The sequence below is a fragment of the Stenotrophomonas sp. 10L48 genome (assembly GCF_056395105.1).
Genome location: NZ_JBFTIX010000019.1, coordinates 1 through 46,355 on the forward strand (window position 1 = coordinate 1; position 46,355 = coordinate 46,355).

40 protein-coding genes and 1 riboswitch are annotated in these 46,355 nt (G+C 66.3%); of the genes, 28 read left to right on the forward strand and 12 right to left on the reverse strand.

Annotation, left to right across the window (positions count from 1 at the left end):
* Window positions 1–204: 204 nt before the first annotated feature.
* The 14 genes from AC1DCU_RS20450 (at window position 205) to AC1DCU_RS20515 (ending at window position 19,048) form a co-directional block, all read left to right on the forward strand.
* Window positions 205–1,059, forward strand: coding sequence for a glycosyltransferase family 2 protein (locus tag AC1DCU_RS20450; protein WP_313444879.1), 855 nt, complete (start codon window positions 205–207; stop codon window positions 1,057–1,059).
* The gene (locus AC1DCU_RS20455; RefSeq protein ID WP_099782791.1) at window positions 1,056–1,895 is read left to right on the forward strand and encodes a glycosyltransferase family 2 protein; all 840 of its coding nucleotides are present in this window, start codon (window positions 1,056–1,058) and stop codon (window positions 1,893–1,895) included. Before AC1DCU_RS20450 ends, AC1DCU_RS20455 begins: the two co-directional genes overlap by 4 nt.
* A gap of 109 nt (window positions 1,896–2,004) precedes the next feature.
* Window positions 2,005–3,201 carry a nicotinate phosphoribosyltransferase gene (gene pncB, locus AC1DCU_RS20460; RefSeq protein ID WP_032978918.1) on the forward strand — a complete coding sequence of 399 codons (1,197 nt, stop codon included), beginning with the start codon at window positions 2,005–2,007 and terminating at the stop codon, window positions 3,199–3,201.
* 135 nt (window positions 3,202–3,336) lie between these two features.
* The gene (wecB, locus tag AC1DCU_RS20465; RefSeq protein WP_032978922.1) at window positions 3,337–4,521 is read left to right on the forward strand and encodes a non-hydrolyzing UDP-N-acetylglucosamine 2-epimerase; all 1,185 of its coding nucleotides are present in this window, start codon (window positions 3,337–3,339) and stop codon (window positions 4,519–4,521) included.
* Entirely contained in the window at window positions 4,518–6,719 is a 2,202-nt protein-coding gene (locus AC1DCU_RS20470) for a hypothetical protein (RefSeq protein ID WP_282280462.1), read from the forward strand. Before wecB ends, AC1DCU_RS20470 begins: the two co-directional genes overlap by 4 nt.
* A gap of 6 nt (window positions 6,720–6,725) precedes the next feature.
* The gene (locus tag AC1DCU_RS20475; protein WP_032978927.1) at window positions 6,726–8,873 is read left to right on the forward strand and encodes a glycosyl transferase family protein; all 2,148 of its coding nucleotides are present in this window, start codon (window positions 6,726–6,728) and stop codon (window positions 8,871–8,873) included.
* Window positions 8,870–11,689, forward strand: coding sequence for an NfrA family protein (locus AC1DCU_RS20480; protein ID WP_442251749.1), 2,820 nt, complete (start codon window positions 8,870–8,872; stop codon window positions 11,687–11,689). Before AC1DCU_RS20475 ends, AC1DCU_RS20480 begins: the two co-directional genes overlap by 4 nt.
* A 21-nt stretch (window positions 11,690–11,710) precedes the next feature.
* Window positions 11,711–12,751 carry an alginate O-acetyltransferase AlgX-related protein gene (locus AC1DCU_RS20485; RefSeq protein WP_442251750.1) on the forward strand — a complete coding sequence of 347 codons (1,041 nt, stop codon included), beginning with the start codon at window positions 11,711–11,713 and terminating at the stop codon, window positions 12,749–12,751.
* Window positions 12,752–12,755: 4 nt separating this feature from the next.
* Window positions 12,756–13,880: an alginate O-acetyltransferase AlgX-related protein gene (locus AC1DCU_RS20490; RefSeq protein ID WP_442251751.1), complete on the forward strand. Its 1,125-nt coding sequence runs from the start codon at window positions 12,756–12,758 to the stop codon at window positions 13,878–13,880.
* 13 nt (window positions 13,881–13,893) lie between these two features.
* Window positions 13,894–15,474, forward strand: a complete 1,581-nt coding sequence (locus tag AC1DCU_RS20495) for an MBOAT family O-acyltransferase (protein WP_312963609.1) — start codon at window positions 13,894–13,896, stop codon at window positions 15,472–15,474.
* A gap of 16 nt (window positions 15,475–15,490) precedes the next feature.
* Entirely contained in the window at window positions 15,491–15,724 is a 234-nt protein-coding gene (locus AC1DCU_RS20500; protein ID WP_032978935.1) for an acyl carrier protein, read from the forward strand.
* 27 nt (window positions 15,725–15,751) lie between these two features.
* On the forward strand, window positions 15,752–17,230 hold the full coding sequence (locus AC1DCU_RS20505; protein ID WP_478013627.1) for an AMP-binding protein: 1,479 nt from the start codon (window positions 15,752–15,754) through the stop codon (window positions 17,228–17,230).
* Window positions 17,227–17,910, forward strand: coding sequence for an alginate O-acetyltransferase AlgF (locus AC1DCU_RS20510; protein WP_442251753.1), 684 nt, complete (start codon window positions 17,227–17,229; stop codon window positions 17,908–17,910). The genes AC1DCU_RS20505 and AC1DCU_RS20510 overlap by 4 nt, the downstream gene beginning before the upstream one ends.
* 4 nt (window positions 17,911–17,914) lie before the next feature.
* Window positions 17,915–19,048 carry an acyl-CoA dehydrogenase family protein gene (locus AC1DCU_RS20515; protein ID WP_032978977.1) on the forward strand — a complete coding sequence of 378 codons (1,134 nt, stop codon included), beginning with the start codon at window positions 17,915–17,917 and terminating at the stop codon, window positions 19,046–19,048.
* 25 nt (window positions 19,049–19,073) lie between these two features.
* On the opposite strand, the gene AC1DCU_RS20520 is transcribed toward AC1DCU_RS20515, so the two are convergent.
* The 3 genes from AC1DCU_RS20520 to ettA form a co-directional block, all read right to left on the reverse strand.
* Complete coding sequence (locus AC1DCU_RS20520; protein ID WP_200867516.1) at window positions 19,074–20,072, reverse strand: DUF4434 domain-containing protein; 999 nt, start codon at window positions 20,070–20,072, stop codon at window positions 19,074–19,076.
* A 72-nt stretch (window positions 20,073–20,144) separates the two neighbouring features.
* Complete coding sequence (locus tag AC1DCU_RS20525; RefSeq protein WP_442251754.1) at window positions 20,145–21,461, reverse strand: NCS2 family permease; 1,317 nt, start codon at window positions 21,459–21,461, stop codon at window positions 20,145–20,147.
* Window positions 21,462–21,621: 160 nt separating this feature from the next.
* Entirely contained in the window at window positions 21,622–23,286 is a 1,665-nt protein-coding gene (gene ettA / locus AC1DCU_RS20530; protein ID WP_025876664.1) for an energy-dependent translational throttle protein EttA, read from the reverse strand.
* A gap of 252 nt (window positions 23,287–23,538) precedes the next feature.
* Here ettA and AC1DCU_RS20535 point away from each other — a divergent pair, with 252 nt between their 5' ends.
* A complete protein-coding gene (locus AC1DCU_RS20535) occupies window positions 23,539–24,015 on the forward strand; it encodes an RcnB family protein (RefSeq protein WP_025876662.1) in 477 nt (158 codons plus the stop codon).
* A gap of 112 nt (window positions 24,016–24,127) precedes the next feature.
* Here AC1DCU_RS20535 and AC1DCU_RS20540 read toward each other — a convergent pair whose 3' ends face one another.
* On the reverse strand, window positions 24,128–27,328 hold the full coding sequence (locus tag AC1DCU_RS20540; protein ID WP_478013626.1) for an autotransporter domain-containing protein: 3,201 nt from the start codon (window positions 27,326–27,328) through the stop codon (window positions 24,128–24,130).
* A gap of 278 nt (window positions 27,329–27,606) precedes the next feature.
* Here AC1DCU_RS20540 and glyA point away from each other — a divergent pair, with 278 nt between their 5' ends.
* From glyA to ribD, 6 genes are all read left to right on the forward strand, one after another.
* The gene (glyA, locus tag AC1DCU_RS20545) at window positions 27,607–28,860 is read left to right on the forward strand and encodes a serine hydroxymethyltransferase (RefSeq protein WP_025876660.1); all 1,254 of its coding nucleotides are present in this window, start codon (window positions 27,607–27,609) and stop codon (window positions 28,858–28,860) included.
* A gap of 67 nt (window positions 28,861–28,927) precedes the next feature.
* Window positions 28,928–29,356, forward strand: a complete 429-nt coding sequence (locus AC1DCU_RS20550) for a hypothetical protein (RefSeq protein ID WP_442251756.1) — start codon at window positions 28,928–28,930, stop codon at window positions 29,354–29,356.
* A gap of 30 nt (window positions 29,357–29,386) precedes the next feature.
* Entirely contained in the window at window positions 29,387–29,824 is a 438-nt protein-coding gene (locus AC1DCU_RS20555) for a hypothetical protein (protein ID WP_442251757.1), read from the forward strand.
* Between the two features lie 86 nt (window positions 29,825–29,910).
* A complete protein-coding gene (locus AC1DCU_RS20560; RefSeq protein WP_099841897.1) occupies window positions 29,911–30,342 on the forward strand; it encodes a hypothetical protein in 432 nt (143 codons plus the stop codon).
* Window positions 30,343–30,436: 94 nt separating this feature from the next.
* Window positions 30,437–30,958 carry a transcriptional regulator NrdR gene (nrdR, locus tag AC1DCU_RS20565; RefSeq protein ID WP_089238721.1) on the forward strand — a complete coding sequence of 174 codons (522 nt, stop codon included), beginning with the start codon at window positions 30,437–30,439 and terminating at the stop codon, window positions 30,956–30,958.
* A gap of 241 nt (window positions 30,959–31,199) precedes the next feature.
* The gene (ribD, locus tag AC1DCU_RS20570; protein ID WP_313282606.1) at window positions 31,200–32,285 is read left to right on the forward strand and encodes a bifunctional diaminohydroxyphosphoribosylaminopyrimidine deaminase/5-amino-6-(5-phosphoribosylamino)uracil reductase RibD; all 1,086 of its coding nucleotides are present in this window, start codon (window positions 31,200–31,202) and stop codon (window positions 32,283–32,285) included.
* A gap of 304 nt (window positions 32,286–32,589) precedes the next feature.
* On the opposite strand, the gene AC1DCU_RS20575 is transcribed toward ribD, so the two are convergent.
* Together AC1DCU_RS20575 and AC1DCU_RS20580 are read right to left on the reverse strand one after the other, a co-directional pair.
* The gene (locus AC1DCU_RS20575) at window positions 32,590–33,129 is read right to left on the reverse strand and encodes an energy transducer TonB (RefSeq protein ID WP_478013625.1); all 540 of its coding nucleotides are present in this window, start codon (window positions 33,127–33,129) and stop codon (window positions 32,590–32,592) included.
* A complete protein-coding gene (locus AC1DCU_RS20580) occupies window positions 33,126–33,992 on the reverse strand; it encodes a hypothetical protein (RefSeq protein ID WP_442251759.1) in 867 nt (288 codons plus the stop codon). The genes AC1DCU_RS20575 and AC1DCU_RS20580 overlap by 4 nt, the downstream gene beginning before the upstream one ends.
* On the opposite strand from AC1DCU_RS20580, the gene AC1DCU_RS20585 reads away from it, so the two are divergent.
* Window positions 33,991–35,280: a hypothetical protein gene (locus AC1DCU_RS20585; protein WP_442251760.1), complete on the forward strand. Its 1,290-nt coding sequence runs from the start codon at window positions 33,991–33,993 to the stop codon at window positions 35,278–35,280. The two genes, AC1DCU_RS20580 and AC1DCU_RS20585, sit on opposite strands and share 2 nt — an antisense overlap.
* A gap of 197 nt (window positions 35,281–35,477) precedes the next feature.
* On the opposite strand, the gene AC1DCU_RS20590 is transcribed toward AC1DCU_RS20585, so the two are convergent.
* From AC1DCU_RS20590 to AC1DCU_RS20600, 3 genes are all read right to left on the reverse strand, one after another.
* A complete protein-coding gene (locus tag AC1DCU_RS20590; protein WP_442251761.1) occupies window positions 35,478–36,104 on the reverse strand; it encodes a hypothetical protein in 627 nt (208 codons plus the stop codon).
* Window positions 36,105–36,111: 7 nt separating this feature from the next.
* Window positions 36,112–36,993, reverse strand: coding sequence for a hypothetical protein (locus tag AC1DCU_RS20595; RefSeq protein ID WP_442251762.1), 882 nt, complete (start codon window positions 36,991–36,993; stop codon window positions 36,112–36,114).
* A gap of 149 nt (window positions 36,994–37,142) precedes the next feature.
* Window positions 37,143–37,766: an outer membrane beta-barrel protein gene (locus tag AC1DCU_RS20600; RefSeq protein WP_025876645.1), complete on the reverse strand. Its 624-nt coding sequence runs from the start codon at window positions 37,764–37,766 to the stop codon at window positions 37,143–37,145.
* Window positions 37,767–38,009: 243 nt separating this feature from the next.
* Window positions 38,010–38,156, forward strand: a riboswitch (FMN riboswitch).
* A gap of 77 nt (window positions 38,157–38,233) precedes the next feature.
* On the opposite strand from AC1DCU_RS20600, the gene AC1DCU_RS20605 reads away from it, so the two are divergent.
* From AC1DCU_RS20605 to thiL, 5 genes are all read left to right on the forward strand, one after another.
* On the forward strand, window positions 38,234–38,836 hold the full coding sequence (locus tag AC1DCU_RS20605; protein WP_442251763.1) for a riboflavin synthase: 603 nt from the start codon (window positions 38,234–38,236) through the stop codon (window positions 38,834–38,836).
* Window positions 38,833–39,933, forward strand: a complete 1,101-nt coding sequence (gene ribB, locus AC1DCU_RS20610; RefSeq protein WP_032978962.1) for a 3,4-dihydroxy-2-butanone-4-phosphate synthase — start codon at window positions 38,833–38,835, stop codon at window positions 39,931–39,933. Before AC1DCU_RS20605 ends, ribB begins: the two co-directional genes overlap by 4 nt.
* Before the next feature lie 158 nt (window positions 39,934–40,091).
* A complete protein-coding gene (ribH, locus tag AC1DCU_RS20615; protein WP_025876639.1) occupies window positions 40,092–40,559 on the forward strand; it encodes a 6,7-dimethyl-8-ribityllumazine synthase in 468 nt (155 codons plus the stop codon).
* Window positions 40,556–41,035 (forward strand): transcription antitermination factor NusB, encoded by a 480-nt coding sequence (nusB, locus tag AC1DCU_RS20620; protein WP_025876637.1) that lies wholly within the window; start codon window positions 40,556–40,558, stop codon window positions 41,033–41,035. The genes ribH and nusB overlap by 4 nt, the downstream gene beginning before the upstream one ends.
* 120 nt (window positions 41,036–41,155) lie before the next feature.
* Complete coding sequence (thiL, locus tag AC1DCU_RS20625) at window positions 41,156–42,118, forward strand: thiamine-phosphate kinase (RefSeq protein WP_051562411.1); 963 nt, start codon at window positions 41,156–41,158, stop codon at window positions 42,116–42,118.
* A 621-nt stretch (window positions 42,119–42,739) separates the two neighbouring features.
* On the opposite strand, the gene AC1DCU_RS20630 is transcribed toward thiL, so the two are convergent.
* Window positions 42,740–43,150, reverse strand: coding sequence for a hypothetical protein (locus tag AC1DCU_RS20630; protein WP_442251764.1), 411 nt, complete (start codon window positions 43,148–43,150; stop codon window positions 42,740–42,742).
* Between the two features lie 459 nt (window positions 43,151–43,609).
* A complete protein-coding gene (locus AC1DCU_RS20635) occupies window positions 43,610–45,658 on the reverse strand; it encodes an autotransporter family protein (RefSeq protein WP_442251765.1) in 2,049 nt (682 codons plus the stop codon).
* A 96-nt stretch (window positions 45,659–45,754) separates the two neighbouring features.
* On the opposite strand from AC1DCU_RS20635, the gene AC1DCU_RS20640 reads away from it, so the two are divergent.
* Window positions 45,755–45,997 (forward strand): hypothetical protein, encoded by a 243-nt coding sequence (locus tag AC1DCU_RS20640; protein WP_442251766.1) that lies wholly within the window; start codon window positions 45,755–45,757, stop codon window positions 45,995–45,997.
* A 131-nt stretch (window positions 45,998–46,128) separates the two neighbouring features.
* Here AC1DCU_RS20640 and AC1DCU_RS20645 read toward each other — a convergent pair.
* On the reverse strand, window positions 46,129–46,355 hold a 227-nt coding region (locus AC1DCU_RS20645; protein WP_478014277.1), incomplete at its 5' end, for an autotransporter outer membrane beta-barrel domain-containing protein.

The window sequence follows — 46,355 nt, forward strand, 5'->3', positions numbered from 1 at the left end:
GCGCGGGGGTGTCCGCGGCATGGATGCCGCGGCCAAGCCTCCAGGGATGGATTCACGGCGTCCCCCGCCACCGGACCCACCCCGCCATTCCCAGGAAGCCAGCTTTTGCTGTTGCCGTTGCTGCGGCCTCTGCGGGTGCCGGGTGCAACCCGGCCGACACCCACCCGATGCTACGCTGTGGCCACCGACAACCACGGAGGCGGGATGGGGGCGATCGTGTTGTTGCCGCTGGGCGTGGACGACGCGGTACTTGACCGCTGCCTGGCCGCGCTTGATGCCGGTACCGCAGCGGGGACATCGATCTGGCTGGCCGATGACGCACAGGCTGGGCCACGTGCACAGGCGGTGGTCGAACACTGGCTGGCACATACGCCGTTGCAGGCCGAATACACCCGCCGCGCGCGGCCGCTGGGCGAGGTTGCCCACCTGGACGAAATGCTGCGTGCCTGCGATGGCCTGGACGTGGCGGTGCTGGCCCCGGACAGCGTACCTGCGCCGGGATGGCTGCAGCAGCTGCAGGCCACGTTTGCACGCGACGCGGCCATTGCCACGGCCACGCCGTGGTGCAACGTGGGCGAAACCGCGGCGTGGCCGCGCTTGGGCGAGCTCAACCCCGAACCGGGCGACCCGGCGCTGTTGGCACATGTCTGCGCCGCACTGCCGAACCTGCATCCTGAACTCCCTTCGGCGGTCACCCACGCCGTGCTGGTTCGCGCCAATGCTCGGCGGCGCGCCGGTGGCCTGGATACAGAAAGCTACCTGGGCTGGAACGCGGCGCTGGTCGATCTGAGCCTGCGCATGGCTGGTCTCGGTTGGCGCAACGTGTTGTGCGAAAACGCCTTCGTCAGCCGTGCCAGTGAAGCGCCCAGCCGCGACGGCGATCTGGAAGCACTGGCCGCGCGCTGGCCGGGCTGGGTACCGCGGCTGGCTGACTTCCTGATGCACGACCCGCTGCACACGCTGCGCCAGGACCTGCAGCACGGCCTGCAGCAGGCGATAATGCCGCGCGGGCAGGGCGACCTGTTCGTCCCGCCATCACCGTTGGAGCCGCCTGTTTGAATTCCGCCATTGCCGCCATCGTCGTCACCTACCAGAGCGGCAGTACCATCGATGCCTGCCTGTCGCGGCTGCGCCAGGCGCAGGACGTAGCCGAGATCCGGGTGGTCGACAATGGATCGCTGGATGACACCCTGGAAGTCGTGCAGCGCCACGCCAGCCATGATCCGCGTGTACGTTTCATCGCCAACCCGGACAACCCCGGTTTTGCCGCAGCCAACAACCAGGGCGTTGCCGATTCACGCAGCCCGTGGCTGGCCTTCATCAACCCCGACCTGATGGTCGAAGTCGATACGCTCGCCGCACTGCGAGACCGCGCCGGTGCGGTGGGCGACAGTCTGCTGGGGGTGGAGCAGGTGGACGAGCAGGGCCAGGCCGATGAAGCGGTACGGCGCCGTGATCCGGACTTCCTTGCCATGCTGCGCTCGCCCGGTCGTGGCGCGCGGTTGGCCATTGCCCGCGACCCGGCGCAGCCGTTGCAGCAGGTGCCGGCGTTGTCCGGTGCGCTGCTGCTGATGCCCCGCGCCCTGTTTGATCGCATCGGCGGCTGGGATGCCGGCTACCGGCTGCACGCCGAAGACCTCGACCTGTGCCGCCGCGTGCGTGAGGCCGGTGGCGTGGTTGCCATCGCCAACGACCTGAAGGTGACCCACGTGCGCGGGGTGTCCAGCCGCTCGCGCCCGTTCTTCGTTGAATGGCACAAGCACCGCGGGCTATGGCGCTATTTCAGCAAGTTCGAAGCGCCGCAGCGGTCGTTGCCGGTGCGGGTGGCGGTGTGGGGGGCGATCTGGGCCCATGCACTGGTGCAGGTGCCGAGGTTGCTGCGCAGGTCGCTGTAGCGCGCTGCCACAGGATCATCCACGCATGGCGTGGATCGACTGCAGAGCGCGTGAGGGCGCCACCTCCAGCACGGACCCCGGTTCACCCGAACGGGCGCATAATTCCCCCATGCCTATCATCCAGTCCCTGCTCGACACCGACCTGTACAAGTTCACCATGATGCAGGCGGTGCTGCACCAGCACCCCGGCGCGCAGGTTCAATACCGTTTCAAATGCCGCACCCCCGGTATCGAGCTGGCCCGCTACATCGACCAGATCGATGAGGAGATCGACCACCTGTGCAGCCTGCGCTTCAGCAATGAAGAGCTGGATTACATGCGTGGCCTGCGCTTTGTGAAGCCCGATTTCGCCGACTTCCTCGGCCTGTTCCACCTGGACCGCAAATACATCCAGCTGCGCGCGTCGAAGACGGTGCCCGGCGAGATCGAACTGGACATCACCGGTCCATGGCTGCACACGATCCTGTTCGAAGTGCCGCTGCTGGCGATCATCAACGAAGTGTGGTTCCGCAACACCACCACGGCGGATTTCGCCGAAGGCGAACGCCGCCTGCAGGCCAAGGCCGCGCTGCTGCGCGATACCCCTGGTTTCGAGCAGTGCCGCATCGCCGACTATGGCAGCCGCCGCCGCTACTCGCGCGATTGGCATGCCCGCCTGCTGCCGCTGCTGCGCGATGCGCTGGGCCCACAGCTGGTCGGCACCAGCAACGTGCACTTCGCGCGCCTGTACGGCATGACGCCGCACGGCACCATGGCCCACGAGTACCTGCAGGCGTTCCAGGCACTGGGCCCGCGCCTGCGCGATTCGCAGGTGGCGGCGCTGGAGTCGTGGGCGCGCGAGTACCGCGGCGACCTTGGCATCGCCCTGTCCGACGTGGTCGGGCTGGATGCGTTCCTGCGCGACTTCGACATGTATTTCTGCAAGCTGTTCGACGGCGTGCGCCATGATTCCGGCGACCCGTTCGACTGGGGCGACCGCATGCTGGCCCACTTCCAGCTGCGCCGCGTCGACCCGCGCAGCAAGGTACTGGTGTTCAGCGATGGGCTCGACATCACCAAGGTGATGCGCCTGTACGACTACTTCCGTGGCCGCTGCCAGGTGGCGTTCGGCGTGGGCACCCACCTGACCAACGATCTGGGGCCGACCCCGCTGAACATCGTCATCAAGATGGTCCGCTGCAACGGCCAGCCGGTGGCCAAGCTCAGTGACTCGCCGGGCAAGAGCATGTGCGATGACCCGGGCTACCTGTCCTACCTGCGGCAAGTGTTCGAACTGCCTCCTGAAACGGGCCCTAGCGTCACATAGTGACGCTCTGCGTCAGTTGCTTCATCCGGCTTGCTGCGCGTCTTTGTGATGCGTATCACATTTACGTGGCCGAACTTCACGAGATCGCTTACGATCCGCGTACAGGATGTTTGCAGGTCTTGAGGGAGTTCTGCGGTGAAGGTTCTTTCTGTTTTCGGTACCCGTCCTGAAGCAATCAAGATGGGGCCGCTGGTAAAGGCGCTGGGTGAGGCGCCGGATATCGAATCCATCGTCTGCACCACAGGCCAGCATCGGGCGATGCTGGACCAGGTGATGTCGCTGTTCGAGATCACCGCCGATCACGATCTTGATGTGATGGTTCCCAACCAGACCCTCAACGGCCTGTGCGCCAAGCTGTTCGAGCGCCTGGATGCGTTGTATGCGCAGGTGCGACCCGATCGCGTGCTGGTCCACGGTGATACCACCACGGCGATGACCGCTGCAGTCGCTGCCTTCCATCACCGCATTCCGGTGGGACACGTCGAAGCGGGCCTGCGTACCGGCGACATCACCCGGCCGTGGCCGGAAGAGATGAATCGCCGCGTCATCGATGTCGTCTCTGATTTCCTGTTTGCCCCCACACCAAGTTCCCGCGCCAACCTGGAACGCGAACACCTCGGCGGCCGGATCCTGGTGACCGGAAACACCGTCATCGACGCCCTGCAGCAGACCGTACAGCAGCTCGATCGCGACCCGGCACTGCGCGCCCGCGCCGATGCGCCCTTCCAGATGCTTGATCCCGAGCGTCGCCTGCTGCTGGTCACCGGCCATCGCCGCGAGAGCTTCGGCCAGGGCTTCCTGGACATCTGCCGCGCACTGGCCGAGCTGGCCCAGCGCGAAGACCTGCAGGTGCTCTATCCGGTGCACCTCAACCCCAACGTGCAGGGCCCGGTGAATGCCGAGCTGGGCCATCTGGGCAACGTGCACCTCGTGCCGCCGCAGGATTACCTGAGCTTCGTGCGCCTGATGCAACGCGCCGACGTGATCCTTACCGACTCCGGCGGTGTGCAGGAAGAAGCGCCAGCGCTGGGCAAGCCGGTGCTGGTGATGCGCGATGTAACCGAGCGCCCGGAGGCGGTCGATGCCGGGGTGGTGAAGCTGGTCGGCACGGCGCCGACGCGGATCGTCGATGCCGTCAACGCCGCGTTGCAACAACCATCACATGCAACCCGTTTCGACCCCGACGCCAGTCCTTACGGTGATGGCCGAGCCAGTGCGCGCATCGTGGCGGCCCTGCGCGGACATCCACTGCCCGAATTTGCTACCGGCCACCGCAGTGCCGGCCCCGTTCCCACCCCTCTACAAGAAGTGACGCCATGACCCAGACCGGCCGACGTAGCTTCCTCGTTGTTTCCTCCGTGCTGGCCCTGGCGAGCTCCGCTGCCGCTGGCGCTGCCGACAGCGCTGCCGGCCAGTTCACCGAATGGACCGGGGACAGCACGGTAAGCCGGCAGATGACGCTGCGCCAGCTTGGCTTCCGCCAGCCGCTGGTGCTCAGCGGGCAGGAGAGCCAGCGCGAGGTCTACCTGCCCGTACCTGTGGGCGTGCCGACCCGCGATGCGCAGCTGCAGCTCGATGGCCGCTATGTGCGTGGCCATACCGGGCGCACGTCCGGGCTATGGTCGGTCGATGGCGATCCGATGGCGGCACGTTCGATCACCGATGCGCAGGGCGACGCCAGCCAGCTGCTGGCCATTGACGGCGAGCCCCGCGAGAACGGCTTCGTCCGCGTCGGCGTGGGCTGGTGGTCGATCGTTTCCGACTACCGCTGCGCGGACCAGAGCGCGCCAGCCAACGTGCTGCGGCTGTCGCCGGATTCGCGCTTCAGCTATCGCTTCGATGGACGTGCGGTGGACACCGTGGCCAAGGCCTGGGGCGCACTGCCGCCGCGCGTGCGCCTGCTGGTGGAGGGCAAGGCGCTGCAGGCATCGACCTACGATGCGGCGTGGCGCATCGGTGCAGCATTGCAGACCGGAGGCAAGCAGGTTGACGTGGTCGCGCTGCCCAAGGTCGGTGACAGCGTGGACCTGACCGGCATCAACATTCCCGCCAGCCTGCAGGGCGTGCCTGCCTATGCGGCGCTGGCGGCCGGTGAGCGCGCGCACGCGATCAAGGATCTGGCCGAAGTCGGCGCGCTGTTGTCGCTGCGTGACAGCGGCCCGCTCGCCGCCGATGTGATGATCGGCAGCGATGCGCTGCGCAATGGCGTACGCGCTGCACTGGATGCGCTGGCCGCGCAGGTCGGGGCCAGCGGCGCCGATGCCGCCAGTGCATTCAGCACCTGGCGGGCGGCCGACATGGCGGCATTGGAAAAGCCGGTGACCAATGCCTCGGTGAGCGTGACCACTGTTGCCGGACGGCCGACCCTGGTGGTCGACCCCGCGGCCGGGGGCAAGGTGGCAGGCTTGCTGTCCGAGCAGTGGCGCAACTATGCACTGGGGCGTTCACTGCAGGTCACGCAGGCGGTCGCACCCGCGATGGAAGGGGATCGCGTACTGCTGAGCCGGCTGGGCAACATCGCCGGTACGCAGGACATCGTCACTCGTGGCGATCGCAGCGCCACCTTTGAACTGGGTGCATTGTCGGCCGATGGCCGGTTGCCGGAAGAAGTGGTGCTGGATGTATCGGCTGCGCCCAATGCGGCCGGGCAGGGCGCGGTTGCGACGATCTACTTCAACGACTACCTGCTGGGGGCCAAGGTGCTGTCGGCCGATGGCAAACCGCAGCGGCTGGTTGCCAAGGTACCCACCTACGCGCTGTCGGCCCGCAATGAAGTGCGGGTCAGCTTCCTGCGCCAGCCGGCGCGGCCTTACTGCCATGATCCCGCCACCGCGTTCCCGGTGTCGATCCTGCCCAGCAGCCACCTGAAGCTGGCCAAGCGCACGCTTGGCGCAGACTTCATCGGCGCGGCCAGCCAGCTGGCGCATGCCAATGAAGTGTTCGTGCCGGCTACCTGGCTGCAGGATGCACCGGCCTCGCTGGCCAAGGTCATCGCCATTGCCAGCGCGGTGGGGGCATCGCCGGAAGCGGCCAGCCTCAAGGTAGTGGATGCGGGCGCGGCGATCAGTCCGACCAGGCCTTACCTGGCCTTCGCCCTGGCGCCGTCCGGTGTCTCCTTGGCGGGCCTGAAGAATGGCCAGCTGGTGATTGCCGGCAAGCCGCAGCCGCTGCTCGATCTGAGCGGCCTGCAGCGGGCGGCCGCCGTGCAGGTCGCCTCGGCAGGCGGGCAGATCGGTGTGCTGTACAGCGACCTGGGCACCGAGGGACCGGTGCTGGCTGCGCCGTTCCGGTTGCTGCGGGGTGACCTGGCGGTGATCGATGGCAGCGACGTCGTGCGCGATTTCGACAGCCAGGACCCCTATGGTTCGCGGATCGCCCAGGAAGGCAATCCGCAGTCGAAGTGGGAACAGCACATGGTGTGGCTGCTGCTGCTGGTCGGCGTGGTGGTGTTCGCACTGGCCGCTGCCCGCATTACCCAGGTCCGCCGTCGCCGCAAGTCTGCCAACGTCGGGCATTGACCGGACGTGGACGGTCTGTTCTGGAACATCCAGCTGGCCAACTACTACGCTGCCCTGGAGACAGTGGCAGCGGCGGTGGCCGTGCTGATCCTGATTTCCAGCCTCGATGACCTGTTCATCGACGTCTGGTACTGGGTCCGCGAAAGCTGGCGCACGCTGACGGTCAAGAAGCGCCGTGAGTACAAGCCGCTGACCCAGCAGGACCTGCTGCAGCGGCCGGAACAGCCGCTGGCGATCATGGTGCCGGCGTGGATGGAATACGACGTCATCGCGCAGATGGTGGAGAACATGATCGATGTGCTCGACTATCGCGAGTACATCGTATTCGTCGGGACCTATCCCAACGACCAGCAGACCATCGACGAAGTCGAGCGCATGCGCCGGCGCTACAAGCGTCTGCGCCGCGTGGAAGTGCCGCATGACGGCCCCACCAGCAAGGCCGATTGCCTGAACTGGTTGATCCTGTCGATCTTCGACTACGAAAAGCGCCACGACATGGAGTTCGCCGGCGTCATCCTGCACGACAGTGAAGACGTGCTGCACCCGATGGAACTGCGTTTCTTCAACTACCTGCTGCCACGCAAGGACATGATCCAGTTGCCGGTGACCTCGCTGGACCGCGAGTGGTACGAACTGGTGGCGGGCGTGTACATGGATGAGTTCGCCGAATGGCATGCCAAGGACCTGGTGGTCCGCGAGAGCGTGTCCGGCATGGTGCCGTCGGCGGGCGTGGGCACCTGTTTCTCGCGACGTGCGCTGCTGGCGCTGAGCGAGGCCACCGGCAACCAGCCGTTCAATACAGACAGCCTGACCGAAGACTATGACGTCGGCGCACGGTTGGCGACGATGGGAATGCACTCGATCTTCGCCCGCTTCCCGGTGCAGTTCCTGGTGCGGCGACCGTCCTGGTTCGGCTGGGGGCCGGTGCGTGAGCGCACCCAGCAGATGGCGCTGTGCGTACGCGAGTATTTTCCCGACAACTTCCGTGCGTCCTACCGGCAGAAGGCGCGCTGGGTACTGGGTATCGGCCTGCAGAGCTGGGAAACGCTGGGCTGGCGCGGCTCGCTGGCGACCAAGTACCTGCTGGCGCGCGATCGCAAGGGCATCATCACCTCCTTTGTCAGCATCATCGCCTACCTGATCTTCCTGCAGCTGCTGCTGTTCTGGCTGCTGAAGATGACCGGTGTGTGGAACCTGCAGTACCCCAGCGTGTTCCAGGCGGGCAGCTGGCAGATGAACGTGGCGCTGCTGACCACCGCTGCCCTGGCCACCCGCGTGGTGCAGCGCTTCTACTTCGTCAACCGGCTGTATGGCTGGGAACACGCGTTGATGTCGATCCCACGCATGGTGGTCGGCAACATGGTCAATTTCATGGCCACCGCGCGCGCATGGCGGATGTTCCTGGCCTATCTGTTTTTCGGCAAGCGCATGGTCTGGGACAAGACCATGCATGATTTCCCCGATGCCGCAGCACTGGTGCAGACCCGCAAGCGCCTGGGTGAACTGCTGACCACTTGGCAGGCCGTCGAGCCCGAGCGCCTGGAACAGGCGCTGCAGCAACAGCAAGGCGGGCGCCAGCAGCCTCTGGGCCGGATCCTGTTGTCGCAGGGCTGGCTGGATGATGAAACGCTGGCCGAGGCGATTGCCTTCCAGGGCGACCTGCAGCGTGCGGTGATCGACGTCGATTATCTGGGCCGGGGCGGGTTCCCGGTCAGCGTCGACGCCTGCGTGCAGTGGCGCATGCTGCCGTTGCCGCCCCTGCAGGAAGGTACCCTGCGGCTGGCCGTGGCCAATCCACTGTCGGAGGCCGCACTGGACCTGTTGAAGCAGGAAACCGGCAACGCCCAGGTCGAGCAGAGCATTGCCCGCGAAAGCGAGATCAACGCTGGCCTGCGCATGATCAGTGGCGCCGAGCTTTGGCGCATCGATACCGTGCCGTTGCTGGGCGACCTGCTGGTGGAAATGCGCCTGATCGACCATGCGCATTTCGAGATCGCACTGGATGAGTATAAGCCCCAGCGTGATGGACGCATCGGCGACTACCTGGTCAAGCGGGGCATCGCCACCGAAGACGCCATCGCCCAGGCGATGGAAGAACAACGCCGCCGCGCGGCGATGCTGCAGTCGCCGCCTCCCGGAGTTGCAACGGTATGAAGACCTCGCTGCTGTCCACCGTCATCGCCGTTGCCCTGGCGGCCGCTGCCCCGGCATACGCGCAGGCCGACGTGCCATTGCCGCTGTCCGGGCCCGCCTACCGCATGGCCGAGCAGGCGTTCGCCGCCTACGAGCGTGGCGATTACAGCACGGCCCTGAGACAGGCCGGCGAAGCATCGCGGCTGCGGCCGGATGTGGTGCGCCTGCGGTTGCTGCAGATCTATTCGCTGCAGAAGCTCGGTCGCAGTGATGAGGCACGCCAGCAGGCGCGGCGTGCGCTGGATGCGGGGCTGAAGGATCCGGCATTACCGGGGCTGGCCACCGCGCCGGCGGCCGCTGCTGCCAGCGGCGGTGGTACCCGCGCCGTGCCGGCGGCACGACAGACGCCGGCTGAGCGCGCTTACCAGCAGGCATTCGCCATCGCGACCGAAGCCTATACCGCCTACAACAACGACCAGATGGTGGTGGCCGCCAGCAAGGCCGAACAGGCCTTCCGTCAGCAGCCGCAGCAGGGCGCATGGGCGATGCTGTGGGTCGCCTCGCTGGAAGCGCAGCAGCAGTTGGAGCAGGCCGACGCTGCGGCGGCTACAGCACTGCAGCTGGGCGCACCGAATGTGGCAGATCTACGCGCCAAGCGCGTGGCATTGGGCCGTCAGCGTGCAGTGAAACCGGCACAGGAAGGCTACCAGGCGCTGATATCGCAGGATTTCCGGGCCGCCGTCGGGTTCGCCCGCGAAGCGGTGGCACGTGCGCCCGACGTCGCCTCGCACCGCCTGCTGCTGATGACCACGCAGTTGCTCGATGGGCAGCTGGCAGAAGCCGAGCGCACCGCCGACCAGGCCCTGGACAACGATGCCGACGATACCGTCGCCCTGGTGATGCGGGCCTATCTGCGCCAGCGCCAGGGCAACACTGCCCAGGCCAACGCCGATTTCGACGCGGCCCTGCAGCAGGACTGGCTCGATGACCAGCAGCGCCGAAACGTGCGCCTGCTGGCGGTGGACGCCGCGGTGGCTGCCGGTGATCGCAACCGTGCCACCGCGCTGCTGGCGCCGCTGCAGGCCGATCCCCTGGACGACGTAGACGCGTCCTCACGGCAGGGCATCCGCGAGGCGGTGACCCAGCGCGAAAAGGCGATCCGTGGCGCACGCGCCGGCCAGACCCTGACGCTGCAGTCCTATCCGGCGCCGTTCCAGCAGTGCCGCGATACGCCTTACGGTACCCAGTGCGAACTGATGCCCGCCGATCTGCAGGGCGAAGTCGGCCCGGCACAGCGCGCCTATGCGGCCTATGGCCGGCAGGATTACCAGCAGGCCATCAGCGAAGCGCGCCAGGCCGTGCAGGAAACTCCGGACAGTGCGACCTTGCAAGGGCTGCTGACCACGGCCCTGGCCGCCGGCAACCGCAGCCAGCAGGGCGAGGCGCGCCAGCGCCTGGACAGCGCGCTGGCCACCCACCCCGATGATGCGGGCCTGCTGATGCAGCGTGGCTACCTCCATCAGGCGGCGCGCGAACCGGCGCTGGCGCTGGCTGACTTCCGAGCCGCCGAGGCCACCGGCAAGGCGCCCAAGACGGTGATGATGGACCAGGCCTATGCCAGTGCCGCCAGCGGCGATCACCGCCAGGCCGTGACCCTGCTGCGCGGCGCGATCGACGCTGCCGACGCCGGCCAGCTGCCACTGGACAAGGCGCAGCGCTACAACACGCGCAGTGCCATCGCCGGCTACTCGCGCGACTGGGGCGTGACCGCCTCGGCCGGCTACCGTGGGTCGCGCCAGGCGGCCACCAACCTGGGCGGGGCATCGATCAGCACGCCCGGCGCTTCGGTGTTCAGCACCCTGGAAGCCTTCTGGCGGCCGCAGGCCACCAACAACCAGCACGGCACGCTGGAAGCCTACGCGCGCATCGCCAATACCTTGTACGACGAAGGCGGTACGTTCGAATCGTTGCTGTTCACCGACCCCTGCACCGGGCAGGCGACGCCGGACAACCGTGAACGTGCCGAGCGCCTCAGCCGTTCGCGTTCGATCGCCGGCTGGCCGTCCACCGTCGGTTCGTTCGGCGTGCGCTATGCCTTCGGCCAGACCGGCCTCAGCGTCGGCCTGGAACGCCGCCAGTTCCTCGGCAGCGCGACCCGGCGCGGCGGCATCTATGCCGACTCCGCCGCCATGCGCTGCCAGATCCAGATCGAATCCGAACGCCCGCTGCAGGCCAACCTGCTGGCCCGTTACCGGCTCAACGACAGCGCCGGTGGCTGGATGACCTACGCCACCTACGGGTTCTACAACGGCACCGGCGTGCGCACCGACGTCAGCCAGTGGTGGACGGTCAGTGGCTATGCCCAGGCCGGCCTGAGCTGGGATGACAACCGCGCCCACTTCACCGTCGATGCGCTCGATGCCAACGGCGCCCCGTCCCAGCGCGTAAGCGAATCCAACGGCCGCCTGCGTCGCCAGCAGGCCTTTGCCGCAGCCGAACTTCGCGCCGGGCGCAACTATCGCTTCGGTGCCGACCAGACCCGTTGGCTGGTCACCCCGTACCTGGTGCTGGGTGCGGACTGGCAGGATCAGCGCTCGCGGGTGCGCGGCATCGACTATCCCGGCATCGGGCCGCAGTCGTTCAACCTGTCCGACACCCAGCGCAGCTGGTCGCTCGGGGCCGGTCCTGGCGTCGGCGTCCGTTACTGGTTCCGCGAAGATCACTACAACGCGGCGCGCTCCTACCTGGACCTGTCGGTGTCCTACCGCTTCGCCATCGGCGGCGGCGATACCCAGCGGGCCAAGGGACTGTTCGCCACTGCCACCCTTTACTACTGATGCTGCATGAAGGATCTGCCGATGAAATCAGTTTTCTCTGCAACGCTCCGCGTACCGTCCGCACGTAGACCGCGCTTGCTGCTGCTGGCCGCCGTGTGCGCGCTGGCCGCTGCCGGTCCCCTGCAGGCGCAGGCACCTGCCGCGCCCGTTGCCGCGGCCAATCAAGACTCGTCCATCGTGCTGACCGGCAAGGATGGCTGGCTGTTCCCGGCCTGGGGCAGCCTGACCGAGGTCGATAGTGCCGCCGTCGCCCGCAACACGGCGCTGATCGCCGAGGCGCAGCGCACGCTGGCCGCCGCCGGGGTCAAGCTGCAGGTGCTGGTGCTGCCGGACAAGGCCCTGTTCTATGAAGACAAGCTGCCCGACGGCAAGCGGCTGGGCGATGCGGTGCGTGGCCGCTATGCGTTGGAACTGGAGGGGTTGGTCAATGCGCACGTGCCGGCTGTCGATGCGTTGCAGGCGATGCGGCAGGTCAAGCAGGGCGGCCAGGAGGTGTTCTATCGCAGCGATCAGCACTGGACCCAGCCGGCCGCCGACGCAGTGGCCGCTGCCGTCGCCGCGAAGGTGAAAGAGCAGGTGCCGACCCTGGCCGGGCAGGCCGGCAGCGGCATGCCGCTGGGCAGCGAGATCAAGGAACGCCGCTTCGGCGATCTGGCCGAGCTGTTCCTTACCGATGAACAGCGCAGGGCGATCGGCCGCGATACCTTCACCGTGCGCCGCCAGGCCGAACAGCAGTCGCTGCTGGATGATGCACCGGCGCCGGTGCACGTGACCGGCCACAGCATGGTGCAGCCGTATTTCGGTTTCCCGCAGAAGCTGTCCAACCTGATCGACCGCCCGGTATCGGTGAACTGGAAGCCCGGCAACGTCGGCCACTGGGTGATGCTGCTGGAGTACCTGGAATCACCCGCGTTCAAGCAGAACAAGCCGCAGGTGCTGGTCTGGCAGATGTTCGAACCGTCCTACCCGCAGGGCCCGGATGCACGTGGCCAGTGGGACAACGCCTCGATCATGACCCCCGAACAATGGAAGGTACGCCTGCACAAGGCGCTGGGGCAGTGATCCGATGAATGCCCGTCCCGGGGCGCCCGCGCCCCTGCCACCTGCTGCCCCACCGCGTGCCCATCGGCTGACCGCCGTGGTGGTATCGGCATTGCTGCTGATCGGCGTCTGCGCCGGTGCCTGGATGCTGGCCAACGCCAAGCTGCCGGCCGAGAAACTGCTGCCCTCGCGCTGGGCAGATGGCGAAGCCGGGCAGGCGATCAACCAGGCCCTGCGGCTGCCGATCCAGGCCCAGGGCGACCTGCTGGGGGCCGCCGTGCGCTATCGCCTGCTGGGCGATCTTGGCGAGCAGGTGGCGCTGGGGTGCCCGGACTGGCTGTTCTACCGCGATGGCCTGCGTCCGCAGCCGGGTGCCGGTGCCAAGGTATTCAACGATCGCGTGCGCCTGATGCAGCACTGGTCGCAGCAGTTGCAGGCCACCGGTGCGAAGCTGCTGGTAGTGGTGGTGCCGGACAAGTCGCGCATCGAGCAGGCGCACACCTGTGGCCTGCGCTATTCCGAACCGATGCGTGCGCGCTACGGGCAGTGGCAGCAGGCGCTGGCGGCGGCGAAGGTACCCAGTGTCGATCTGCTGCCGGTGTTGTCCGGGCAGGACGCGCCGGTGTTCTTCCGCACCGACGTGCACATGAACCGCATCGGCGCGCAGCGTGCCGCCGACGCGGTGAGCGCGGTGGCACTGCCGTTGCTGGGCGGGCAGGGCAGCCAGGCATTCGAGGTCGGAGCGCCGGGCACGCCCAAGCCACGCATGGGCGACCTGATCGTGCTGGCAGGCCTGGAACACGCGCCGCCATCATGGCGGCCGCCGTTGGACCTGGAGCCGGAGCAGGTCATCACGCCGCTGCGCAGCGGTGGACTGCTGGACGACACCCCGCCGGTGGAGGTGCTGCTGCTGGGCAGCTCCAACGGCCGCCGCAGCCTGTTCGCAGAACGCCTGGGCCATGGCCTGGGGCGCGAAGTGTGGAACCAGAGCATGGACGGCGGCCAGTTTTCCGGCGCACTGCTGGCGGCGCTGCCGCAGCAGTCGACGTGGCCACCCACCGTGAAACTGGTGATCTGGGAATTTTCCGAAATGGCCCTGTCCCTGCCGCTGACCGAAGGCGAGCAGAAGGCATTGGCCGGTATCGACTGAGCGCCGACCGACCATGCTGTTCAACTCTTTCCTGTTCCTGCTGATTTTCCTGCCGATCGCGCTGGGCGTGCACTACCTGCTGGGCGCGCTGAGGCCACGGCTGGCCGCGCTGTGGCTGTGCGTGGCCTCCATCGTGTTCTACGGCTGGTGGAATCCGCAGTTCGTGATCCTGCTGGCCGGCTCGATCATCTTCAACTACCTGGTCAGCCTGGTGATCCTGTCGCTGGCCAAGCGTCCCCGGTTGCAGCTGCTGGCCACCGCGCTGGGCGTGGCCGCCGACATCCTGCTGCTGGTGCATTACAAGTACTTCGCGGCAATGGTGAACTTCGTCCACGACATCGGCTTCAACGTCGGCCCGATGGACACGCTGATCCTGCCGCTGGGCATTTCCTTCTTCACCTTCACCCAGATCGGCTACCTGCTGGACTGCCGTGCCGGCGTGGTCAACGACCGCAGCCCGCTCAGCTATGTCCTGTTCGTGACCTTCTTCCCGCACCTGATTGCCGGCCCGATCCTCCACCACAAGGAGATGATGCCGCAGTTCAGCAAGCGCGAGACCTATCGTTTCCAGGCCGAGAACCTGTCCATCGGCGGCATGCTGTTCGTCATCGGCCTGGCCAAGAAGGTCCTGCTCGCCGACAGCATCGCGCCGTATGCCGATGCCGGTTTCGCCTCCACCGGTGATGTGCAGTTCTGGGGCGCATGGGCCACTGCGCTCAGCTATGCGCTGCAGCTGTACTTCGATTTTTCCGGTTATTCGGACATGGCGCTGGGCCTGGCCCGCATGTTCGGCATCCGCTTCCCGCTGAACTTCAATTCGCCGTACAAGGCCACCAGCATCATCGACTTCTGGGCGCGCTGGCACATGACGCTCACCCGTTACATCACCGCCTACCTGTACTACCCGGTAGCGATGGCCGTGACCCGTTGGCGTACCCGTCATGGCCGTGCCACCGGCCCCACTGCGGTGGCATCGGCCGGCGGCTTCTTCTCGATGATCGTGCTCCCCACGGTGTGGGCGATGGGCCTGGCCGGCATCTGGCATGGCGCCGGCATGCAGTTCCTGATCTTCGGCCTGCTGCATGCCACCTATCTGGTCATCAACCATGCGTGGCGGGTCTTTGTCGGCGGTCGCAAGCCGGCCGCGATGCGAAAACTCAATCCGTTCCAGCACGCCGGTTACCTGCTGCTGACCTTCGGCGCGGTGCTGGTGGCGCAAGCGTTCTTCCGCGCCGATGGCGTGCACGATGCGTGGCAGCTGGTGCAGGGCATGTTCGGCGTGCGCGGTTGGGAAAGCATGGAGAACCTGGGCCATGTCGCGGGCATGGGCCTGGCCGACGGTGCGCGCCTGCTGCTGGGCCATCACCTGCAGCTGCTGTACATCCTGCTGGCACTGGCCATTGTCTGGCTGGCACCGAACGCGCACCAGATCATGGGTGTGTACTCTCCCGCGCTGGCAAAACCGAGCCCGGCACCGCGCGCGTGGATGCGCTGGCAGCCCAACTGGGCCTGGCTGCTGGTGATGCTGGTGCTGCTGACGTTGTGCCTGCTGAACCTGCACAAAGAAACCCGTTTCCTTTACTTCCAGTTCTGACAAGGTGGATTCCAACATGGACAAGCAGACAATCCAGAACCAGCTCATCGATATCGTCGAGGCGGTGATTGGTACCCGCGTGCAGCCGGACGAATACATGGAATCGTTCTTCGATTCGATGTCCAAGGTGCAACTGATGGTCGAGGTCAAGGACCGTCTTGGCGTCACCCTGCCGGTGGATGAAATCGACGCCCTGGTTGATTCGGTGCAGGTGCTGGCCGACTACGTGGCCGAGCACCGCCCCAGCTGATCGCCCGCGGGCACCGGAGGTAGCACGATGTACTTCGATTTCGACCAATGCCGATTCGCCGACCTGGATGTCGCCACGCAGGCTCCCGCCCTGCACGCGGCCGATGGGGTACTTGATTGGGCCGGGCTGCATCGTGCCACCCAGCAGTGGATCGACCGTGCGCGTGCTGCCGGCCTGGTGCACGGTGACGCATTGGTGATCTCCGGGCACAAGGAATCGGCCTTCGTGGTGGCCATGCTCGGCTGCCTCTGCCTGGGTGTGACCTACGTACCGGTGGACACCATCAACCCGCCAGCCCGCCTGCAGCGCATCACCACGCTGGTGCATGCGCGTGCGATCTACGATGCGGCCGTCGATGCGTTCCTGCCTGGTGCCGATGCGCCACGAGCGCTGGCGGTGCCGGACCTGGCCTACATCATGTTCACCTCCGGCAGCACTGGCGACCCCAAGGGCGTGCAGATCGGCCGCGACAGTGTTGCCCTGTTCACCGTCTGGATCCGCGACTGCCTGGCGCTGGGCCCGGCGCCGGCGTTCATGAACCAGATGCTCTTCAGCTTCGACTTCTCGCTGTTCGACCTGTGTGGTGCACTGGGCCTGGGTGGCTGCTGCGTGCTGTGCCCGCGCGAGGTGATCGCCAGCAGCGAGCATTTCGTCGACCATCTGCGCGATTCGCACGTGGCCGTATGGGCATCCACGCCCTCGTTCGTGCGCCAGCAGATGCTCAATCCGCGTTTCGATGCCACGCACCTGCCCGACCTGCAGGTGTTCGTGTTCGGTGCCGAATCACTCACGCCGCGCGTGGCTGAAGAACTGTGGGCGCGTTTCCCGCAGGTGCGCATCATCAATTCCTACGGGCCGACCGAAGCGACCTGTTCCACCACATGGGTGGAGATCGATCCGGCCCTGCGTGCGGCGGCACCCAACCCGTTCCCGATCGGCATCGGCAAGCCCTATGCCGAGGTGTTCCTCGATGATGGTGAGATCTGCATGGCCGGCGACCATGTGATGCGTGGTTATCTCGAGCGCCCGGACCTGGATGCCGGCGTGTTGTTCGAACACAACGGCAAGCGTGCGTACCGCAGCGGTGATCTCGGTGATGTCGATGCGCAGGGCCGGTTCTACTTCCGTGGCCGCCGCGACGACCAGATCAAGCTCAATGGCTACCGCATTGAACTGGCCGAGGTCGATGTCGGCCTGGCCCGCCTGCCTGGCGTGGTCGCAGGAGCCGCCGTGGTACTGCGGCGGCCCGATGGCAGCCTGGTGCGGATGATCGGCTTTGTCGAAACCACGCAGCCACAGACCGGCCCACTGCAGCGTCCGCCAGCGGACCTGGCAGATTGGAAGGGCCAGCTCGAACGTTACATGCCGCCCTATATGATTCCTTCCGAGCTGTTCGCCGTGGATGCCCTGCCGCAGACGATCAGCAACAAGGTGGATCGCAAGCAACTGGAGCAGCGCTACCAGATCCTGGCGCGCACGCTCCGCACGACGGAGAAACCCGCATGAACACTGTCCTGAAATCGCTGGTCGCCACCGCGCTGCTGCTGTCGCCGTGCGCAGCCTTCGCCCAAGGCGCACCGGAAGGGCGCCTGGCCCAGTTGTATGCCGCGCGCCCGCCCGCTGGCTCTGCCTTCGTGCGCGTGCTCAACCCGGGCAGCACGGTGCTCAAGGCCGGTATCGGCAATGGCGCCGACCAGAACGTCGGGCAGGCAACACGCGCTACCCGTTATGCGATCGTTGAAGGCGGCAAGCCGTTCAGCGTGCGCGTGGCCGGCAAGGCCCGCACGCAGCCAGCGGTGGCCGCCGGCAGTTTCACCACCCTGGTGCTGGATCCCGGCGCAGCGGCCAAGCCCTTCAACGTGCTCGAAGACGGTGGTGGCAGCAGTGACGCCCTCAAGGCCGAGATCCGCTTCTACAACCTCGCCGGCAATTGCACCCAGGGCAAGCTGGCAATGGCCGACAAGGGCGCAGTGGTGTTCCCGGCGGTTGCCGCTGGCCGCAGCGCCGCGCGTGGCATCAATCCGGTCAAGGCGCGGCTGGTGGCCGGTTGCGGTGGCAAGGACAGTCCCGCACTCGAACTTCCCGCGCTGCAGCCCGGCGATCACTACAGCCTGTTCCTGACCGGCGCCGCCAACGCACCGGTGCTGCAGGGCCAGCTCAGTGGCACCGACGCGGTGGGCCGCTGATCCGATGGCAGACCGGCCGGTATTCCGCGAGGACCACGCACTGTTCCGCGACCAGGTCCGTCGCTTCATCGACGCACAGATCGCGCCCGGGTACGCGCAATGGGAGCGCGATGGCATCACGCCACGTGCGCTGTGGCGCGCGGCGGGCGAGGCCGGCCTGCTCAACTGCCAGTTGCCCGAGCCTTACGGCATGGGAGGCGACTACGGTCACGCCGCCTGCGTGATCGAAGAACTGGCACGCGCCAACTATCTGGGCATCGGCTTCTCGATCCACTCGGACATGGTCGCGCCCTACCTGATGCAGTACGCCACGCCAGCCGTGCGCGATGCCTGGTTGCCGAAGATGGCACGGGGTGAAGCGATCGGTGCGATCGCGATGACCGAGCCCAGCGCCGGCAGTGACCTGAAGACGATCCGCACCCGTGCCGACGTAGTGGACGGCGGATATCGATTGAACGGGCAGAAGACCTGGATCACCAATGGCAGCAATGCCGACGTCGCCGTGGTGGTGGCCACTGTCGCCCCGGAACTCGGTGCCGGCGGCCTGACGTTGTTCTGCGTGGACCTGGCCGCTGCCGGTGTCAGCCGCGGTGCCCCGATGGCCAAGATCGGCCAGCATGCGCAGGACACCACCGAACTGTTCTTCGAAGACGTGTTCCTGCCTGCCGATCACCTGCTGGGCCAGGAGCGTAGTGGCTTCGCCTACCTGGAAGAGCATTTGGCGGCCGAACGGCTGGCCATCGCGCTGCGCGCGGCCGCCTCGGCCGAAGGCATGCTGGCTGAGACGGTGGCCTACGTGCGGCAGCGCAAGGCCTTCGGTCGGCTGCTGATCGACCACCAGAACACGCGCTTCGTGCTGGCCTCGGCCACGGCACAGCTGGCGATGCTGCGCAGCTTCCTCGACCAGTGCCTGGGCGAGCAGATCAGCGGCCGACTGGATCCCACCCGCGCGGCGATGGCCAAGCTCAACGCCACCGAAGTCCAAGGGAAGGTGCTGGACGACCTGCTGCAGCTGCACGGCGGCTACGGATACAGCAGCGAATATGGAATAGGGCGTGCCTGGGCCGACGCGCGTGCACTGCGGATTTTCGGTGGCACCAGCGAGATCCTGCGCGACATCATCGGCCGCACGCTGTAACGCTTCTTGCGCGTCGGTACCGGGGTCAGATCCCCCAGCGCTTGCGCAATGCGGCCGCTTCCGGCGTGTCCTGCGACAGCCAAGGGTCCAGCGCGTACACCAGCACGTGCTCGGCGCCGCTGTCGCGCGCCCAGGCCAGCTGTCGCTCGATACGGGCGGCATCAGCGGTTTCGCCCTTGAACTGGGTGCCGTCGTTGTTCTCGCCGGGCAGCTCGCGGAACAGTTCGACGATGGCATCGAAGGCCACGCCACGCGTGCGCAGATGCTGCAGCAGCGGCTGCAGCTGCTGTACGTTGCCGGCGCCGGCAACACCCACGCCATCCTGCACCATGGGTCTGACCGATGCCTGCGCGAGAACGGCATCCCACAGGGTTACCAGGTCGCCCTGGGTCTGCAGGCGGCTGAAATAGCAGGAGATCGCGCAGTCGCCACCACGCTCGACCGCCGCCTGGGAGATGCCGTGCAGCCACTGCGCCAACCATTGCTGACGGGCGGGATCGGCCCAGTGGTACTGCTCGAGTTCGTAGGGGATGTACCAGCCATTGAATGCCTGCAGGCGAGACCAGGGCGCCTGTGCCAGCCAGGCCCGCGCCTGCGTCAGGCTGTCGGCGAAGAAGGCCTGCAGTGCGGCGTCGTCTCCGCCGATGGCCTGCCACCAGCGTTGCTGGAACGGCAGGCCGACGCGAACCGCGATACCGGCTTCCGAGGCTGCGGTGAACAGCATGCGCACACTGGTATCGGGTAGCTGCCAATCACCCTCGGCGCCACCGACGATGCCGCTCCATTGCAGCACCAGCTGCCTGCAGCCGAGTCGGCGTGCCAGCTGCAGCGAGCGTTGCCAATCGGCCATGCGCCACTGCAGGTGGCTGCGCCACGGCTGCAGGAAGGTGCCGTCCACCTGTTCCGGCAGCGAACAGCCGGGCAGGGTGGTCAATGCCGCCGCAACGGGCGCCAGCAGGGCAGCGCGCAGCAGGCGCCGGCGCAGCGGCGAAGATGGATCGGGAGGCAGCAGGGGCGTGGACATGCAGTCATCATCCCAGAGCACCGTTCGCAACGGGTGAACCGGGCCACGCACGATGAACATGCGCCCGCCGGATCACTCCAGCGCGTAACGCAGCACGAACAACACCGCCACCAGCCACACCGCCGGGTGCACCTCGCGCCAGCGGCCGGTGCCGGCCTTCAGCGCAGCATAGGCAATGAAGCCGAAGGCCAGGCCGTTGGCGATGGAATAGGTGAACGGCATCGCCAGCGCACACAGCGCGGCGGGTACGGATTCGGTCAGGTCGCTCCAGTCCACTTCCACCAGTTCGCGCAGCATCAGTCCGGCTACGAACAGCAGGGCCGGCGCGGTGGCATAGCCGGGCACCATTGCCGCCAGCGGCGAGAACAACAGCGCGGCCAGGAACAACGCAGCGACCACCAGTGCGGTCAAACCGGTACGGCCACCCACCTGCACGCCCGAGGCGCTTTCGGCGAAGGCGGTGGTGCTGCTGGTGCCCAGCAGCGAGCCGGCCACAATCGCCGTGCTGTCGGCCAGCAGCGCGCGGCCGAACCGCTTCTGCGCGCCCGGCAGTTTCAGCAGACCGGCACGGCCGACCACGCCATACAGCGTGCCGGTGGCATCGAACACTTCCACCAGCACGAACACCAGCACCACCTGCAGCAGCACGGCGATCGGCGCGCCGCCGTTGTGGTGCAGCAGGCCGGGCAGGTACAGCTGCAGGAAGGTCGGCGCCAGGCTCGGCGGCAACGACACCAGCCCGTGGTACTGCAGATCGCCCAACGCCCAGCCGGCCGCGGTCACCGCCAGGATGCCGATCAGGATCGCACCGCGCACACGCCGCGCTTCCAGGATCGCGATCAGCAGGAAGCCGCCCAGTGCCAGCAGCGGCGGCGCGGTATTGAGCGGGCCCAGCGCCACCAGCGTGTCCTCGTTGCCGATGATCACGCCGGATTTCTGCAGCGCGATGATGGCCAGGAACAGGCCGATGCCGGCCACGATCGCCGACCGCAACGACGCCGGAATGCCCGACACCAGCCACGCGCGCACGCCGGTCAGCGACAGCACCAGGAACACCAGGCCGGAAATGAACACCGCCGCCAGCGCCTGCTGCCAGGGCAGCCCGGCAGCGCCGACCACGGTGAAGGCGAAGAACGCATTCAAGCCCATGCCCGGGGCCATGCCCACCGGGAAGTTGGCCGCCAGCGCCATCACCACCGAGCCCAGCGCCGCGGCCAGGCAGGTGGCCACGAACACTGCCCCAGCATCCATGCCGGTGGTGCCCAGGATCTCGGGATTGACGAAGACGATGTAGGACATCGTCAGGAAGGTGGTGACACCGGCCAGCAGTTCGGTGCGCACGGTGGTGCCGTGCTGCTGCAGCTGGAACAGGCGTTCGAACAGGGACATGGAGGATCTCACGACAATAAGGTGTCACGACCAAGGTTCGTGACCTACCCGAATGCAGAACGTGGGTACCGACCGTTGGTCGGTACGCCTTTCGTCACCAGCAACGGTGGTGACCTACCGAAAAGAGAAAGGCCGCGCGAGCGCGGCCTTTCGTTCTTGCTTACTTCAGCGCCTTGAAGCGCAGGCGCTTCGGCGCAGCGTCGTCGCCCATGCGGCGGCGCTTGTCTTCTTCGTACTCGCGGTAGTTGCCCTGGAAGAACTCCACGTGCGAATCGCCTTCGAACGCCAGGATATGGGTCGCGATGCGATCCAGGAACCAGCGGTCATGCGAAATGACGAAGGTGTTGCCCGGGAACTCCAGCAGCGCATCTTCCAGCGCACGCAGGGTTTCGATGTCCAGATCGTTGGACGGTTCGTCGAGCAGCAGCACGTTGCCACCCTGCAGCAGGGTCTTGGCCATGTGCAGGCGGCCACGCTCACCACCGGACAGCGAACCGACCATCTTCTGCTGGTCCTGGCCCTTGAAGTTGAAGCGGCCGATATAGGCGCGCGACTGGATCTCGATGCCGTTGATGTTGAGGATGTCCAGGCCGCCCGCGATTTCCTGGAACACGCTGTGGTTGCCTTCCAGCGCGTCGCGGCTCTGGTCCACGTAGGACAGCTGCACGGTCGGGCCGACCACGATCTCGCCGGTGTCCGGCTTTTCCTGGCCGGTGATCATCTTGAACAGGGTCGACTTACCGGCACCGTTGGGGCCGATGATGCCGACGATGGCGCCCGAGGGCACCAGGAAGTTCAGGTTGTCGAACAGCAGGCGGTCGCCGAACTTCTTGGAGACGTTCTTGAATTCCATCACCGCCTGGCCCAGGCGCTCGCCCGGCGGGATGAAGATTTCATTGGTCTCGTTGCGCTTCTGGTAATCGACCGACTGCAGCTCTTCCAGGCGGGCCAGACGGGCCTTGCCCTTGGTGCGGCCGCCCTTGGCGTTCTGGCGCGACCACTCCAGTTCCTTCTGGATCGCCTTCTGGCGAGCCTTTTCCTGGTTGTCTTCCTGCTTCAGGCGCTCATCCTTCTGGGTCAGCCAGTCGGTGTAGTTGCCCTTCCACGGAATGCCGCGGCCACGGTCCAGTTCCAGGATCCACTCGGCGGCGTTGTCCAGGAAGTAGCGATCATGGGTGACCGCCACGACGGTGCCGGTGTAGCGCGCCAGGAACTGTTCCAGCCATTCCACCGACTCGGCGTCGAGGTGGTTGGTCGGTTCGTCGAGCAGCAGCATGTCCGGCTTCTGCAGCAGCAGGCGGCACAGCGCCACGCGGCGCTTTTCACCACCGGACAGCTTGCCGACGATGGCATCCCACGGCGGCAGGCGCAGCGCATCGGCGGCCACGTCCAGCTGGTTTTCCAGCGTGTGCGCATCGCCGGCGGCGAGGATCGCCTCCAGGCGCTCCTGTTCCTTGGCCAGCGCGTCGAAATCGGCGCCTTCTTCGGCATAGGCGGCGTAGACCGCATCCAGCGCAGCCTGTGCCTGCAGCACTTCGCCCACGCCTTCTTCAACCGCTTCACGCACGGTCTTGGTCGGGTCCAGCTCCGGTTCCTGCGCCAGGTAGCCAACCTTGATGCCGGCCTGCGGACGGGCTTCGCCCTCGAAATCGGTGTCCACGCCGGCCATGATCTTCAGCACGGTGGACTTGCCGGCGCCGTTCAGGCCCAGCAGGCCGATCTTCGCGCCCGGGAAGAAGGACAGCGAGATGTCCTTGATGATCTGCCGCTTGGGCGGGACCACCTTGGACACGCGGTTCATGGTGTAGATGTATTGCGAGGACATGAGGTCTCCGTAGGCGCGACCCTGCGCCCGGTCCGTCACGGGGAACTTCCCGTTGCGGCAGCGGGCACAGACTGAATGGAATACCCCCAATTATAGCCGGAACCGCTTACGCCCCGCGCCGTCCGCAGCGCCCGGGGCTGGCCGAGGACTGAATGGGCCGTCACAGTCCCGCAGCGGGAAGCGTTTCCAGCCGGAAACGGTTCAGATCGAATGCGCAATATGGGCTCACCACCCACCCAGCAGAGGTCTCCCATGCACATCCATCGACTCATGGCCGGCGCCGTGGCCTCTGTACTGGCGCTGGGCGCCATCGCCCCGGCCTTCGCCGACAACGATCACCGTGGTCGCGACCACGACCGCCGAGAATGGCGCGAAGATCGCCGCGAGTGGCGCCACGACCGTCGCGACTGGGAACGCGACCGCCGTGAAGCGCGCCGTGACTACCGCCACGACCGCCGCTACGACCATGGCTACTACCGCCCGGCACCGCCGCCGCCGCGCGTGGTCTACAGCCCGGGCTACCGGCCCGGCTATGGCTATGGCTGGCAGCGCGGCCACCGCTACCGCGATTACTACCGCGGCCCGATCTACGTGGTGAACGACTACCCGCGCTACCACCTGCGCCGCCCGCCGTCCGGCCACCACTGGATCCGCGATGACCGCGGCAACATGCTGCTGGTGGCCGTGGCAACCGGCATCATCGCCGACTACATCATCAACAACCGTTGATGCAGCGCCGGGGTCGGATCCCTTTCCAACGGAAAGGGCTCTGACCTGATCGGAAAAAAAAAAGAAGGGCGCCACAAGGCGCCCTTCTTCATTCAACCGGCCAACCTCCCGGTCAGAACGCCACAGACCAGTCCAGCTGCGCCCCCACATCGCGCTGGCCATCGCCACGGCGGCCCTGCATCTGCAGCGCCACGCGGCTGTTGTCGGTCGGGCTCACCGCCACGCCGAACTGGGCCAGCGCGCTGCGGCGGGCCAGCGGCGCACCGCTGATCGCAAACCCCTGCGTGCCTTCCACGAAGCGTGCATCGACCTGCGGCAGGCGATCGCCGCCAGCCACCTGCCAGCCTGCGCGCGCGGTCAGCGCCGCACGATCACGCTGGCCACCGCTGATGTCCCAGTCCGCGCGCAGCGCGGCCAGGCCGGTGCGGTAACGTGCGCTGCCGCTGTTCCACTGCAGGGCACTGTGGCCGCCGTGTTCCTGGCTGCCGTCGCTTTCCAGGCGCACCTGGGCCACTTCGATTTCCGGGGTCAGCTGCAGGCGCGCGCCGCCGAAGGTCCAGCCGGCACGCAGGAACGCGGTCGTGCCGGTGGCGTCCTCGCGGGCGGACAGGCCTTCGTCCAGGCGGGTGCCGACCTGTGCCGTGCGCGTGCTGTCGGTGCGGTAGTCGGCACGGCTGACACCTGCACGCAGGCTCAGGCCCTGCCAGCGGTACTGGCCGTACACGCCGTACTCGGTGCTGTCGGTTTCGCTGCGTGCATCGCGCTGGGCCAGGCGGCTGACCAGCTGCTGCTGGCCGGCGGCCACGCCCACTTCCAGCGATTCACCCAGGCGCCAGCCGGCACCGGCCATGACGCCGTGCTGCGACGAACGCAGGCCGGTGTTGTCCGCGCCGGCATCGGTGCGGCGCTGGCCGGCGTTGCCGCCGATCCAGGCGTGCACGCCCGGGGCGATCTCGGCACCCATCGTGGCACCGTCCAGATGGCGGTCGATGCCCTCGTGCAGGAAGCGGTTCTGCAGCAGTGCGCCGCGGTGCGCGGCATGGATCTCGCCGCTCAGGCTGTCGAAGGCCGGCACCACCTCGGCCAGGTCCAGCCGTACCACCGCCTCATACACGGCGTTGCCATTGCCCAGCGCTTCCACCGCGCCGGCCACCGCCTTCTGGTTGGGGTTCACCACCACATCGGGGAAGGCCAGATCGATATCCGGCATGGCGATATCGTTGCGGGCCAGGGTCAGGTAGACGTTGCTGGCGTCGTAGTCCAGCGTGGGGGTCAGGAAGGCCAGCGTGCTGCTCACGCCGGAGAACGTGCCCTGCACGCCCTGCGTCGCGCTCAGGATGGTGTAGCGGCTGCGTGGCTGCCAGTCACCCTCGCTGGCGATGGCCACCGTGTTGCCACCCTGCAGCGTTGCGCCGCCGCCCACCTGCACGCGGTCGCCGGCGCCATCGGCGCCCAGGTCCACCAGGTAGCGCGAGCCGTTCTCCATCAGCAGGCTGCCGGTCATCGACAGCATGCCGAAGGCCGTGGCCGAACCCGGTGCCAGGGTGGCGCCGTCGCGGATGACGACGTTGCCCAGCTGGCCGTCACCGCTCAGCTCGGTGCCAGTGCCCAGGTCGGCCAGGCCGCCCAGGCGGCCATGCACGTCAAGCGCGCCGGCCTGCACGCGCGTGGTACCGGTGAAGCCGCTGCTGTCGCCCGACAGGCTCAGCAGGCCCGCATCCAGCTTGACCACATCGCCCGCGCCGGACAGCACGTTGTTGAACAGGGTCTGGCCATTGCGCTGCAGCTGCAGCGTCGCGCCCGATGCCACGTCCACCGCGCCACGGATCGCACCGTTGCCAGCCAGCACAAGGGTGCCCTGTTCAATGCGGGTACCGCCGCTGTAGCTGTTGTTGGCATGGGTGGTCAGCGTGCCGCTGCCGGTCTTGCGCAGTGCGCCGGTGCCGGTCAGGCGGCCGCTGAACATCGCATCGACCTGGTCGGTGTCCACCGTGGCGACACCGTCCAGCGCCATTTCAACGTTGCTGGTGAAGGCCTTGCTGGTCAGGTGCAGGGTGCCATCGGCAATCAGCACGTTGGCCGTGCCGGCGCCCTGGTAGATCAGGCCGCCGGCCAGGTTCAACGTGCCCTGCCGACCAATGGTCAGCGAGCCACGGCTGCCGCTGGCGCCGGCCAGGCCCAGCGCGTCGTTGACCGTCAGCGCACCGCCGTCATACACCGACACGCTGCCGTTGCCCTGATTGCCGACGGTCAGGCGGCCCATGCTGGCCGAACTGCCAGCGTCGGCCACGCGGAAGCTGCCTTCGCCCTGCGTGTTCTCACCCACGCCCACGTTGCCTGCGGTCAGTGCGGCGCCGTCGAAGACATTCAGTTCGGCCACCGCGTTCTGGCCCACGGCGATGAAGCCGGTGGTGGCGGTGGTGCCCGCGCCGGTCAGCACCAGCACGCCATCGGGCACGCCCGGAGTGTGCCGCTGCTGGCCCAGCAGGGTGCTGCCCTGCACGGTCAGCGTGGCGCCGTCGGCGACGGTCATCGTGCCGGTGCCGGAAACGCCGATCAGCAGGTCACTGCTATTCAACCAGCTCGAATCCTTGCCGGTCACCGTGGCTTCGCCGCGGGCCACGCTGCTGTAGCTGCCCAGACGGGCGATGCCGGTCTGGAAGCTGCCACCGTTACGCACGTTCACCGTGCCCATGCCCTGCGCGCCCACGTGGATCTGGTCGGTGGCAAAGCGCGAATCCTTGTCGGACACGGTCAGCACGCCACTGCTGCCCATTTCCGAGGCCACCCACGTGCCCTGGGCGTTGATCACCTGGCCGCCATCAAGCACGTCCAGGAAGCCGCTGCCTTCATGGCCGACGCCGATGCTGTTGTTGCCGATCCACTGCGAACCGGCGCCGGTCACGGTGACCTTGCCGGTCGAGCCGGCCAGCGTCGCAATGAAGATGGCAGTGCTTTCCAGTACGCCGCCGTTCTGGATGAACAGCTCGCCGCTGCCGCCATGGCCGATGTCCACGCGCCACGAATCAGCCCTGATCGCATCCACCACGACCGGGGTCACGCTGTCGATGTAGGCGTGGTTCTCGACAGTCAGGTTCGGATCGCCGTTGCTCCACGCACCCGGCACATACCAGTTGCCATCGAGCTGGCTCGGATCGCGCACGGTGACCGTCGCAGCAATCGCCGTGGTGGGGCCGCTCATGGCCAGGCCGATCGCCAGGGCCAGCAGACTGGTGGAAAGAGTACGGGAGGCGCCGGAAGTGCGACGCGGTGCCAGCGTCATTGCCGGCGAAGCTTGGTGCGAATGGGTCACGCGGATTTTCCCCTGTATGGACAGGGCGTATCGGCCGCGCAGGGGAGGGCTTTAGGTTTCTGAATATAAACAATTCAGAGTTGCAAGGAAGCGGGTCACACTTCCGGATATTCCGGGAATGGAGTCGCTGCCCAACACCGCTGCGGATTACACACGCAGGCGCGCCAGCACATCATGCCACAGCGCAATGCCCAAGCCCCTTCCGCTGCGGTCGCCCGGGCCCTCCAGCCCGCTTACAATCGCAGGCCCCGCTGTTCCCTCCCTGCCTGGAGTAACCGATGTTCCCGCGTGACGTCCGCATCGAAACCTACGATCCCGAACTGGCCAAGGCCATCGCCGCCGAAACCCAGCGCCAGGAAGACCACGTCGAGCTGATCGCCAGCGAGAACTACACCAGCCCGGCGGTGATGGAAGCCCAGGGCAGCCAGCTGACCAACAAGTACGCCGAAGGCTACCCGGGCAAGCGCTACTACGGTGGCTGCGAATACGTGGACATCGCCGAACAGCTGGCGATCGACCGCCTCAAGCAGCTGTTCGATGCGGACTACGCCAACGTGCAGCCGCACAGCGGTTCGCAGGCCAACCAGGCCGTGTACTTCGCGCTGCTGCAGCCGGGCGACACCATCCTCGGCATGAGCCTGGCCCACGGCGGCCACCTCACCCACGGTGCCAAGGTCAACGCCTCGGGCAAGCTGTTCAACGCCGTGCAGTACGGCGTCAACGACCAGGGTCTGATCGATTACGACGAAGTCGAGCGCCTGGCCCTGGAGCACAAGCCGAAGATGGTCGTTGCCGGCTTCTCGGCCTACTCGCAGGTGATCGACTGGGCGCGCTTCCGCGCCATCGCCGACAAGGTCGGTGCCTACCTGTTCGTCGACATGGCGCACGTCGCCGGCCTGGTTGCTGCTGGCGTCTACCCGAGCCCGCTGGAACATGCGCACGTGGTCACCTCGACCACCCACAAGACCCTGCGCGGCCCGCGCGGCGGCATCATCGTCGCCAAGGGCGCCGACGAGGACCTGGTCAAGAAGCTGCAGTCGATCGTGTTCCCGGGTATCCAGGGCGGTCCGCTGATGCACGTCATCGCCGGCAAGGCCGTGGCCTTCAAGGAAGCGCTGGAGCCGGGCTTCAAGACCTACCAGCAGCAGGTGGTGAAGAACGCGCAGGCGATGGCCAACACGCTCATCGCGCGCGGCTACAAGATCGTCTCCGGTGGCACCCAGAACCACCTGATGCTGGTCGACATGATCGGCAAGGACGTGTCCGGCAAGGACGCGGAAGCCGCACTGGGCAAGGCCCATATCACCGTCAACAAGAACTCGGTGCCGAACGACCCGCGTTCGCCGTTCGTGACCTCGGGCCTGCGCCTGGGCACCCCGGCGGTGACCACCCGCGGTTACCTGGAACAGGACTGCGTGGACCTGGCCAACTGGATCGCCGACGTGCTCGACGCCCCGGCCGATGAGGCCGTGATCGCCCGCGTGCGTGATGCGGTCAGCGCGCAGTGCCGCAAGTACCCGGTCTACGGTTGATCGGGCACTGGGGTCGGAGCCCTTCCCTGCGGGAAGGGTTCTGGCCCCGGCACCGGAGTACCCGCGCATGGATGAGCGCCGCCTCAGGTATCTCTATGCAGCCTTGGCTGTGCCGTTGGGCGCACCCAGCGTGCTGTTTGGTGGGGCGATGGCGGTACTGGCCATGGCCGGAAGCGTGCTTTCACTTGCCGACGGCACCGTCAACCTGCCCGGGCAGGCATTGATGCTGCTGTGGGGCCTGGCCGGACTCGCCGGTTGCATCGCCTGGCTGGACCTCAGTTGCGGATATTTGTTTGCAGGGCGCAGCGCACTGCATGCGCGCAGCCGGGCGCAGTGGGGCGCGCTGCTGCTTGGCATGCTGGCGGCGCTGCCGCTGTTGGGCATGGGGCTGTGGCTGGGCATCACCCACGGCAGCGAAGGCTTCGGTCTGCTGCTGCTGGGGCCGTCGTTGCTGGTCCCGGCCGCCATGCTGTTGTGGCTGCGACCACGCACGTGAAGCAAGCAGCCAGCAAGGAGATTCGAACGCATGGATGAGCGCCTGCACAAACGCCTGTATATCGCCCAATGCCTGCTGCTGGGGTTGCCTGCACTGGTGGCCGGTGGCGGCGTCGCCGGCTTCGGCATCTACACCTTCCTGACCCGCCACGGCCTGATGCGCGGCGACGAAGGTGCGGTGCTGTTGCTGTGGGCGCTGGCGGGTGTGATCGGCTTGCTGGCCTGGTTGTGGCTCAGCATCTGCTACTTGAAGCGCGGGCGCGATGGCCTGCGGCACACCGCCCGTATTCCCTGGATCGGCTTGGCGCTGGGCGCCATGGCGGCGCTGGCGGTGATCGGCGTGGTGCTTTTCAGCTTGTTTGCCGGCAGCCCCTGGCAGGTACTGGGCTATCTGGTACTGGGCGTGCCGCTGCTGGTGCCGACTGCGCATCTGGTGTGGCTGCGGCGGGGTGCGACCGACGCTGTGTGACTGGCGGTTGGAAGTTTCAGAGAAATTGCATGGTGTGCCGCAGGTGTCAGGACTAGGGTCTTCCGACCTACTGGAAGGAGCCCCCGATGCAATCCTCGCGCCGCCGACACGGCCTCTACCTGCTTCTCCACAGCCTTCTTTTCTCCATTCCCTGCGCGTTGGCTGGCCTGTTGGGTTCGCTGCTGTTCCTATGGGTATGGGCGCACGGCGGTGACAACAGCGCACTTCTTGCATTGCTTGCGATGTGGGGTCTGCTCTCTGTGACGGCGATCCCGCTTGTTTTCCAGCTCGCAAACACGTGGCAGATGCGCGGACCGGATGGATTGAAGCCCGCCGCGCCGGTGCTGGGGACGCTGTTTCTAGTGTCAGCTGCTCAGGCTGTGTCCGCGTCGGTGATAACAGTTTCAAGTTTTGGAGTGGATCCGATACTGCTGATACTGGCAATCGGTTGGGGGGCTCCTTGGATCAGCCTCGCCTGCCACTTCCGATGGCTGTCGAAAGCCAGCGGGCGCGAGTGAAGAAAAACGGAGTTTGCTGCTTGGCCCCTTCTCAGGTACCGTTGCGACGCTGCCACGACCGTGGCAGCAGGTATTCCCCTGAGCCAGGCGTTCAATGCATTGCCCCTTCTGCCAGCATGCCGATACACGGGTCATCGACTCGCGCGTCTCCGAAGACGGCGCGACGATTCGTCGTCGGCGTGAGTGCGAGGCGTGCAGCGAACGCTTCAGTACCCTGGAAACCGTTGAACTGAAGCTGCCGGCCATCGTCAAGAGCGATGGCACCCGCGAAGCATTCGATGCCCGCAAGGTCCGCGCCGGCTTCGACCGTGCGCTGCAGAAGCGTGCGGTGCCGGAAGAGAAGATTGAAGCGGCGGTGCGCGCAGTGGTGCATCAGCTGCGCATCAGCGGCGAACGCGAAGTGCCGTCGATCAAAGTGGGCGAGTTCGTGATGAACGAACTGCGCAAGCTTGACCATGTCGGTTATGTGCGTTTCGCCTCGGTCTATCGCAGCTTTGAGGACGTGGCCGATTTCCGCGAAGAAATCGAGAAGCTCGAACGCGACCTGCCTTCCAGCACCGAGCAACTGCAACTGCTGGGCGATGTGATTGCCCTCACCAAGAAAAAGAAGGGCTGACGGCCTCTGCTTCGGTAGCCGCCAACCTTGGTTGGCGCCGTGCCGCCCATCCACGCATGGCGTGGATCTACTGGGCTCTGCCAACCTTGGTTGGCGCCGTGCCGCCCATCCACGCATGGCGTGGATCTACTGGGCTCTGCCAACCTTGGTTGGTGCCGTGCCGCCCATCCACGCATGGCGTGGATCTACTGGGCTCTGTCAACCTTGGCTGGCACCGTGCTGACGGCGGTACCATGGCGGCATGAGCATATCGTTCACCGTCCTTGACCACCTGCACATGGCCGCCGCATTGCGGCTTGCCGAACGCGGTGCCTATACCACCCGTCCCAATCCGATGGTCGGCTGTGTGATCGCCCATGGCGAGCGCGTGGTCGGGCAGGGCTGGCACCAGCGCGCTGGCGGCCCGCATGCCGAAGTGTTCGCCCTGCGCGAAGCGGGCGGCGACGCGCGCGGTGCCACCGCCTACGTCACCCTGGAACCCTGCGCGCATTACGGCCGTACGCCGCCGTGCGCACTGGCGCTGATCGAGGCCGGCGTGTCGCGCGTGGTCGCGGCGATGCGCGACCCGTTCCCGAAAGTCGATGGCGGTGGTTTCGACCTGCTGCGCGACGCCGGCATCGAGGTCGCCGAGGGCTTGATGGCGGCACAGGCGCGGGAACTCAACAAGGGCTTCCTGTCGCGCGTGGAGCGCGGTCGTCCGTGGCTGCGGGTGAAGCTGGCCGCCAGCCTCGATGGCCGTACCGCGATGGCCGACGGCAGCTCGAAGTGGATCACCGGCCCCGCCGCTCGCGAAGATGTGCAGCACTGGCGCGCGCGCGCTGGCGCGATCCTCACCGGCGCCGACACCGTGATCGCCGACGACCCGATGCTGACCGTACGCCTGGCTGACACTGAAGTCATGCCGCCCCTGCGCGTCGTCCTCGATTCACGCCTGCGCTCGCTGGAATGCAGCCGTGTGCGCGAGGGTGGGGCGCCCACGCTGTACCTGCACGATGCAATGATCAGCCCGCCCGACGCCGCCGACGCGGCCTTTGCCAGCGTAGCCGTCCGCCACGGTCGCCTTGATCTGGGCGCGGTGTTGGCACTGCTGGCCGAGCGCGGCATCAACGAGGTGCACACCGAAGCCGGTGCAACCCTGGCCGGCGCGCTGGTGCGTGGTGGCTGGGTGGACGAGTTGCTGATGTACCAGGCGCCAACACTGCTGGGCGACAGCGGCCGCCCGTTGCTGGCCGACCTCGGCATCGACGTGATGGACCAACAGCGTCGATTGCATGTGGTCGACCAGCGCCAAGTGGGGGATGATCTGAGGTTGCTGTTGCGGGTGTAAGGCGAGACGTTCATCCACGCATGACGTGGATCCACCTTGCCCTGGTAGATGCCGACCTTGGTCGGCGCATTTGCTTCAAGTGCCCGGACACTCTGCCAGCGGAATCTGCACAGTTCAGAGGTATCCTCATCCACCCCGCGTGCGTCCCACACATCCAGCGGTAGCAGCCCCGCCAGCACCTGCAGGGTGTATGCCTGCTCGGGCGAGGGAGCAGCAGCAGATGTGTTCCACCACAGAACGCCCAGCAGGAAGCACAGGTGTCTCCTCGGCGCTGCCAATCGACCGCTCGTTGCTCCTGCCGCCATCAGTGCGTCTGCTTGGATGATTCGTTGTCACGTTTGGCTCCGCGGATCACGTTGAAGCGAAACACCGCCTCAACGGCGCCGCCCTCATCGCGACCGTTACGGTGTGCGGGCAGGTAACACCACTCCTGTGCGGCGTCCATCGCGGCAGCTTCCAGCAGGGCATTGCCACTGGACTGCACCACACGAACATCCAGAAGGCGGCCACCCGCGTCTACTTGCATCTGCAGGCGCACCATGCCGCTTTCGCGAGCCCTAACGGGAAAAACAACCCGGCGCGCAGCGCGGGTGGTGGGCTCGATCGAGACGCTGTCGCCGCGCTCGGTGAATACACTGCAGTCGGCGCGTGCGGTGAAGGTCCGGGTCGGCGTTGAGGCAAAGCGCTGCAGGCAAGTCACAACGTCGTCGTCTTCCCTGCAACCTGGCTTCTCGGTCTGCAGGCGACTCTGGGTCTGCTCGGGCCCGACTCCGCCGGCGGGTGGCGGTGCGCATGCGCCCAGTCCGGCCAGCGCAGACAGAAGAACCGTGCTGCGCAGATTCACTCGGTCACCGGCCCCGCAGGCGGCTCACTGCGATAGCCTTCCCACAGCGCGCGGTTCCGTTCATGGGTTCCCCGGCAATAGGCAGCGGCCAGCTCCGGCCCCAGCGTTCTCACCTTTTCTTCCACGGCATCCTGCAGGGTGGTGCCACGTTGCAGCGGGCTATCCGGATCATAGCGTTCGGCGAACTTCAGTTGAGCATCCAACATCAGGTCGCATACGGGAATGCCAGAGTACGCGGTGACCGCTTCCGCCTCGATCCGCTCGTCCCATGCCTGGAAGGGCATCAGCTGTTTCAAGAGCTCCAGCCCAAGAAGGCCCATGTCGATACTGGCCCATGGTCCGTTGTCGCCAACGCGCGAGAATTCCGCTCGCGCCTCGTACCTGGTGTCAGGCGCATCGCGCAGAATGGCTGCATACGTTTGCAGGAATGCCTTGGCCCCCTCCAAGCTCTGCTCTCCTGAGCGATGTCGTGCCTTGGCGTCACGGTAGGCCCCAAACGCAGCGGAAACATCGGGAAGCGTGCAGTGGTAGTCCACGATGCCGCGTTCGGACGAGTTGCTCTTTTCGATTCTGTCGGCAAGGCAGTGGATGGTCTTGCGACGTGCGCTGATGATGCTGGCTGCAGGCTCCTCGAAACCAGCCGCCAGATTTTCGAAAGCGTACAGCTCGTCGACGATGTCGGCGATGTCGCTTGCATCTGCCGTGCGAAGGCTGTTGCGCAGAGCGGCTTTGGCCTTCTCATCATTCTGGGTAATGACGCGCGCATGCGCATCGAAGGAATCTTCCAGCGAAAGTGCGGCGGGCGCCGCGGTAGCAGCCGCGAGGGGAGTGCCCAGCAGCAGGGCAAGAATCGGCTTCAACATGTCAGCACTTGGTCGATCGGAACGATGCCCGAGGATCTCGGGGAGCAGTTCCTGCGTCCATGCAATTAGTCTGAAAAACTGGACCCATGCTTCCGAAGCACGCCGCCGAGAAGATTTGAAAACTTTCCTATTCTTCTACGCGGAGCCGGCGGGCACAGTGGTGGGCCGTTTTTTGCAGGCCAGTGCATTGTCGCGTTCATATCGAGTCCTCGCGTTGTCTGTGCTTCTTCCTCTGGCCCTTCTGGTTCCAGCGACATCCTTGGCCAATGACGACCGTGAAGAACCCCTTGATGAACTGACCGTTGAGCAGGCCCTGCATGATCTGGTAGCCGTCATCGAGTGCCGTGCGCCGGCTGCGGTCAAGAAGCCTGTGCGTCGCAACCTGTGGCGGGTCGCACTGGGTGGAGAACCTCCGCAGGCGGCCTTTCGCGACTGGGAGGTAGGCAAGCAGGCCAACCCTTCATTGCACGAAGTGGAACTGCCGGCCCCCATTACTGCTTTCGGCCATTCGATCCGCCGCATCGCCGTCCTCTCTGGCGCCACGATGGCCATCATCGATGGCATACCGTTGGACGAAATATCGCGGCAGTTGGAGCTGCACCCGCTAAGCGTCAGTATGGCCCCGCATATTCGCCAGAGGACTCTGTCGCTGCGTAATAGCGGTGATGGCGGACTGCATACGCGCTTGTTGGTGGCATCGCGGATATCCACGCATCCGGACGCCATCCTGGTTGGGTGCGAAGAGGGCTTCGACACGCGCGCTGAGCAGTTGCGCAGGCGTGGCAAGGAGCCAGATGTGGTGTTCGCCCCGGGCATGGACATCGCCACCGAGCTGGACGATGTGCTGACCTGCAAGGCCGATGCGCTGCGCAACTACACTGCCGGTTGGGCGGTGGGCATGTCTGCACATACCTCTGACGCGCGCTTCAAAGGCTGGAAGGATGGGGAGGACGAGGACGGCCATCGCTGGTGGACGCCGCCGGCGCCGGTCATGATCGCCGGCAGGCCTGTCTCGCGTTTCATGAAGGTCGGTCAGACCCTCTATGCAGAACTTGATGGAAACATTGCCGGGGACCTGGCAGGCGAATGGGATCTCCCTCCGTATGAGGGCTGGGACGACGTCGCCTTCGTCGGCTTCCACGATACCGACACTGCCGCCGATGGCTGGCTGGAGAACCGCGCACGCATCGCGCGCGATTGGAGGCCCGGCAAAACGCTGCATGGCTGTGAGTACCTGCAGTATCGACCGGAGTTCGGCGAGGATCCAGATGATGATGACGAAGAATGACGATGGCGCGGAATCGCTGGGCGCCGTCCGGTATTGCAAGTGTGTACGCACGGGTCGCTCCACATCATCGCGGTGATCGGGCGCGGCCAAGTGGGCGACGACCTGCGCCTGCTGCTGCGGCCATGAAAAAGGGGGCGGAGGGAATTAAGTTCTTTTTTGCCACAAACGACATAATCCTCTCCGTCCCCTTCGTCAGTTCAACGATCCTCGCCGGGCGGGTGCTCGTTCCACTCGAAGAACGGCAGGAAGGCATCGGCCAGTGTCCCCATCAGCGGCGAGGGGTCTGCCCGCCAGCGACCGCCGCGATCGCGTTCGAAGGCCAGCGTGACATTCCGCTCCCGATCCGGCGCATCGGCGAGCAGCTGCGTGTACGCCGCCGCCAGTGCCGGCGCCATCTGTGGCGGGTGCGGGCCATTGAACGGCACCGGGTGTTGCCGATACACGGGCAGCAGCGCCATCAGATCCGGCAGGGTGCAACGGTAGTCCACCAAGGCACTGTCACCGTCAGGCCCGTGCGGGTACTGCACGCTGTCGGTCGTGCATCGTACCGAGGCCTGCCGCGCACGCAGCGCGGCCGCCGCCTGCGGCCAATCGGCCATTTCCGGTGCGTCGTCCAGGTGGCTCACACCGGCCAGGGCCGCAGCGATGGCCACACCCTTGTCGCCTTGCATGTACTGCGCCAACGCACGCTGTGCAGGCGCATCGCCGTGCACGATCACCTGCGCAAACAGGTCGAATATCTGCGCGTCCGGCAATGCCGCAGAACCTGCCCGCGCACTACTGAAGGCCAGCAGCAGCGCTGCCAGCCCCCATGTCTTCAACATGACCCTCTCAGGCGCATTCGTCGGTCCACATCATCTCGGCCATCGGACGCAGTGCCTTGCACTCCTGCGTCATTTCCTCGGCCGACATCACCTGCGTCTTGGCCTTCAACTCTTCGGTCATCGCATCCACACCGCTGATCTGGTCCGGTGCGATCTTCGCCACGCAGCTGCGGTGCTGCTGCAGCAGCAGATCGCAGGCCGGCACGCCGGTCACCTTCGGTGCCTTGGCTGCTTCAACGTCCTGCATCCAGCCATCGAACGGCGCCAGCGCATCCAGCACCGGGCCCACCAGATCATCGAAGTTGCTGCTGTACCAGTAGCCCTTGTCCTTGGCGGTGTACAGGGTGAGGGTGCCGGTCACGGCCTTGCGCGGGCCACTCTGCAGGGCCTGGGTATAGGCCTCGGTGAAGCGCGCGCGCGGAGCCTTGTCCTCACCCGTCAGGCTGGCCAGGAACAACGGCTGCACGCTGCCCAGGTCGGCCAGCTGGCAGCTGAAATCGACCTTGGCGATCTTCTGGTCGTCCACGAATTCGTTGTCTTCCACCGTGCTGCGCGTGGCACGGCACTGCGAGGCCTTCAGCGCCTTGGCGTACATCGCTTCCGCCGCTGCGGGATCACCCTTCACTCCGGCCACGGCCAGCACCGTCTGCCACGGCTCGGCCAGGGCCTGGGCCATCATGCCCGGCACCGGCGTTACCGAATCCTGGCCGTCGAAGGCCGGCTTCAATGCATCGTTGAGCGTGCGCGTGGCGGCGGCATCGTCTTCCAGCAATGCGCGTGCGTACAGATCGAAGGTCTGTTCGGGGGTCAGCTGCGCCGGGGCGGCCGCGGCGAACATCGGGGCGCACAGCAGTGCGGTGGCCAGCAGGCCGCGGATCGGGGTCTTCATGACGGTGTTCCTGTTCCAGAGGGCGGCAAGCCTAGCGCAATTGTCATTGCATTCGATGGCGTGCCGCAGCCAAGCGTATTGCGCGCGACGGCCAACAAAAAACGGGCCCCTTGCGGAGCCCGTTCGATCGCACGACGAGGATCGGGCAATCAGAAGCTGGCGCGCACGCCGGCCGAGTACTGGGTGACGTCGCGGTAGCCGGAGATCTCGCCCACCAGGCCCCAGGTCCGGGTGAAGTTGATCTGGCCGCCGACGGTGCCGACCCAGGTGCCCTTGAATTCATTGCCGCCGTCCATGTAACCGGCCTTGATCCAGGCTTCGGTCATGCGCGAAGGCTTGCCACGCAGGCCCATGGTGGCGCGCACCAGGTTGGTGTGGTCCTTCACGCTGAAGCGGCCGTAGTCCACGTCCTTGACGGTGATTTCAGCCTGCTGGCGGACCCAGGCGATGTCGGCGGTGTAGTCGACGCGGTCGCTGAAAGGCATGTGGTAACCGATGCCCAGCTCCGGCTGGTTCAGCTTGAGCTTCATCGAGCCGTAGTCGTAGTCGTACGACTTGCTGCCGTAGTTCCAGCCGCCGAACACGTGCACCTGCTCGGCCAGCGCGATCGAACCGCGCACGTAACCACCATCAACCTTCGGGTCGTTGAACACGTCGTCGTCGGTCTTGACCTGGGTCCAGCCGCCTTCGACGTAGGTATAGCTCAGGGCGTCGGCGGAGGCCGAGAACGGGGCAGCGGCCAGCAGGGCGGCCACGATCAGGATCTTGCGCATGGGAATTCCTGTGAATTTCAGTCCATTGGCGGCCCACCTGTGCGGCAGTCCGTGGCGACCTCATGTCGTCCGACCGCCGATTTTAATGAAAGTTTTACGAAATGCGAGCGACGGCCGTCACAGGCCTGGACGCGCCCGGGTGGGGGCAGAGCCCTTTCCTGCGGAAAGGGGTCCGACCCCCGGGGGCATTCGGCCCCGTTCAGCCCGGGCTGTTACACTTGGCGGGCCGGTTCGCCGGTACACAAACGTCTTCAGGGCGGGGTGCAATTCCCCACCGGCGGTAGGTGCGCAAGCACGAGCCCGCGAGCGCCCCGGCCTTACCGTCGGGGGTCAGCAGATCCGGTCCAATGCCGGAGCCGACGGTCATAGTCCGGATGAAAGAAGACGGTGCCACAGGGCCTTTGCGGCCCTGCGCCCGCCTGTTTGCCTTGCGGCGTTTTTCGCTCACTTTTCGCGGAGAACGTTACTTGTTTACTGGAATCATCGAAGGCGTCGGCCGTCTGGCCGCACGCGAATCCATCGGCGGCGATGTCCGCTTCACCTTCAACGTCGGCAGCCTGCCGTTCGACAACGTGCAGATGGGCGAGAGCATCGCCATCAACGGCGTCTGCCTCACCGTCATCGCGTTCGACGCCGGCAGCTTCCAGGCCGATGCGTCCACCGAGACCCTGGGCCTGACCACGCTCGGCCAACTGGCCGAAGGTGCGGTCATCAACCTCGAACGTGCCATGCGCCCGACCGACCGCCTTGGCGGCCATCTGGTCAGCGGCCACGTCGACGGCCTCGGCCAGGTCCTGTCCATCCATGAAGATGCGCGTGCCCAGCGCTGGCGTTTCGCCGCGCCGGCCGCCCTGCGCCGCTACATCGCCAAGAAGGGCTCGATCTGCGTGGACGGCGTCAGCCTCACCGTGAACGAAGTGGACGAGGAAGGCTTTGAAGTGGCGCTGATCCCGCACACCGTGGCCAATACCGCGTTCTCCGCCACCGGCGTGGGCAGCGCGGTGAACCTGGAAATCGACCTGGTCGCTCGTTATGTCGAGCGGTTGCTGGGTGAAGGAGCCCGCGCATGAACTTCGCCCCCATTCCCGACATCCTGGAAGACATCCGCCTCGGCCGCATGGTCGTCATCGTCGATGACGAAGACCGCGAGAACGAAGGCGACCTGATCATGGCCGCCGAGCTGGTCAAGGCCAGCGACATCAACTTCATGGTCACCCATGGCCGCGGCCTGGTGTGCCTGCCGCTCACCCGCACCCGCGCCGCCGACCTCGGCCTGGCGCCGATGGTGCAGGCCAATACCGCGCAGTTCCAGACCAACTTCACCGTCAGCATCGAAGCGGCCGAGGGCGTGACCACCGGCATCTCGGCACACGACCGCGCGCACACCATCCGCACCGCGGTGAAGCCCAATGCCAAGCCGTCGGACCTGCACCAGCCGGGCCACATCTTCCCGCTGATTGCCCAGCCCGGTGGCGTGCTGACCCGCGCCGGCCACACCGAAGCCGGCGTCGACCTGGCCATGCTGGCCGGGCTGGAACCGGCCGGTGTGCTGGTGGAGATCCTCAACCCGGACGGCAGCATGGCGCGCCGCCCGGAGCTGGAAGTGTTCGCCCGCGAGCACGGCCTGAAGATGGGCTCCATCGCCGACCTGATCGCCTATCGCCTGGCCACCGAAAAGACCGTCGAGCGCGTGGACGAGCGTGATATCGACACCGAGTTCGGCCCGTTCAAGCTGGTCACCTACCGCGACCGCATCGCCCACGACCTGCATTTCGCCCTGGTCCGCGGCACCCCGGATGCGGACACGCCCACCCTGGTGCGCGTGCAGGTGGAAAACCCGCTGGCCGACCTGCTGCACTGGCGCCGCGATGACTTCGGCGTGGCGGCCACCGATGCCCTGCGCGCGATCGCCGCGGAAGGCAGTGGCGTGATGGTGGTGCTGTCGGCCCCGCGCGACGGCGAAGCGCTGTTGGCCCGCCTGCGCCAGCAGCCGGCGCCGGTGGTGCCGGGCAAGGACAAGGATGTGGGCCAGTGGCGCCGCAACGGTGCCGGTGCGCAGATCCTGTCCGACCTGGGCCTGGGCAAGCTGCGCGTGCTGGGCACGCCCCGCCGCCAGATCGGACTGGCCGGGTACGGCCTTGAAGTGGTGGAGACGGTCACCCCGTAACCCGCTCGGTGTGCCGACCAACGGTCGGCACCCACAAAGGGGCGGCCCACTGCAGCTGGTGGGTGCCGACCGTTGGCCGGCACGCCCCGGGCCCCCGCCAGCCACGGCCGGGGCCCATCCACGGTAGAATTACCCCTTAATCGAATCCCAAGCCGCATATGAGCCACTACGAAGGCGATCTTCGCACTCCCGAATCGGCGCGCTTCGCCATCCTGGCCAGCCGCTGGAACGCCCGCATCACCGATGTGCTGGTTGCTGGCGCCCGCCAGAGCCTGGCCGGCAACGGCATTGCCGAAGCCAACATCGACGTGATCCGCGTGCCGGGTGCCTGGGAGCTGCCGCTGGTCGCCGCGCGCCTGGCCGCCGCCCATGAACACGCCGCCATCCTCACCCTGGGCTGCGTGATCCGTGGCGACACCCGTCACTACGAACACGTGGCCGACCGCTGTGCCGAAGGCCTGATGCGCGTGCAGCTGGACTTCGGCGTGCCGGTGCTGAACGGCGTGCTGGCCGTGGAACGCGTGGAAGATGCCGAGGCCCGCGCAGGCGGCAGCCACGGCAACAAGGGCGAGGAAGTCGCGCTCGCCGCATTGGAAATGGTCAACCTTCTGGAGCAGCTGCCATGAACAAGAACACCCAGGGCAAGCCCTCCGGTAAACCCGTCCGCCGCGATGGCATCGATCCGGTGCTGCGCTCGCGCGCGCGCCGTCGTGCCGTGCAGGCCATCTATGCCTGGCAGATCTCCGGCGGCAACGGCCAGTCGCTGATCGCCCAGTTCGCCCACGAACAGGCCCGCGAAATCGCCGACCTGGCGTACTTCGAAGCGCTGGTGCATGGCGTGCTCGACAACCGTCGCGACATCGACGAAGCCTTCGGCCCGTACCTGGACCGTGGCATCGACGAAGTGGACGCGATCGAACGCGCCGTGCTGCGCCTGGCCGGTTACGAACTGCGTTACCGCTTGGACGTGCCGTACCGCGTGGTGATCAACGAAGCCATCGAATCGGCCAAGCGCTTCGGTTCCGAACATGGCCACACCTACGTCAACGGCGTGCTGGATCGTGCCGCCGTGGAATGGCGCAAGGTCGAATCGGGTCACTGACCCACCTGTGGTAATGCCGGCCGCTGGCCGGCAACTGCAGGGATTCTGAGGTTGCCGGCCTGCGGCCGGCACTACCGCCCACCGCGCACGGCGCGGCACGTACAAACGCGGGAGCGCCCCATGTCCCTGGCCGAATTCGCCCTCATCGACCGCATCCGCGCCCGCACCGTCGAGCGCGACGACATCGTGCTCGGCATCGGCGATGACGCCGCGCTGCTGCAGCCGCGCCCGAACGAGCAACTGGTGGTCACCGCCGACACGCTCAACAGCGGCGTGCATTTCCCGGCCGAGACCCCGGCGTTCGACATCGGCTGGAAGACGCTGGCCGTCAACCTGTCCGACCTCGCCGCGATGGGCGCGCGCCCGGCCTGGTGCACGCTGGCGCTGTCGCTGCCCGAGGCCAGCGAAGACTGGATCGATGCCTTCGCCGATGGTTTCTTCGCCCTGGCCGACCAGCACGACATCGCCCTGATCGGCGGTGACACCACGCGTGGCCCGCTGTCGCTGTCGGTGACCGCGATGGGCCAGGTATCCCGCGGCCAGGCCCTGCGTCGTGATCGCGCACAGATTGGCGATGACATCTGGGTCAGCGGCACCCTCGGCGATGCTGCCGGTGCGCTGCGCCTGTGGCAGCAGGGCGCATTGAACGTCACCGCCGCCACCCTGCTGGCTGACTACGAAACCCTGCGCCTGCGCCTGCTGCGTCCCACCCCGCGCGTCACCCTGGGCCTGCGCCTGCGTGCATTCGCGCATGCCGCCGTGGACATCTCCGATGGCCTGCTGGCCGACCTGGGCCACATCGCCGCACGCAGCGGCGTACGCGCCGAAGTCGACGCCGATGCATTGCCGATGTCGTCGGCACTGCGCGAACTGCTCGGCCGCGATGGCGCCCGTGACTGCGCGCTGCACGGCGGCGACGATTACGAACTGTGCTTCACCGCCGCCGCCGACCAGCGCGACGCGCTGCACTACGTCGCCGAATCGCTGGACGTGCCGATTACCCGCATCGGCCGCATCATGGAAGGGCAGGGCGTGCACACCGAAGGCCACGACGGCCCGAGCGGATACGAGCATTTCGCCTGACACATGAGAACGCCGGGCATGGCCCGGCGCTACCGTGTTGCTCTGGTAGGTGCCAACCTTGGTTGGCACGGATGTGTCAGGGTTGCGCGCCAATGCTGCGTCGACCAAGGTCGACGCCTACCAGAACGCCGGGGATGGCCCGGCGCTACCGCGCTGCTCTAGCGGGTGCCAACCTTGGTTGGCACGGATGTGTCAGGGTTGCGCGCCAATGCTGCGTCGACCAAGGTCGATGCCTACCAGAACGCCGGGCATGGCCCGGCGCTACCGCGCTGCTCTAGCGGGTGCCAACCTTGGTTGGCACGGATGTGTCAGGCCTTCGTGCCGACGCTGTGTCGACCAAGGTCGACGCCTACCAGAACGCCGGGCATGGCCCGGCGCTACCGTGTTGTCCTGGTGGCTGCCAACCTTGGTTGGTACGGATGTGTCAGGGTTGCGCGCCAATGCTGCGTCGACCAAGGTCGACGCCTACCAGAACGCCGGGCATGGCCCGGCGCTACCGTGTTGCTCCGGTAGGTGCCAACCTTGGTTGGCACGCCGTCTCGTCCTGCATATGGCCTTGCGGCCATGCCAACCAAGGTTGGCAGCTACCAAGGGCAGGGCCGGCGCGTGCAGCAGCCCTGCTTACGCCACCCGCAACTGCACATCCACATACTCGGCCAGCCCACGGCAGGCCAATAGCAGCCCTTCGCGCACGTCATCGCCCACCTGCTGGTCGGCATCGCCGTCCACGCGCACGCGTTCGATGGCGTGCAGCAGTTCCAGCAGCAAGGTCAGCCCGGCATTGGCGCGGTCGATGCGTGCCATCGCGAAACCAAAGCACTGTTTGCGTCCCTTGTCCGGCCACGGTTGGCCGCCTGCAGCGTCCACGTGGCGGATGCGCTGCAGGCAGCCGAGCAGGGTGATGCCTTCGTCGGCGTGGGCGCGCATTGTGCTGCCCAATGTGGTTTCCAGTGCTTTGGCCAGATCGTCCGGCAAGCGTTCGACGGCGTCGCCCAGTGTGGCGAACAGATAGGGATAGAGCGAAGAAGTCATGGCGGCGTCCTTGAGTGCGGAGCAAGGGGCCGCCCTCGCGCTGGGCGAGGGCGGCGGACGGTGCGTGGTTGCAATACCGGAGGTTGATGTAGAAACGCCGGCGGGTACGAGACCCCCACGCACCGCCCGCCATAGGGCGCGGACGGATTGCCTGCCGACGCCGCCCAACAAGGAAAGCGCGACGCCGACAGGCAAGCGTAAACAACACATCAACCTAACGGGATTGCAAGCCCGTGCCACCCGTTGTCGGTGGCGCGCCATGATGTGCACGCAGGTGCTGCTATACCAATCAGAAAAGTTTCAATTTCGAAAATGTTGCAGACGCATATCGAACGCGCTGCGCGAAGCCGAGCACGCCTGCGCGTGCCAGTTGCGACATTTGTTGTGGAGCCGAGTGCATGCTCGGCGCTACGGAGAGCAGAACAGCGCCGGATCTAACCGGCGCCGTTCGTGTTTACATCACCACTTGTAGGCAACGCTCAGGTTCGCCGTCGCTTCGCGGTAGCCACTGTCACCACGCATCACCCCGAACCCGCCCCAGGCACTGAAGCCGGAACGGAATTCCACGCGCGCACCCGCGCTCAGTTCATAGCGGTTGCGCGGGATGCCGGCCTTCAGCACTTCATCGTCGAAGGCGATGCCATTGCCGGCGCCATCGCGGTACCAGTTGGCCGCCAGATACGGGCTGACCGAGGCACCCGCCGCCGGGTGGCCGTCACCCTGCAGGCGCAGGCCAGCACGACCGGACAGGCCGCTGTTGCCCGCTGCGCGCACCACGGTGCCGTTGGTTTCGGTATGCACGTCAGTCTTTGCATCGGTGTAGACCAGCTGCAGTTCCGGCTGCAGGCTCAGCGTGGTAGTGCCGATCTGGCCAATGCCGAAGCGGTAACCGGCTTCCACGGATGACTGCCAGATATCCGAGTCGTAACGCTCTTCGGCCAGGCCGTCGCCCTGCACGCGGTTGCGGAACTGGCCGCGCTGCACGCTGGCATCCACATACAGCGCATCGGTGCTCCAGTTGCCATACACGCCCAGCGCGCCGCCTTCCAACTTGCCACGTGCTCTGTAGCCGGTCACATCCGAGCGCGAGGTGGCGCTGGACTGCGCAATGGTACCCATCACGCCCACACGGCCACGACCATTGTCGAAAACGCCCACGTCCGCACCCAGCTGCAGGCGCGAGCGGTCCACGCGCAGGTCCAGCTGGTCTTCCACGGCCGACAGCTTGCTCTGCGTGGCGTCCACCCGGGCCCAGCCGCGCACGCCGTCAGTGGCGGTGCTGCCGCCGTGGCGATCGCGCAAGCCGTGGCGCAGAAGCTGGTCCATGGCGAATTGGTTGGCCAGATAGGCGCCTGCTTCCGGGCGCAGCAGCGGGCCCGGGTTGATCGGATCAACGGGATCGATCGGATCAACGGGATCCACTGGGTCAACCGGATCAACCGCCGCACATTCCGGCAGCGTGGGATCTGTGTCGCACGGGTCCGGACCTGCGGGAATCTCCGAGCGCAGGTACCAGCCGCCGTCGCTGGCATCCTTGAACAGGAAGTACTCGTACTGCCCGCTCACCGCGCGGCCCCGCAGATCGAACTGCGCATTGGAGGCACCGCCTACACGGATCAGCTCGATGCCCTTGTCGGTCTTCGCACCGGCGCCGCCGGCATTGAGCACCTGCACGTTGGCTTGGCCATTGGCGTCACCGTTGATCACCAGCATGTCGGTGGCCGAACTGTCGTCGCCCAGGTGGGTGTTGAACAGCAGCGTGCCGCCCGCACCATCGAAGGTATCGACGGCAAGGGTATTGAAGGTGCTGCCGTTGCCCAGCGCCACAGTGCCGGTATTGCCCAGGGTGAGGTGGCCAACGTCGCTGTCGCCGGTCATCAGCCAGGTGCTGTCGCTGGCGATGTTGGCGCTGGTGACGTTGATGAAGCGCCCATCGATCTGCGCCCTGTTACGCAGGGCCACGTGCAAGCTGCCCCGGCGTGCGCTGGCATCGTCGCTGGCGACGTGGCCAGCAAGGCGCGAACCGTCAACGGTAAAGCGCACGATGGAGGCGCCACTGTAGCCAGGAATAAATGAGCCGACACGCAGCAGGTGACCATCGCCGCCGTGAAGCTGCGCACCGTTGGATACGGTGATGTCGAAGACAGGTGCCCGCTCGATCGTGGCGACATGGATGGCTGCTCCGCTGCCACCGATGACGGTCGAATCATCGATGACAAGGCTGATGTGCGGATCATCGCGATAGCTGTACAGAATAACGCCGATGTCATCTGCAACGATGCGCGAGCCATTGCGCACCATCACCCTGCCATGCGCCTGGCGTATGCCGACCCCGGTATTGCCCCGTTGCGGATAGTCGGGCTGCTCTACACGCACGTACGTCGCATCGAGTTCAACGTCTGCGCTCGATGGCGCACCGGCGCTGGGTTCCATCTCGATCCCGATGGTGAAGTATTCGTAGCCAGCCAAGCCTGCAGCGCGCGTGACCTGCACACTGCTGCCGGACAATCGGGCCGACGCCGCGTCCTTCACTATCAAGCCTTGGCCCAGGATTGAAGAACGGTAGGCAGTGAGTGTCGATCTGTCGGCCAGCTGGATAGCGCCATGCGTCCTCGAGCCATCAAAGCGCACTGTGGCATCCGTCAGGACAAGGGAGGATTCATCGAAGGCCTCGAGTTCAACCGTTTCGGCACCATTGACCTGCAGCTGGGAGTCCGCTCGCAAGCGCCAGGATTCGATCGGATGGCCCGGCAGTACCTCTGCGGATTCGCCGATCAGTTCCCTTGCTGCGGCAGTATCGACGCACACGGCAAGTGCGGTCAGCAGGCAGTATCCAGGAAGCGCTGAGTGCGGACGTAGCGCCCGCCCGCGTGGGGAGGTTGTATCTGATTTCATGGCATGGGTGACTGGGGAGAGAAGGGGAATGCACAGCGAAGATGCCGAGTGCGTTGGCAAGGCATCTCCGCTGCGGTGATGCACTACCAGCGGTAGGCCACGCTGACGTTAGCCGTCGCTTCGCGGTAGCCGTGGTCACCGCGCATCACGCCAAACCCACCCGACGCACTCAGCCCGGTGCGGAAGTCAACCCGCGCACCTGCATTCAATTCGTAGCGATTGCGCGGCACGCTGGCGTTCAGTGCTTCCTCGTCAAACGCCATGCCGTTGCTGGCGCCATCGCGGTACCAGTTCGCCACCACGTACGGGC

Coding starts and splice junctions, on each gene's coding strand:
- AC1DCU_RS20505 (WP_478013627.1), top strand. CDS start 15,752: ATGTACTTCGATTTCGACCAATGCCGATTCGCCGACCTGGATGTCGCC.
- AC1DCU_RS20510 (WP_442251753.1), top strand. CDS start 17,227: ATGAACACTGTCCTGAAATCGCTGGTCGCCACCGCGCTGCTGCTGTCG.
- AC1DCU_RS20515 (WP_032978977.1), top strand. CDS start 17,915: ATGGCAGACCGGCCGGTATTCCGCGAGGACCACGCACTGTTCCGCGAC.
- AC1DCU_RS20550 (WP_442251756.1), top strand. CDS start 28,928: ATGGATGAGCGCCGCCTCAGGTATCTCTATGCAGCCTTGGCTGTGCCG.
- AC1DCU_RS20480 (WP_442251749.1), top strand. CDS start 8,870: ATGAAGACCTCGCTGCTGTCCACCGTCATCGCCGTTGCCCTGGCGGCC.
- AC1DCU_RS20585 (WP_442251760.1), top strand. CDS start 33,991: ATGTCAGCACTTGGTCGATCGGAACGATGCCCGAGGATCTCGGGGAGC.
- glyA (WP_025876660.1), top strand. CDS start 27,607: ATGTTCCCGCGTGACGTCCGCATCGAAACCTACGATCCCGAACTGGCC.
- AC1DCU_RS20560 (WP_099841897.1), top strand. CDS start 29,911: ATGCAATCCTCGCGCCGCCGACACGGCCTCTACCTGCTTCTCCACAGC.
- nusB (WP_025876637.1), top strand. CDS start 40,556: ATGAACAAGAACACCCAGGGCAAGCCCTCCGGTAAACCCGTCCGCCGC.
- AC1DCU_RS20555 (WP_442251757.1), top strand. CDS start 29,387: ATGGATGAGCGCCTGCACAAACGCCTGTATATCGCCCAATGCCTGCTG.
- AC1DCU_RS20500 (WP_032978935.1), top strand. CDS start 15,491: ATGGACAAGCAGACAATCCAGAACCAGCTCATCGATATCGTCGAGGCG.
- ribB (WP_032978962.1), top strand. CDS start 38,833: ATGAACTTCGCCCCCATTCCCGACATCCTGGAAGACATCCGCCTCGGC.
- AC1DCU_RS20590 (WP_442251761.1), bottom strand. CDS start 36,104: ATGTTGAAGACATGGGGGCTGGCAGCGCTGCTGCTGGCCTTCAGTAGT.
- AC1DCU_RS20470 (WP_282280462.1), top strand. CDS start 4,518: ATGACCCAGACCGGCCGACGTAGCTTCCTCGTTGTTTCCTCCGTGCTG.
- AC1DCU_RS20485 (WP_442251750.1), top strand. CDS start 11,711: ATGAAATCAGTTTTCTCTGCAACGCTCCGCGTACCGTCCGCACGTAGA.
- AC1DCU_RS20520 (WP_200867516.1), bottom strand. CDS start 20,072: ATGTCCACGCCCCTGCTGCCTCCCGATCCATCTTCGCCGCTGCGCCGG.
- AC1DCU_RS20580 (WP_442251759.1), bottom strand. CDS start 33,992: ATGTTGAAGCCGATTCTTGCCCTGCTGCTGGGCACTCCCCTCGCGGCT.
- nrdR (WP_089238721.1), top strand. CDS start 30,437: ATGCATTGCCCCTTCTGCCAGCATGCCGATACACGGGTCATCGACTCG.
- AC1DCU_RS20450 (WP_313444879.1), top strand. CDS start 205: ATGGGGGCGATCGTGTTGTTGCCGCTGGGCGTGGACGACGCGGTACTT.
- pncB (WP_032978918.1), top strand. CDS start 2,005: ATGCCTATCATCCAGTCCCTGCTCGACACCGACCTGTACAAGTTCACC.
- AC1DCU_RS20595 (WP_442251762.1), bottom strand. CDS start 36,993: ATGAAGACCCCGATCCGCGGCCTGCTGGCCACCGCACTGCTGTGCGCC.
- AC1DCU_RS20630 (WP_442251764.1), bottom strand. CDS start 43,150: ATGACTTCTTCGCTCTATCCCTATCTGTTCGCCACACTGGGCGACGCC.
- ribD (WP_313282606.1), top strand. CDS start 31,200: ATGAGCATATCGTTCACCGTCCTTGACCACCTGCACATGGCCGCCGCA.
- AC1DCU_RS20640 (WP_442251766.1), top strand. CDS start 45,755: ATGCGTCCTCGAGCCATCAAAGCGCACTGTGGCATCCGTCAGGACAAG.
- thiL (WP_051562411.1), top strand. CDS start 41,156: ATGTCCCTGGCCGAATTCGCCCTCATCGACCGCATCCGCGCCCGCACC.
- AC1DCU_RS20490 (WP_442251751.1), top strand. CDS start 12,756: ATGAATGCCCGTCCCGGGGCGCCCGCGCCCCTGCCACCTGCTGCCCCA.
- ribH (WP_025876639.1), top strand. CDS start 40,092: ATGAGCCACTACGAAGGCGATCTTCGCACTCCCGAATCGGCGCGCTTC.
- AC1DCU_RS20525 (WP_442251754.1), bottom strand. CDS start 21,461: ATGTCCCTGTTCGAACGCCTGTTCCAGCTGCAGCAGCACGGCACCACC.
- AC1DCU_RS20495 (WP_312963609.1), top strand. CDS start 13,894: ATGCTGTTCAACTCTTTCCTGTTCCTGCTGATTTTCCTGCCGATCGCG.
- AC1DCU_RS20600 (WP_025876645.1), bottom strand. CDS start 37,766: ATGCGCAAGATCCTGATCGTGGCCGCCCTGCTGGCCGCTGCCCCGTTC.
- AC1DCU_RS20535 (WP_025876662.1), top strand. CDS start 23,539: ATGCACATCCATCGACTCATGGCCGGCGCCGTGGCCTCTGTACTGGCG.
- ettA (WP_025876664.1), bottom strand. CDS start 23,286: ATGTCCTCGCAATACATCTACACCATGAACCGCGTGTCCAAGGTGGTC.